General features: G+C 62.7%; 59 protein-coding genes (1 of these 59 only partly in view). 20 read left to right on the forward strand and 39 right to left on the reverse strand.

The annotated features are described in order from the left end of the window. Positions 1–281: 281 nt before the first annotated feature. Positions 282–1,589 (forward strand): sorbosone dehydrogenase family protein, encoded by a 1,308-nt coding sequence (locus E8E78_RS18610; protein ID WP_197899384.1) that lies wholly within the window; start codon positions 282–284, stop codon positions 1,587–1,589. A 56-nt stretch (positions 1,590–1,645) separates the two neighbouring features. Here the strand turns inward: E8E78_RS18610 and E8E78_RS18615 are convergent, their stop codons facing one another. The 5 genes from E8E78_RS18615 to E8E78_RS18635 all read right to left on the reverse strand — a co-directional run bounded on the left by E8E78_RS18615 (position 1,646) and on the right by E8E78_RS18635 (position 6,158). Further along, positions 1,646–2,179 (reverse strand): C40 family peptidase, encoded by a 534-nt coding sequence (locus tag E8E78_RS18615; protein WP_016501104.1) that lies wholly within the window; start codon positions 2,177–2,179, stop codon positions 1,646–1,648. Positions 2,180–2,318: 139 nt separating this feature from the next. Then, positions 2,319–2,960 (reverse strand): NlpC/P60 family protein, encoded by a 642-nt coding sequence (locus tag E8E78_RS18620; RefSeq protein ID WP_041167847.1) that lies wholly within the window; start codon positions 2,958–2,960, stop codon positions 2,319–2,321. 126 nt (positions 2,961–3,086) lie between these two features. Next, positions 3,087–3,794, reverse strand: a complete 708-nt coding sequence (gene hda, locus E8E78_RS18625) for a DnaA regulatory inactivator Hda (RefSeq protein ID WP_016485270.1) — start codon at positions 3,792–3,794, stop codon at positions 3,087–3,089. A gap of 210 nt (positions 3,795–4,004) precedes the next feature. Then, positions 4,005–5,078, reverse strand: a complete 1,074-nt coding sequence (locus E8E78_RS18630) for an AI-2E family transporter (protein ID WP_059396230.1) — start codon at positions 5,076–5,078, stop codon at positions 4,005–4,007. A gap of 12 nt (positions 5,079–5,090) precedes the next feature. Continuing rightward, the gene (locus E8E78_RS18635; RefSeq protein WP_059396231.1) at positions 5,091–6,158 is read right to left on the reverse strand and encodes a DUF2066 domain-containing protein; all 1,068 of its coding nucleotides are present in this window, start codon (positions 6,156–6,158) and stop codon (positions 5,091–5,093) included. Positions 6,159–6,413: 255 nt separating this feature from the next. Between E8E78_RS18635 and purM the strand changes: the two genes are divergently transcribed. The 4 genes from purM to E8E78_RS18655 all read left to right on the forward strand — a co-directional run bounded on the left by purM (position 6,414) and on the right by E8E78_RS18655 (position 9,260). Next, complete coding sequence (gene purM / locus E8E78_RS18640; RefSeq protein ID WP_049276305.1) at positions 6,414–7,472, forward strand: phosphoribosylformylglycinamidine cyclo-ligase; 1,059 nt, start codon at positions 6,414–6,416, stop codon at positions 7,470–7,472. Then, complete coding sequence (gene purN / locus E8E78_RS18645; protein ID WP_049276304.1) at positions 7,472–8,125, forward strand: phosphoribosylglycinamide formyltransferase; 654 nt, start codon at positions 7,472–7,474, stop codon at positions 8,123–8,125. The genes purM and purN overlap by 1 nt, the downstream gene beginning before the upstream one ends. Positions 8,126–8,133: 8 nt before the next feature. Beyond that, on the forward strand, positions 8,134–8,844 hold the full coding sequence (locus E8E78_RS18650; RefSeq protein ID WP_016501109.1) for a DUF3108 domain-containing protein: 711 nt from the start codon (positions 8,134–8,136) through the stop codon (positions 8,842–8,844). Between the two features lie 233 nt (positions 8,845–9,077). Beyond that, complete coding sequence (locus E8E78_RS18655; RefSeq protein ID WP_016501110.1) at positions 9,078–9,260, forward strand: hypothetical protein; 183 nt, start codon at positions 9,078–9,080, stop codon at positions 9,258–9,260. A 45-nt stretch (positions 9,261–9,305) separates the two neighbouring features. Here E8E78_RS18655 and E8E78_RS18660 read toward each other — a convergent pair whose 3' ends face one another. From E8E78_RS18660 to E8E78_RS18690, 7 genes are all read right to left on the reverse strand, one after another. Continuing rightward, positions 9,306–9,845, reverse strand: a complete 540-nt coding sequence (locus tag E8E78_RS18660) for a DUF2058 domain-containing protein (RefSeq protein ID WP_016501111.1) — start codon at positions 9,843–9,845, stop codon at positions 9,306–9,308. A 26-nt stretch (positions 9,846–9,871) separates the two neighbouring features. Beyond that, complete coding sequence (mazG, locus tag E8E78_RS18665) at positions 9,872–10,705, reverse strand: nucleoside triphosphate pyrophosphohydrolase (protein ID WP_049276301.1); 834 nt, start codon at positions 10,703–10,705, stop codon at positions 9,872–9,874. Between the two features lie 124 nt (positions 10,706–10,829). After that, entirely contained in the window at positions 10,830–13,070 is a 2,241-nt protein-coding gene (gene relA / locus E8E78_RS18670) for a GTP diphosphokinase (protein WP_019473071.1), read from the reverse strand. A 96-nt stretch (positions 13,071–13,166) separates the two neighbouring features. Next, positions 13,167–14,525 (reverse strand): 23S rRNA (uracil(1939)-C(5))-methyltransferase RlmD, encoded by a 1,359-nt coding sequence (rlmD, locus tag E8E78_RS18675; RefSeq protein ID WP_280312014.1) that lies wholly within the window; start codon positions 14,523–14,525, stop codon positions 13,167–13,169. Next, on the reverse strand, positions 14,526–15,425 hold the full coding sequence (gene cysM, locus E8E78_RS18680; protein WP_041167848.1) for a cysteine synthase CysM: 900 nt from the start codon (positions 15,423–15,425) through the stop codon (positions 14,526–14,528). It abuts the gene before it with no gap. A 159-nt stretch (positions 15,426–15,584) separates the two neighbouring features. Continuing rightward, positions 15,585–16,976 carry a sensor histidine kinase gene (locus E8E78_RS18685; protein WP_049276299.1) on the reverse strand — a complete coding sequence of 464 codons (1,392 nt, stop codon included), beginning with the start codon at positions 16,974–16,976 and terminating at the stop codon, positions 15,585–15,587. Positions 16,977–16,979: 3 nt separating this feature from the next. Then, a complete protein-coding gene (locus E8E78_RS18690; RefSeq protein WP_049276298.1) occupies positions 16,980–17,699 on the reverse strand; it encodes a response regulator transcription factor in 720 nt (239 codons plus the stop codon). A gap of 193 nt (positions 17,700–17,892) precedes the next feature. Here E8E78_RS18690 and E8E78_RS18695 point away from each other — a divergent pair, with 193 nt between their 5' ends. From E8E78_RS18695 to E8E78_RS18710, 4 genes are read left to right on the forward strand one after another with little or no spacing between them, the layout of a single operon-like run. Further along, positions 17,893–20,676: a response regulator gene (locus tag E8E78_RS18695; RefSeq protein ID WP_197864784.1), complete on the forward strand. Its 2,784-nt coding sequence runs from the start codon at positions 17,893–17,895 to the stop codon at positions 20,674–20,676. 13 nt (positions 20,677–20,689) lie between these two features. Then, positions 20,690–21,679 carry a 2-hydroxyacid dehydrogenase gene (locus tag E8E78_RS18700; protein ID WP_049276296.1) on the forward strand — a complete coding sequence of 330 codons (990 nt, stop codon included), beginning with the start codon at positions 20,690–20,692 and terminating at the stop codon, positions 21,677–21,679. Positions 21,680–21,710: 31 nt separating this feature from the next. After that, positions 21,711–22,148: a hypothetical protein gene (locus tag E8E78_RS18705; protein ID WP_016501120.1), complete on the forward strand. Its 438-nt coding sequence runs from the start codon at positions 21,711–21,713 to the stop codon at positions 22,146–22,148. Next, on the forward strand, positions 22,145–22,549 hold the full coding sequence (locus E8E78_RS18710; protein ID WP_041167849.1) for an META domain-containing protein: 405 nt from the start codon (positions 22,145–22,147) through the stop codon (positions 22,547–22,549). The genes E8E78_RS18705 and E8E78_RS18710 overlap by 4 nt, the downstream gene beginning before the upstream one ends. 117 nt (positions 22,550–22,666) lie before the next feature. Here the strand turns inward: E8E78_RS18710 and E8E78_RS18715 are convergent, their stop codons facing one another. Then, positions 22,667–23,131, reverse strand: coding sequence for a TlpA disulfide reductase family protein (locus tag E8E78_RS18715; protein WP_059396235.1), 465 nt, complete (start codon positions 23,129–23,131; stop codon positions 22,667–22,669). Positions 23,132–23,216: 85 nt separating this feature from the next. Here E8E78_RS18715 and arsC point away from each other — a divergent pair, with 85 nt between their 5' ends. From arsC to E8E78_RS18730, 3 genes are read left to right on the forward strand one after another with little or no spacing between them, the layout of a single operon-like run. After that, positions 23,217–23,570 carry an arsenate reductase (glutaredoxin) gene (gene arsC, locus E8E78_RS18720; protein ID WP_016501123.1) on the forward strand — a complete coding sequence of 118 codons (354 nt, stop codon included), beginning with the start codon at positions 23,217–23,219 and terminating at the stop codon, positions 23,568–23,570. Further along, a complete protein-coding gene (gene wrbA, locus E8E78_RS18725) occupies positions 23,567–24,172 on the forward strand; it encodes an NAD(P)H:quinone oxidoreductase (protein WP_016501124.1) in 606 nt (201 codons plus the stop codon). The genes arsC and wrbA overlap by 4 nt, the downstream gene beginning before the upstream one ends. Beyond that, positions 24,165–24,578 (forward strand): DUF2069 domain-containing protein, encoded by a 414-nt coding sequence (locus tag E8E78_RS18730; protein ID WP_016501125.1) that lies wholly within the window; start codon positions 24,165–24,167, stop codon positions 24,576–24,578. The genes wrbA and E8E78_RS18730 overlap by 8 nt, the downstream gene beginning before the upstream one ends. Positions 24,579–24,609: 31 nt before the next feature. On the opposite strand, the gene E8E78_RS18735 is transcribed toward E8E78_RS18730, so the two are convergent. Both E8E78_RS18735 and ttcA read right to left on the reverse strand, forming a co-directional pair. After that, entirely contained in the window at positions 24,610–25,281 is a 672-nt protein-coding gene (locus E8E78_RS18735; protein WP_049276294.1) for a DNA-3-methyladenine glycosylase I, read from the reverse strand. Between the two features lie 4 nt (positions 25,282–25,285). Continuing rightward, entirely contained in the window at positions 25,286–26,110 is an 825-nt protein-coding gene (gene ttcA / locus E8E78_RS18740) for a tRNA 2-thiocytidine(32) synthetase TtcA (RefSeq protein WP_016501127.1), read from the reverse strand. 262 nt (positions 26,111–26,372) lie between these two features. On the opposite strand from ttcA, the gene E8E78_RS18745 reads away from it, so the two are divergent. Both E8E78_RS18745 and E8E78_RS18750 read left to right on the forward strand, forming a co-directional pair. Next, on the forward strand, positions 26,373–26,972 hold the full coding sequence (locus tag E8E78_RS18745) for a Yip1 family protein (protein WP_016501128.1): 600 nt from the start codon (positions 26,373–26,375) through the stop codon (positions 26,970–26,972). Between the two features lie 131 nt (positions 26,973–27,103). Next, a complete protein-coding gene (locus E8E78_RS18750; protein WP_016501129.1) occupies positions 27,104–27,598 on the forward strand; it encodes a SprT family zinc-dependent metalloprotease in 495 nt (164 codons plus the stop codon). Positions 27,599–27,707: 109 nt separating this feature from the next. Here the strand turns inward: E8E78_RS18750 and fpr are convergent, their stop codons facing one another. Continuing rightward, on the reverse strand, positions 27,708–28,487 hold the full coding sequence (gene fpr / locus E8E78_RS18755; RefSeq protein ID WP_016501130.1) for a ferredoxin-NADP reductase: 780 nt from the start codon (positions 28,485–28,487) through the stop codon (positions 27,708–27,710). 118 nt (positions 28,488–28,605) lie between these two features. On the opposite strand from fpr, the gene finR reads away from it, so the two are divergent. Beyond that, on the forward strand, positions 28,606–29,532 hold the full coding sequence (gene finR / locus E8E78_RS18760) for a LysR family transcriptional regulator FinR (protein WP_016501131.1): 927 nt from the start codon (positions 28,606–28,608) through the stop codon (positions 29,530–29,532). On the opposite strand, the gene E8E78_RS18765 is transcribed toward finR, so the two are convergent. The 3 genes from E8E78_RS18765 to E8E78_RS18775 form a co-directional block, all read right to left on the reverse strand. Beyond that, a complete protein-coding gene (locus E8E78_RS18765) occupies positions 29,529–29,894 on the reverse strand; it encodes a diacylglycerol kinase (protein ID WP_010952700.1) in 366 nt (121 codons plus the stop codon). The two genes, finR and E8E78_RS18765, sit on opposite strands and share 4 nt — an antisense overlap. Positions 29,895–29,967: 73 nt before the next feature. Then, the gene (gene erdR, locus E8E78_RS18770; protein WP_003252375.1) at positions 29,968–30,618 is read right to left on the reverse strand and encodes a response regulator transcription factor ErdR; all 651 of its coding nucleotides are present in this window, start codon (positions 30,616–30,618) and stop codon (positions 29,968–29,970) included. Between the two features lie 176 nt (positions 30,619–30,794). Continuing rightward, positions 30,795–31,505: a tRNA-uridine aminocarboxypropyltransferase gene (locus E8E78_RS18775; protein ID WP_016501134.1), complete on the reverse strand. Its 711-nt coding sequence runs from the start codon at positions 31,503–31,505 to the stop codon at positions 30,795–30,797. A gap of 218 nt (positions 31,506–31,723) precedes the next feature. Between E8E78_RS18775 and E8E78_RS18780 the strand changes: the two genes are divergently transcribed. After that, entirely contained in the window at positions 31,724–32,143 is a 420-nt protein-coding gene (locus E8E78_RS18780) for a quorum-sensing-regulated virulence factor family protein (protein WP_049276292.1), read from the forward strand. A 15-nt stretch (positions 32,144–32,158) separates the two neighbouring features. On the opposite strand, the gene E8E78_RS18785 is transcribed toward E8E78_RS18780, so the two are convergent. Next, entirely contained in the window at positions 32,159–32,368 is a 210-nt protein-coding gene (locus tag E8E78_RS18785) for a hypothetical protein (protein WP_049276291.1), read from the reverse strand. Between the two features lie 160 nt (positions 32,369–32,528). Here E8E78_RS18785 and E8E78_RS18790 point away from each other — a divergent pair, with 160 nt between their 5' ends. Next, positions 32,529–33,647 (forward strand): LOG family protein, encoded by a 1,119-nt coding sequence (locus tag E8E78_RS18790; RefSeq protein WP_049276290.1) that lies wholly within the window; start codon positions 32,529–32,531, stop codon positions 33,645–33,647. 135 nt (positions 33,648–33,782) lie between these two features. On the opposite strand, the gene recX is transcribed toward E8E78_RS18790, so the two are convergent. From recX to E8E78_RS18815, 5 genes are all read right to left on the reverse strand, one after another. Beyond that, positions 33,783–34,253, reverse strand: a complete 471-nt coding sequence (recX, locus tag E8E78_RS18795; protein WP_016501138.1) for a recombination regulator RecX — start codon at positions 34,251–34,253, stop codon at positions 33,783–33,785. A gap of 20 nt (positions 34,254–34,273) precedes the next feature. Then, a complete protein-coding gene (gene recA / locus E8E78_RS18800; protein WP_016501139.1) occupies positions 34,274–35,341 on the reverse strand; it encodes a recombinase RecA in 1,068 nt (355 codons plus the stop codon). A gap of 103 nt (positions 35,342–35,444) precedes the next feature. Then, positions 35,445–35,927, reverse strand: coding sequence for a CinA family protein (locus E8E78_RS18805; RefSeq protein ID WP_049275392.1), 483 nt, complete (start codon positions 35,925–35,927; stop codon positions 35,445–35,447). 45 nt (positions 35,928–35,972) lie between these two features. Beyond that, entirely contained in the window at positions 35,973–36,122 is a 150-nt protein-coding gene (locus tag E8E78_RS18810) for a hypothetical protein (RefSeq protein ID WP_155403406.1), read from the reverse strand. 1 nt (position 36,123) lies between these two features. After that, positions 36,124–36,777 carry a hypothetical protein gene (locus E8E78_RS18815; protein WP_059396236.1) on the reverse strand — a complete coding sequence of 218 codons (654 nt, stop codon included), beginning with the start codon at positions 36,775–36,777 and terminating at the stop codon, positions 36,124–36,126. A 297-nt stretch (positions 36,778–37,074) separates the two neighbouring features. Between E8E78_RS18815 and mutS the strand changes: the two genes are divergently transcribed. Continuing rightward, positions 37,075–39,648, forward strand: coding sequence for a DNA mismatch repair protein MutS (gene mutS / locus E8E78_RS18820; RefSeq protein WP_016501142.1), 2,574 nt, complete (start codon positions 37,075–37,077; stop codon positions 39,646–39,648). A gap of 140 nt (positions 39,649–39,788) precedes the next feature. Then, the gene (gene fdxA / locus E8E78_RS18825) at positions 39,789–40,112 is read left to right on the forward strand and encodes a ferredoxin FdxA (protein ID WP_012270863.1); all 324 of its coding nucleotides are present in this window, start codon (positions 39,789–39,791) and stop codon (positions 40,110–40,112) included. Positions 40,113–40,740: 628 nt separating this feature from the next. Here the strand turns inward: fdxA and rpoS are convergent. The 8 genes from rpoS to E8E78_RS18865 form a co-directional block, all read right to left on the reverse strand. Next, entirely contained in the window at positions 40,741–41,748 is a 1,008-nt protein-coding gene (gene rpoS / locus E8E78_RS18830; RefSeq protein ID WP_009686059.1) for an RNA polymerase sigma factor RpoS, read from the reverse strand. 108 nt (positions 41,749–41,856) lie between these two features. Next, positions 41,857–42,714 carry a peptidoglycan DD-metalloendopeptidase family protein gene (locus E8E78_RS18835; RefSeq protein WP_049276597.1) on the reverse strand — a complete coding sequence of 286 codons (858 nt, stop codon included), beginning with the start codon at positions 42,712–42,714 and terminating at the stop codon, positions 41,857–41,859. Positions 42,715–42,953: 239 nt separating this feature from the next. After that, on the reverse strand, positions 42,954–43,592 hold the full coding sequence (locus E8E78_RS18840) for a protein-L-isoaspartate(D-aspartate) O-methyltransferase (RefSeq protein ID WP_015269209.1): 639 nt from the start codon (positions 43,590–43,592) through the stop codon (positions 42,954–42,956). A 35-nt stretch (positions 43,593–43,627) separates the two neighbouring features. Next, positions 43,628–44,377, reverse strand: a complete 750-nt coding sequence (gene surE, locus E8E78_RS18845; protein ID WP_059396237.1) for a 5'/3'-nucleotidase SurE — start codon at positions 44,375–44,377, stop codon at positions 43,628–43,630. Beyond that, a complete protein-coding gene (truD, locus tag E8E78_RS18850) occupies positions 44,365–45,423 on the reverse strand; it encodes a tRNA pseudouridine(13) synthase TruD (protein ID WP_197899469.1) in 1,059 nt (352 codons plus the stop codon). Before truD ends, surE begins: the two co-directional genes overlap by 13 nt. Beyond that, entirely contained in the window at positions 45,420–45,893 is a 474-nt protein-coding gene (ispF, locus tag E8E78_RS18855) for a 2-C-methyl-D-erythritol 2,4-cyclodiphosphate synthase (RefSeq protein WP_016501146.1), read from the reverse strand. Before ispF ends, truD begins: the two co-directional genes overlap by 4 nt. Positions 45,894–46,060: 167 nt before the next feature. Further along, positions 46,061–46,915, reverse strand: a complete 855-nt coding sequence (gene fghA, locus E8E78_RS18860) for an S-formylglutathione hydrolase (RefSeq protein WP_280311996.1) — start codon at positions 46,913–46,915, stop codon at positions 46,061–46,063. Positions 46,916–46,925: 10 nt separating this feature from the next. After that, entirely contained in the window at positions 46,926–48,038 is a 1,113-nt protein-coding gene (locus E8E78_RS18865; protein ID WP_016501148.1) for an S-(hydroxymethyl)glutathione dehydrogenase/class III alcohol dehydrogenase, read from the reverse strand. A 107-nt stretch (positions 48,039–48,145) separates the two neighbouring features. Between E8E78_RS18865 and E8E78_RS18870 the strand changes: the two genes are divergently transcribed. Beyond that, positions 48,146–49,042, forward strand: a complete 897-nt coding sequence (locus E8E78_RS18870; protein ID WP_016501149.1) for a LysR substrate-binding domain-containing protein — start codon at positions 48,146–48,148, stop codon at positions 49,040–49,042. Positions 49,043–49,174: 132 nt separating this feature from the next. Here E8E78_RS18870 and ispD read toward each other — a convergent pair whose 3' ends face one another. The 6 genes from ispD to tilS form a co-directional block, all read right to left on the reverse strand. After that, positions 49,175–49,882, reverse strand: a complete 708-nt coding sequence (gene ispD / locus E8E78_RS18875) for a 2-C-methyl-D-erythritol 4-phosphate cytidylyltransferase (protein ID WP_061203850.1) — start codon at positions 49,880–49,882, stop codon at positions 49,175–49,177. Then, a complete protein-coding gene (ftsB, locus tag E8E78_RS18880; protein WP_004375443.1) occupies positions 49,879–50,160 on the reverse strand; it encodes a cell division protein FtsB in 282 nt (93 codons plus the stop codon). The genes ispD and ftsB overlap by 4 nt, the downstream gene beginning before the upstream one ends. Positions 50,161–50,327: 167 nt before the next feature. After that, on the reverse strand, positions 50,328–51,617 hold the full coding sequence (gene eno / locus E8E78_RS18885; protein WP_016501151.1) for a phosphopyruvate hydratase: 1,290 nt from the start codon (positions 51,615–51,617) through the stop codon (positions 50,328–50,330). Between the two features lie 154 nt (positions 51,618–51,771). Then, positions 51,772–52,617 (reverse strand): 3-deoxy-8-phosphooctulonate synthase, encoded by an 846-nt coding sequence (gene kdsA / locus E8E78_RS18890; protein WP_016501152.1) that lies wholly within the window; start codon positions 52,615–52,617, stop codon positions 51,772–51,774. A 3-nt stretch (positions 52,618–52,620) separates the two neighbouring features. Beyond that, positions 52,621–54,249 carry a CTP synthase gene (locus E8E78_RS18895; protein ID WP_016501153.1) on the reverse strand — a complete coding sequence of 543 codons (1,629 nt, stop codon included), beginning with the start codon at positions 54,247–54,249 and terminating at the stop codon, positions 52,621–52,623. A 269-nt stretch (positions 54,250–54,518) separates the two neighbouring features. Then, positions 54,519–55,255, reverse strand: partial view of a tRNA lysidine(34) synthetase TilS gene (tilS, locus tag E8E78_RS18900; protein WP_232893779.1) — the 3' portion only. The gene runs 547 nt beyond the window's last position; only the last 737 of its 1,284 coding nucleotides appear in the window; the start codon falls outside the window, past its right edge; it ends in the stop codon at positions 54,519–54,521.

Consider the following 55,255-nt stretch of genomic DNA (forward strand, 5'->3'; position numbering starts at 1 on the left):
TCGCTCCGGGCTTGCTCCCGGGAGGACCGCGCTGCAGGCCCCATCCTGGGGCCCAGCGCTTGACGGGCATCCATGCCCGTCACCTCCCTCCGCAAGCCCTGCGCTCGGCCTCCTGAAGTCGCAATCTGCGTCGCCTGAACTACCGCGCGCTTAGAAGCAAAAGCCGAAGCAAGAGCAAGAGCAACAGCAACAGCAACAGCATCAGCAAGAGCAAACGGTGGGGAACCTGGCGGACACGGCCGGCCTCTCAATTCAACAGGCTTCTTGAGAGGACGCCGCACATGAAATGCCTGATGCCTTGGTTAGTCGCAGCCAGCCTGGCAGGCTGCGGCGAAACAGCCCTTTTGAGCGTAAACGAGGGCAGCGGGCCAACCCCTAGCCTCCCCGCCCCCGTCAAGACACTGATCCCCACCGTAAACATCGCCCCCGCCGTCGGCTGGCCAAAAGGCAACAAGCCGACCGCAGCACCAGGCACGCAAGTCGAAGCCTTCGCCAGCGGTCTCGACCACCCGCGCTGGCTCTACTTGCTGCCCAACGGCGATGTGCTGGTGGCCGAAACCAACGCGCCACCCAAGCCCGAAGATGGCAAGGGCATCCGCGGCTGGGCCATGGGCAAGGCGATGAAACGCGCCGGCGCGACCGTACCCAGCGCCAACCGCATCACCCTGCTGCGCGATGCCGACCACGATGGCGTGGCAGAAATCCGCAGCCCTTTCATCGAAGGGCTCAACTCACCGTTCGGCATGACGCTGGTGGGCAAGGACTTGTACGTGGCCGACACCGACAGGCTGCTGCGCTTTCACTATGAACCGGGGGCCATGCAGGTGACCGACAAGGGCCACCCGGTGACCGAGCTGCCAGGCGGGCCGCTGAACCATCACTGGACCAAGAACGTGATCGCAAGCCCCGACGGCAAGAAGCTCTACGTCACGGTTGGCTCGAACAGCAACGTCGGGGAAAACGGCATGGAAAAAGAGCAAGGCCGCGCCGCGATCTGGGAAGTGGACCCGGCAACTGGCAAGCACCGGCTGTTCGCCACCGGCCTGCGCAACCCCAACGGACTGGCCTGGGAGCCGCACAGCAACGCCTTGTGGACAGCAGTCAACGAACGTGACGAAATCGGCAGCGACCTGGTGCCGGACTACATCACCTCAGTGAAAGACGGCGGCTTCTATGGCTGGCCATACAGTTACTACGGGCAGCACGTAGACCAACGGGTACACCCGCAGGCCCCGCAGAAGGTGGCCCAAGCGCTAGCGCCCGACTACGCGGTGGGCCCGCATACCGCATCACTGGGGCTGGCATTTGTCAAACCTGGCATGTTGCCACCGCCTTTCGAACAGGGCGCTTTGGTCGGCCAGCACGGGTCGTGGAACCGTAAACCACACAGTGGCTACAAGGTGTTGTTCGTACCCTTCGACCGTGCAGGCAAACCTGCAGGCCACCCTATCGACCTGCTCACCGGGTTTCTCGACAGCGATGGCAAGGCGATGGGGCGACCGGTGGGAGTGATCAACGACGGGAAAGGCGGGATATTGGTGGCCGACGATGTGGGCAATGTCATCTGGCGGGTGAGCAAAGCACCTTGAACCTGACGGCCTGTACCGGCCCCGCCGAACGGGGCCGCTGCTTCAGGCATTGAGAATCAGGGGTTCTGTGCCAAATGCCCTGGCGGAATCACACGCTTGGCTTGCAGATAGGCCTTGGCCCAGTAGCTGTTGGACAGGTAGTCCAATCGCACCGTGCCGCCCGTTGAGGGCGCATGCACGAAGCGCCCTTCCCCTACATAAATGCCTGCATGGCTGACCTGCGAGCCGCCACTGGTGGCGAAGAACACCAGATCACCGGATTGCAGCGCCTTGGCATCCACCGTCGGTGCACGCATGACGATCATCTCCCGCGTGGAACGCGGCAAGCTGATGCCGGCCGCATCACGGTAGACGTATTTGATCAAACCACTGCAATCGAAGCCGGAGTCCGGGGTGTTGCCGCCCCAGCGGTAAGGCGTACCCACCAGGCCTATGGCGCGGATCAGCACGTCATCGGCAATCGGCGAAGGGCTCGGTTGGCTATAGCTAACCTGCGGCTGAACCACAGGGGCCGGCGCAGGCGCACGGCTGGAGCAGGCAGCAAGCAATGCCGCCAAGGAGAGAAATGCGAAGCGCGCCATCTTTATCATGGCCAGAACATCCTGTCTGAGACCGCTGCGCAGCAGCCGAAAAGAGTTGAGAATTTAGATTAGACGCTTTCTATAAATGCGCACGGCGGCGAGCTTTTTTCAAAGCATCGCCGCCGCGGCAGGATATATCATTTTGCCATCAGTTGCGCGCGATGTTGGTCGGCGCCATGGCCAAGGCACGCTTGGCTTCGATGAAGGTCTTGCTCCAGTAGCGGTCACCGAGGCTGTCGATGCGCACGCCACCACTGCGGCGGCTGCTGGAGTGGATGAACTGGTTGTCACCCAGATAGATGCCGGCATGGCTGACGCGGCCGCGACCATTGGTGCTGAAGAACAGCAAGTCACCTGGCTTGAGCTTGTTGCGTGCCACTTTCGGGGCATCGACGTTGATCATTTCACGCGTGGAGCGCGGCAGGGTCATGCCCGCCTCTTCGCGGAACAGATAGCCGATGAAACCACTGCAATCGAAACCAGACTTTTCCGAGGTACCACCGAAGCGGTAGCGGGTACCGATCAACGACATGCCGCGCTCGAGAATGCTGTCCGCCAGCACTGGCAGCTGGTAAGGCTTGCTGTTGCTGGAGAAAGCCTCCAGGTCATCTTCAGTGGCCAGCTCTTCCGGTTCGCCGAATACCGACGAGGACGAGGCCTTGGCCTTGATCACCGATTGTGCGGCGACCGGGGTGTGATCCTGAACCTGAGAAGCTGGGCCTTGGGCCGCGCAGCCAAACAGCAGGGTCACGAGTGCGAGTGGCACGAGGGGTGCGAAGCGCTTTAGCATGGGCACGACCGTGTCTGTAATCCTTTAGAGGGGGAAACTATGCCCTCTATCATGGCCATTTGCAAATTTTATCGAAAAAGATGTGACTTTTCTGTTTTGCCGCTCTGGCCCAGGGTTTTCAGGGGATTACCAGCCGAGGGTTTCCTTGAGGAAAGGGATGGTGAGCTTGCGTTGTGCCTGGAGCGAGGCCTGGTCGAGGCGTTCGAGCAGGTCGAACAGCGCGCTCATGCTGCGCGCACCGCGGGTGAGGATGAAGTGGCCGACTTCGTCGGTAAGGTGCAGGCCGCGGCGCGAAGCACGCAATTGCAGGGCGCGCAGCTTGTCTTCGTCGGACAGGCCACGCATCTGGAACACCAGGGCCAGGGTCAGGCGCGACTTCAGGTCGGGGAGCTTGATCGGCAGCTCCCGTGGCGATGCCGAGGCGGCCAGCAGCAGGCGCCGGCCGCTGTCGCGCAGGCGGTTGAACAGGTGGAACATGGCCTCTTCCCAGTCTGCCTTGCCTGCAATCACATGCAGGTCGTCGATGCAGACCAGTTCGTACTGGGCCAGGTAGTCGAGCACCTCTACGCCACGGTCGAGCAATTGCGCCAACGGCAGGTAGACGGCGGGCTCACCACGTTGCTGGAAACGATGGGTGGCGGCCTGCAGCAGGTGGCTACGGCCAACACCCTGCTTGCCCCACAGGTAGATAAGGCTCTCGGTCCAGCCGGCGTCGGCTTCGCATAGCCGCTCGACGTAACCCAATGCCGCAGCATTGGCGCCCGGATAGTAGTTGATGAAGGTGGCGTCATCGCGCAGGCGCACACCCAGGGGCAACTGGATCGGTGGTTTCATGCTCGCGGGCGGTCAGCAGGACCGCAGGGGGCCTTTGGTGAACAATCTGCAAAGTCTATACCCGCAACGCGAGGCGCACAATCACGGCAATAGATAGCGCAAGCAAAATCAACAAGTTGCGCTATTTTTTGGGGCTGATGGTGCAAGTCATTCGATATTCGGCGCCTGTGAGATCGAGCGCCGCCCCAACCCCCAAGACGATCCCGGCCATCACAGCTGCGGGTCAATGTCCCCGGCGTACATGTCCGACTCCTTGTACAAGTCATGGGCATGACGCAGCAGCACCATGATCACCGCCGCCACCGGCAGGGCCAGGAGCACCCCGGTAAAGCCGAACAGCTCACCACCGGCAAGAATGGCAAAAATCACCGCAACCGGGTGCAGACCGATGCGATCGCCCACCAGCAGCGGGGTCAGCACCATGCCTTCCAGCGCCTGCCCGACCATGAATACCGCGACGATGCCCAGCATCGGGTACAGGTCACCGCCAAACTGGAACAGGCCAGCCACCAGCGCGGCACCAATGCCGATGATGAAGCCCATGTACGGCACGATGGCCGCAAGGCCCGCGAGCATGCCGATCAGCAGACCCAGTTCGAGCCCCACCAGCATGAGCCCGGCCGAATAGATGATACCCAAGGCCACCATCACCATGAGTTGCCCGCGCACGAATGCCCCCAGTACCTCATGGCATTCGCCAGCCAGGCCCATCACCTGCGGCTCACGCTGGCGCGGTAGCAGGCCGCGCAGCTTGGCCATCATCAGGTCCCAATCGCGCAGCAGATAGAAGCCCACCACAGGAATCAGCACCATGTTCGCCAACCAGGCCATCAACGCCAGGCTCGAGGCGGTGGCATGGGACAACAGCATGCCCACGATATCGGTGGTCTGCCCCATGTGCGAGCCGATGGCGGCTTTGATCTTGTCGAACTTCCAGAAGCCATCGGCCAGGCCCAGACGACCCTGCACCCATGGCAGCGCCACCTGTTCGAGCCAGTCGAGCATCTGCGGCGCCAGCTCGTACAGGCGCACCAGCTGCTTGGCCAGCATCGGCACCAGCACCAGCAGCAAGGCCATCAGTAACAAGGTGAACAAGCCGAACACCACCACCACGCCCCAGGTGCGCGAAAGCCCCAGGCGCTCCAGGCGGTCAACCAGCGGGTCGGCCAGATAGGCCAGCAGGATGCCGACCAGAAACGGTGTAAGAATATTGTGCAAGCTATAAAGCAGCACAGCGATCAGCAGGGCTGCACCCAGCCAGATCCAGCGACGAACATCGATCAAGGTATGCTCCCTTTACCAGCGAAAACGCAGGCCGTCGAACGGCTTGGGCGCAGGCGAGGCCGGCGCGGGTTGCTCACCCGTTGCACTCGCGACCGGGGCTGGCGTAACGGGCACTGCAGGCGCCTGCTCGACGGGTAGCTCCTGCAACTTGGCCAGGCCAAGCTGGGCACGCAATTGCTCGCGGTTGCCGGTCACGCCATAGGTCAGGGTGGTGCCTTCAACCATCTTCAGGCGCGGGCCGTAGGGCTCAAGTACGCGGGCAAGCTCGGCATAGCGCTGCAGGCTCATCCCCTGTACTTGCACCTGCATCTGGCTACTGGCGCCCGGGCGGGCGACATAACGCGGCGCCAGGCGGCTGCTTACCGCCAGCATCACCGCATCGGCCAAGGCTGCCGGGTCGGCCCCTTCGGCAGTACCCTGCTCACGCTGGTCGCCCAGCCACAGTTGCCACTTGCCCTGCCACTTGCCATCGGCTTCCTGAGCATGTACCGCGAGCAAGGCGTCGGCGCCATAGCGCTCGGAGGCCTCACGCAACGGTGCCGGGTCGCTGCCTTCGATCTGCTTGGCATTGGCCACCAGTTGCTCCTGCAGGTCGGCCAGCGGCAGGCGCAGCGGCAGGCCACGGTGCTGGGCGGCACGACGCAGAGGCTGGGCGCTGGCCTGGCCGTCACCGACCAGGCTGCTGCCGTCGACACTGTCATTCAGCCACCAGCCGAGAATCGAAGGCCGATTGCTGCCCCACAGCGCGAGGCCGGCCTTGCGCAGGGCACGCTCAGTACTGCCGGGGTCGAACTCCACCAGCACCGACTCGGGCGGGCCGGCTTCGCTGCCAACCTGGTTGATGATTTGCTGCGGGTCCTTGCGCAGCGCGGCCAGCGCCGGGCTCTGCGCGGCCTTGGCGTCGCCGGTCAGGCGCAGCACCAGCGTGTCGAGGGCTTTGGCGGTAGCTGCGGTACGGGCTTCAGGGCCCTGCCCTGTGACCGGCTCGCGTACCTGATAAAGGCCGGAGACATTTTCAGCCTGAGCGGTGGCCGCTATCAGGGCCAGGCAACCGGCTGCCAGAATATTGAAAAAACGCATGGAGGATTCCTGTCCAGTCGAGCACGAAGCTCGCTACTTGCAGCTTATACACATGCAACCACATCAACCACCCTCGGCCCTTTTTCAACAATTTACCGCCCTGCCCGTCGGCCTGAGGATGGCCGCTGCCCGGCAACCCTGATAAAATCGCGCGCCTTCACAGACCACTGATGTTTCAGGCAGCCGCCGCTTACCCGCCGGTCTTGGCCGTCATGGTCGTTTTTAAGAATCCCTCCCTCCTAAAGGCCTGGATCAATGAGCAAGCAACCCTCCCTGAGCTACAAGGACGCCGGTGTAGACATCGACGCCGGCGAAGCACTGGTCGAACGCATCAAGGGCGTGGCAAAGCGCACTGCACGCCCTGAAGTCATGGGTGGCCTGGGCGGCTTCGGCGCCCTCTGCGAGATCCCGGCCGGCTACAAACAGCCAGTGCTGGTCTCCGGCACCGACGGCGTCGGCACCAAGCTGCGCCTGGCGCTGAACCTGAACAAGCACGACAGCATCGGCCAGGACCTGGTCGCCATGTGCGTCAACGACCTGGTGGTGTGCGGCGCCGAGCCGCTGTTCTTCCTCGACTACTACGCCACCGGCAAACTGAACGTAGACGTGGCCGCCACCGTGGTTACCGGCATTGGCGCCGGTTGCGAACTGGCCGGTTGCTCGCTGGTTGGTGGTGAAACCGCCGAAATGCCTGGCATGTACGAAGGCGAAGACTACGACCTGGCCGGATTCTGCGTCGGCGTGGTGGAAAAGGCCGAGATCATCGACGGCTCCAAGGTTGCCACTGGCGACGCGCTGATCGCCCTGCCGTCCTCGGGCCCGCACTCCAACGGCTACTCGCTGATCCGCAAGATCCTCGAAGTTTCCGCCACCGACATCGAGAACACCCAGCTGGAAGGCAAGCCGCTGACCGACCTGCTGATGGCGCCTACCCGCATCTACGTCAAGCCGCTGCTGCAGCTGATCAAGAACACCGGTGCCGTGAAGGCCATGGCCCACATCACCGGTGGCGGCCTGCTGGACAACATCCCGCGCGTATTGCCGAAAAACGCCCAGGCCGTGGTTGACGTGGCCAGCTGGCAGCGCCCGGTGGTATTCGACTTCCTGCAGGAAAAAGGCAACGTCGACGAGCATGAAATGCACCGCGTGCTGAACTGCGGCGTCGGCATGGTCATCTGCGTAGCCCAGGACCAGGTCGAAACTGCCCTGAACGAACTGCGCGCCGCCGGTGAGCAGCCATGGGTCATCGGCCACATCGCCGAAGCCGCCGAAGGCGCCGCCCAGGTCGAGCTGCAGAACCTCAAGGCACACTGATGCCGAGCAAGACCTGCAATGTAGTGGTACTGCTGTCGGGCTCCGGCAGCAACCTGCAAGCCCTGATCGACAGCTGCCAAGGGCAGGACAGCCCGGTGCGTATCCGTGCGGTGGTTTCCAACCGCGCCGATGCCTACGGCCTGCAACGTGCGGCGGCGGCCGGCATCGACTGCGTCGTGCTCGACCACACCCAGTTCGACGGCCGTGAAGCCTTCGATGCCGCGCTGATGGCGCGCATCGACGGCTTTGTCCCGGACCTGGTTGTGCTGGCCGGTTTCATGCGCATCCTCAGTGGCGGCTTCGTACGCCACTATCAGGGCCGCCTGCTCAACATCCACCCGTCGCTGCTGCCCAGATACAAGGGCCTGCATACCCATCGCCGGGCGCTAGAGGCAGGCGACGCCGAGCATGGCTGCAGCGTACACTTCGTGACTGAGGAACTCGATGGCGGCCCACTGGTCGTACAGGCTGTTGTACCGGTGGCGTCTGACGACACCGTCGAAAGCCTGGCCCAGCGGGTACACCACCAGGAACATCTGATCTACCCGCTGGCGGTGCGCTGGTTCGCTGAAGGGCGCTTGCGCCTCGGCGAACAGGGTGCATTACTGGATGGCCAGCCGCTGGCGGCCAGCGGTCACTTGATTCGATCCTAGGAGAATTTATGCGTCGCGCCCTGCTCTTGGCTCTCGCCGTGCTTGCCCTGCCCCTCCAGGCAGCTGATCTCAAGCCTTTCTCGGCCAGCTACACCGCCGACTGGAAGCAGCTGCCCATGAGTGGCACCGCCGAGCGCAGCCTGGTCAAGAATGCCAACGGTACCTGGGACCTTAACTTCAAGGCTTCCATGATGATCGCCAGCCTGACCGAGCAAAGCACCCTGCGCCTGGAAAACGACACCCTGCTGCCGCAGAAGTACCACTTCGAGCGCGGCGGCCTGGGCAAAGCCAAGAAGGTCGATTTGAACTTCGACTGGACCGGCAAGAAGGTCACCGGCAGCGACCGTGGCGATGCAGTCAGCCTGCCGCTGAACCGCGGCGTGCTGGACAAGTCGTCCTACCAGCTGGCCCTGCAGCATGATGTAGCCGCCGGCAAGAAAAGCATGACCTACCAGGTCGTTGACGGTGACGAGATCGACACCTACGACTTCCGCGTGCTGGGCACTGAAAAGGTCGCCACCAAGACCGGCCAGGTTGATGCAGTGAAGGTCGAGCGTGTGCGCGACCCGAGCCAGAGCAAGCGCATCACCGAGCTGTGGTTCGCCAAGAACTGGGACTACCTGCTGGTGCAACTGCGCCAGGTCGAGACGGATGGCAAGGAGTACGTGATCGTGCTGCAGGATGGCACGGTCGATGGCAAGCCGGTGAAAGGCAACTGATCCAGCACCGCCTGCTGCCCCCAAAGCCCCGCCCAGTGCGGGGCTTTTTCATGCTTTCCGGGGCCGCTCTGCGGCCCTGTCGCGACACAAGGCCGCTCCTACAAAAAGCCAGGCCTGGAAGCCGTACATGAAACTTGTTTCATGGCTGTTTTATTTACTTAGCCTGCTAACAAACTCTATAAAGAGGGTGTGCGACACACTGTCGCAGCCAACTGAAGAAGTGGAGTTTACCGATGACAGTCCAAGTAACCGAACGCGACGAATCGAAAATGTCCCACGAAGGCCTGGCCGCTGGCGTGCGGATCTGGGATGTGCACCAACAAGGCCAACTGGTGGGCATGTTCCACAATGAACACGAAGCGCACCAGTACCGCGCAGAGCTGGAAGTCCTGGAAAGCCAGCGCACCACGCAGTGAGCACTCTTCAAATGAAAAACCCCGCCAAGGCGGGGTTTTTCGCGTTTACCACATAAGGTCGTCCGGGATCTTGTAGGCAGCGTACGGGTCGTCCTCGTCCGCTTCCTCGACATGGGTGTTGAGCAACAGGATGCGGTTGGGGTCGCGCTCCTGGATCTTCACCGCCGCCTCACGGGGAATGACCTCATAGCCGCCGGCATGCGCCACGACCGCCAGTGCGCCGTTACTCAACCGGGTCCGCATCAGGGCGTTGACGGCAATGCGCTTGACCTTCTTGTCATCGACGAAGTTGTAGTAATCCTCGGTGTTCAGCTTGGGCAGGCGCGTCGCTTCGATCAACTGCTTGATCTGTGCGGCACGGGCTTTCTGCTCAGCCTTTTCCTGCTGCTGGCGGTTCAGTTCCTGGTCGCGCTTGACCTTTTCGGCCATGGCTTCCTTGGCGATGCGCTGTTGGCTGTCGTCGACTTCGACCTGGCCTTTGTGCTCCATGCGCTTCTGTTTCTTTTCAGCTTTGTTGGTCTGCGAGACCTGTTTCTGGTTGACCAGACCGGCTTTGAGCAATTGGTCGCGAAGGGAAAGGCTCATGAATGTTCACTCACTTATGCAACAGCTCAGCCGCAGCTGGGCAGGTTCTTTTCCTGACGTTTGGCTTCCCCCCAAAGGGCGTCCAGTTCGTCAAGGTTACAATCTTCAATGGGGCGGCCACTGTCGCGCAATGCCTGCTCGATAAAACGGAAACGTCGCTCGAACTTGCGGTTGGCGCGGCGCAGGGCATTTTCAGGGTCTTGCTTGAGATGGCGAGCCAGGTTGACGGCGGCAAACAACAGGTCGCCGACCTCATCCTCGAGCGCATCGGCATCACCGTCGGCCATGGCCTGCAGTACTTCATCCAGCTCTTCGCGCACCTTGTCCAGCACCGGCAATGCTTCCGGCCAGTCGAAACCGACCGTGGCCGCACGTTTCTGCAGTTTGGCTGCCCGTGACAGGGCCGGCAAGGCCGACGGTACGTCGTCGAGCAGCGACAATTGCTCGGGCGTGCTTTTCTCGGCACGTTCCTGCGCCTTGATCTCTTCCCAGCGTGACTTGACCTGGGCCTCGTTCAGGCTGGGGGTGTCCAGCGGTGCATAGAGCTCGCCAGTGGGGAACACATGCGGATGGCGGCGAATCAGCTTGCGGGTAATGCTGTCCACCACGCCATCGAACTCGAAACGCCCCTCTTCCCGGGCCAGCTGGCTGTAGTAGACCACCTGGAACAGCAAGTCGCCCAGCTCACCCTGCAGGTGCTCGAAGTCGCCGCGCTCGATGGTGTCGGCGACCTCATAGGCTTCCTCGATGGTGTGGGCAACGATACTCGCGTAGTTCTGCTTCAGGTCCCACGGGCAGCCGTACTGCGGGTCGCGCAGACGGGCCATGAGGTGCAGCAGGTCTTCGAGGGTGTAGGTCATCTAGGCAGGTCCTTCGGCGGTGGCTTCTTCGCGGGCTTACCCGCCCCCACAGGATGGCTACAGGATCAAGCACCTGTAACGTACCTGTGGGAGCGGGTTTACCCGCGAAGCAGGCGCCCCGGTCTCAAGGGGTTCTATTACGCCGCGTCTCGATGATGTTCGGCAACTGCGAGATCCGCCCCAGCAGGCGCCCCAGCGCATCCAGGCCCGGAATCTCGATGGTCAGCGACATCAACGCTGTGTTGTCTTCCTTGTTCGAGCGGGTGTTCACCGCCAGCACGTTGATCTTCTCGTTCAGCAGCACCTGCGACACATCGCGCAGCAGCCCTGGGCGGTCGTAGGCGCGGATGACGATGTCGACCGGGTAGGTCTGCACCGGGATCGGCCCCCAGCTCACCTGGATCATGCGCTCCGGCTCCTTGCCCGCCAGTTGCAGCACCGAGGCGCAGTCCTGGCGGTGGATGCTCACGCCTCGGCCCTGGGTGATGTAACCGACAATGGCATCGCCCGGCAGTGGCTGGCAGCACCCGGCCATCTGCGTCAGCAGGTTGCCGACCCCCTGAATCTGGATGTCGCCACGCTTGCCGGTACGCGGGCCGGTCGGCTTGCGCGGCACCAGTTCGATCTGCTCGATACGCTCGGGCTCCAGCAACTGCTGGGCGGCGTTGACCAGGTGGGCCAGGCGCAGGTCGCCCGCGCCGAGCGAGGCGAACATGTCCTCGGCAGTCTTGACGTTGGTCTTCTCGGCCAGGCGCTCGAAGTCCACCTGCGGCAAGCCCAGGCGGCTGAGCTCGCGCTCGAGCAAGGTCTTGCCGGCGGCGACGTTCTGGTCACGCGCCTGCAGTTTGAACCAGTGCACGATCTTGGCCCGCGCCCGCGAGGTGGTGACGTAGCCCAGGTTGGAGTTCAACCAGTCACGGCTGGGGTTGCCGTGCTTGCTGGTGATGATCTCCACCTGCTCACCGGTCTGCAGGCTGTAGTTCAGCGGCACGATACGGCCGTTGATCTTGGCACCCCGGCAGTTGTGGCCGATCTCGGTGTGCACACGGTAGGCGAAGTCCAGCGGGGTCGCCCCTTTGGGCAGGTCGATGGCGTGGCCGTCAGGGGTGAACACGTAGACCCGGTCCGGCTCGATGTCGACCCGCAACTGCTCGACCAGGCCACCGATGTCGCCCAGCTCTTCGTGCCATTCCAGCACCTGGCGCAGCCAGGAGATCTTCTCTTCGTAATGGTTGGAGCTGGGCTTGACGTCGGTGCCCTTGTAGCGCCAGTGGGCACAAACCCCCAGCTCGGCCTCTTCATGCATGCCGTGGGTGCGGATCTGCACCTCCAGCACCTTGCCCTCGGGGCCGATCACTGCGGTATGCAGCGAGCGGTAGCCGTTTTCCTTGGGGTTGGCGATGTAGTCGTCGAACTCTTTGGGGATGTGCCGCCACAGCGTGTGCACGATACCCAGCGCGGTGTAGCAGTCGCGAATTTCCGGCACCAGCACGCGCACTGCACGCACGTCGTAGATCTGGCTGAATTCCAGGCCTTTGCGCTGCATCTTGCGCCAGATCGAATAGATATGTTTCGCCCGGCCGCTGATGTCGGCATTGACGCCCGTGGCCAGCAGCTCGTTCTGCAGCTGGTTCATCACGTCGCTGATGAAGCGTTCGCGGTCCAGCCGGCGCTCGTGCAGCAGTTTGGCGATCTGCTTGTACTGGTCAGGTTCGAGGTAGCGGAAGGACAGGTCTTCCAGCTCCCACTTGATGTGGCCGATACCCAGGCGGTGCGCCAGCGGCGCATAGATGTCGAATACCTCACGCGCGACACGCAGGCGTTTCTCGTCGTCGGCGGCCTTGACCGCACGGATCGCGCAGGTACGCTCGGCCAGCTTGATAAGTGCCACACGCACATCATCGACCATGGCCACGAGCATCTTGCGCAGGTTCTCGACCTGCGCCTGCGAGCCCAGCACCAGCGACTGCCGCGGGCTGAGGCTGGCGCTGATGGCAGCCATGCGCAACACGCCGTCGATCAGCTTGGACACCACCGGACCGAACCGCTGGCTGACCTCGGCCAAGGTCACCTTGCCCTCGCGTACTGAACGGTAGATGACCGCGGCCACCAGGGAATCCTGGTCCAGCTTGAGGTCAGCCAGGATTTCGGCAATTTCCAGGCCCGCCTGGAAGCTGGACGTACCGTCCGCCCAGGAATGCTTGGCCGGGTTGCCCTTTTTCTCGATCTCATGGGCAAACTCGCAGGCTTCTTTGAGCGCTGCGCGATCCAGTGCCGAATCGACGCTTACCACATGGTCCAACCATCCTTCGAGATTGATACTGCCGTCGGTGTTGACCGGCTGGTGCACTCTCACCTGTACCATCTTTGTTTTACCTTTCCATACAGCGCACCACACGGGTGCGCTGGCGATCACCGTGTGGCTGCCATTCCATGGAAGCCACACCAAGGGGCCAGTCTGCTAGCCCGCTTCGAATAACGCCATGGCCTCGACATGCGCCGTTTGAGGAAACATGTCGAGAATCCCGGCCCTTTTTAACCGGTACCCCTGGCCGACCAGCACCTGCGCGTCTCGCGCCAGCGTGGCCGGGTTGCACGATACGTAAACCAGCCGTTTGGCCTGGAGGCGTGCGATGCCTTGCACCACCTCGAACGCACCGTCGCGCGGTGGATCCAAGAGTACCGCAGAAAAGCCCTCGGCGGCCCATCCGGTGCCTGCCAAAGGCTGCGATAAATCGGCCTGAAAAAACCGTGCGTTATGCACATTGTTGTTCCGGGCATTGGCCGCAGCCCGATCGACCATGGCCTGCACACCTTCGACAGCCACTACCTCGCGGGCCTTGCGGGCCAGCGGCAGGGCAAAGTTGCCCAGGCCGCAGAACAGGTCCAGCACCCGCTCGTCGGGTTGCGGCGCGAGCCAGCCCAGGGCCTGCTCGATCATCGCCGTGTTGACCTGGGCATTCACCTGCACGAAGTCACCTGGGCGCCAGGCCAGCTCAAGCTGCCACGGCGCCAGGGCAAAGCCCAGTTGCGCGGCAGGGTCCACCGGCGCCGGCTCATCTTCACCTTGCAGCCACAGCTGGGCATTGGCCTGTTCGCAGAACGCCTGCAACTTTGCCAGGTCTTCTGCCGGCAGCGGCGCAACGTGGCGCACCAACACTGCCTCGGCGGTGCCACTGAACAGTTCCACGTGGCCCAGCGCCTGCGGTTTGCTCAACGAGCGCAGCACCGTCGGCAAGTGGCGCAGAATGGACTGCAAGGGCTGTACCAGCACTGCGCAATCGTCGATGGCAATGATGTCCTGGCTGGCTTCGGCACGGAAGCCCACCTCCAGCTGACGCCCCTTGACGTCCCAGCGCACGGCCACACGGGCTCGGCGCCGGTAGCCGAATTCCGGCCCGCTCAGAGGTGCGGCCCATTCCTCGGGTTGCACGCCGGCCACCCGCTGCAGTTGCTCGGCAAGGGTGCGCTGCTTGAGCGCCAGCTGCGCTTCATGCGGCAGATGCTGCAGGTTGCAGCCACCACAGCGCGCATAATGGCGGCACGGTGCCTCACGGCGCTCAGGGCTGGCCTGCAGCAGACGCTCCAGGCGGGCCTCGACCACTTTGCCACGGGCGTTGAGCACCCGCGCCTCCACGGCCTCACCGGCCAGTGCACCACTGACGAACCAGGTGCGCCCGTCGAGGAAGGCGATGCCACGGCCGTCACCGGCCAGGCGCTCGATGTCCAGGCGCTGCTTCTTGCCCACGGGGACCTGGGGAGTGCGGTTGCCGCCGGCCGGCTGGAAGCGCAGGCCACTGTTGCTTTTTTTCTTGGACATTTAGCTCGGATCAAACAGGCCGGTGGACAGGTAACGGTCGCCGCGGTCGCAGATGATGGCGACCATCACGGCATTTTCCACTTCGCGGGAGAGGCGCAGCATGGCCGCAACCGCACCACCTGAGGACACGCCGCAAAAAATGCCCTCTTCACGGGCAAGGCGGCGGGTGGTGTCTTCGGCTTCCTGCTGCGACATGTCGACCACGCGGTCGACGCGGGTGGCGTCGAAGATTTTCGGCAGGTATTCCTCGGGCCAGCGGCGAATGCCCGGTATGGCCGAGCCTTCCATCGGTTGCAGCCCGATGATCTGTACCGCCGGGTTCTGCTCCTTGAGGTATTGCGAGCAGCCCATGATGGTGCCGGTGGTACCCATGGAGCTGACGAAATGGGTAATGTTGCCCTGGGTCTGCTGCCAGATCTCAGGGCCGGTGCTGTTGTAGTGGGCAATCGGATTGTCGCCGTTGGCGAACTGGTCGAGCACCAGGCCGCGGCCTTCGGCCTGCAGCTTCTCGGCCAGGTCGCGGGCGCCTTCCATGCCCTCCTCCTTGGTCACCAGGATCAACTCGGCGCCATAGGCGGTCATGGCGGCCTTGCGCTCGGCGGTGGAGTTGTCGGGCATGATCAGGATCATCTTGTAGCCCTTGATCGCCGCCGCCATTGCCAGGGCGATACCGGTGTTGCCGGACGTGGCTTCGATCAGGGTGTCGCCGGGCTTGATCTGGCCCCGCAGTTCGGCGCGGGTGATCATCGACAGCGCCGGGCGGTCCTTCACCGAGCCGGCAGGATTGTTACCTTCGAGCTTGAGCAGGAGGGTGTTGCTGGTTTCACCAGCAATGCGCTGCAGGCGAACCAGGGGCGTATTGCCGACGCAATCGGCGATGGTTGGGTACTGCAAGGTCATGGTGTATTTCACAATCCGGACGGCAGGGGCGCCTATCATACCGGCAAACCCCTCGCGGCCATATCACGCAATCTGTGGTCCATATAGCTACAAGCTATATCGATGACCTGTGCGGGCCTCTTCGCGGGTAAACCCGCTCCCACAGGTACGCCACTGGCCTCAAGAGTAGTGGTAACCCTGTGGGAGGGGGTTTGCCCGCGAAGAGGCCGGTACATGTAACGGCAATCGCATCCACAGCCGCAGCCCATGCTTGCCATTCTGCGCCCACAAGGTGCCGCCCTGGCGCTGGATGGCACTGCGGGCGATGCTCAAGCCCAGGCCAAAACCACCATCCCCCGGCCGAGAACCGTCCAGCCGCGAGAAGGGTGCGAAGATCCGCTCCAGGTCTTCTTCAGCCACACCGCCACCCTCGTCCTCCAGCCACAGCCACCAATAACTGCCTTCGCGCTGCCCACCCAGGCGCACCACACCCTCAGGCGGCGAGTGACGAATGGCATTGCGCAAGATGTTTTCCAGCGCCTGGGCCAGATGGTTGAGGTTGCCTTGCACCCAGCAGTCGGCCGGTACTTCGCAGCGCAGCCGCGCGGGCGACCAACCACTCTCGTAGCTGGCATTTTCGGCCAGCAATTCCCAAAGCGCGTGGACTTCGATGGGTTCCAGGTTCATCGGCGCACGCTCGGCGTCCTGCCAGGCCAGCTGCAGGGTGTCCTCCACCAACTGCTGCATGCAGTCCACTTCACGGGTCAGGCGCTCGCGCAGGCGCTGCAGGTCGGTTTCGCCGTCGCAGGCCACCCGTAACCGGCTCAATGGCGTGCGCATTTCGTGGGACAGGTCGCGCAGCAACTGCTGCTGCATGGCCACCGTGCCCTGCAGCCGCTCGGCCATCTGGTCGAAAGCGCGGGCCAGCTCGCCCAGTTCGTCATGCCGGGCAATGGTGCGCGAGTCGAGGCGCGCCGATAGCTGATCAGCGCGCCAGGCATTGGCCTGCTCACGCAGCTGGTTCAGCGGCACGATCAACATACGGTACAGGCCCACGCACAACAGCAAGGTGAACAGGCCAGGGATAATGCCGTTGGTGACGATGCGCCACAGCAACCGGTACTGGTCCGGGTTGAACCGCTGCGGCAGTTCGATCACCAGCATGCCCTCCTCCGGTGCCCCCGGGAACGGTATGCGTACCCACGGCTGGTCGACGCTGCGCCGGCTCATCGGCCAGTCGACACCGCGCAGACGCGTCAGTCGCTGCATGATCTGCGGATCGAGAGTAGCGCTGTCGAGCGGTCGCAGGTTGATATCGAGCACGCCAACCCAGCCCCGTTCGCGCTGGTGCATCGCCGTCACCCACTGGTCCAGCCCTTCCCGCCCACCACTGCGCCACGCCTGCTCAGCCTCACTGGCGTAGCCTCGCAGCGTCTGCCGCGCCGGTTCCGAGAGGAAGGCATTCTGGATTTCCATATGCCGGCCCCACGTGTAACTGAGGCCGATCATCAGCAGGCAAAAGCCCACCAGCAGGATGGCCAGCTTCCAGAACAGCGAATGGCGGTCAAGCATGGCTCACTCTGCCTCGCCGGTGCTGAGTACGTACCCCTTGCCCCACACGGTACGGATCTGCCGCTCGTGATAGCCGATCCCCTTGAGCTTGCGGCGGATCTGGCTGACGTGCATGTCCAGGCTGCGGTCGTGCCGCGAATAGCCGCGCTGCAACACCTGCTGGTAAAGGAACGGCTTGCTCAGCACATCATCGAAGTTGCGGTTGAGGATGTCGAACAGCCGGTACTCGCTGGGGGTCAGGCCTGCCAGGCGGCCATTCAGGCGTACATCGCACAGCCCCTCGTCGAACTGCAGCTCGCCGCAGGCAGCCTGCTCCTGCGGGGCTTGATGACGGCGTTCGAGGGCCACCCGGCGCAGGATTGCCTCGATGCGCACCTGCAGCTCGGCCATGCTGAAGGGCTTGGGCAGGTAATCGTCGGCCCCACGCTGGAAGCCACTGATGCGGTCGGCCTCGGCCCCCAGCGCCGACATCAGGATCACCGGCGTAGCGCTGCGCTTGCGCAGCTGTGCCAGGGCGTCCAGGCCGTTCAGCCCGGGCAGCAGAATATCCATGAGCACCACATCGAAAACCTCGCGACCAGCCCTTTCCAGGCCCTCCAGCCCATTACGGCACCAGGTGACCTGGAAGCCGCCACGTTGCAGCTCTTCGTGCAGGTAGGCACCCAGGACCGGGTCATCCTCGATGGCGAGGATATTGGAGTTGTAAATAGCTACAGGATTCATTGGCAACTGCCATGCATTCTCAATTGCGCAATTATTGAGTATCCACTACCGGTCAGGCAACCGCCCTGCGACCAATGCCTCGGCAACAACGCAAAACAGCGACTAAAGAGGTGCAATAGCGCTGCAGGCGGAGTAACTTCCCGGCTTGGCCGTCATCGCTTGACGGCTTCCAGGCACATCACAGGAGGCGAGTGTGCTCGATCGCTTGGGAATCCGCAGCCGGGTTCTGCTACTGGCCCTGCTGCCTGCCGGCCTGATGGCCCTGGTGCTGGGCAGTTACTTCACCTGGCTGCAACAGAACGACCTGCGCACCCAGCTGTTGCAACGCGGCAAGATGATCGCCGAGCAACTGGCGCCATTGGCTGCGCCCGCCATGGCCCGGCTTGCGCCCGCACAGCTGGAGCGCATTGCCGCGCAAACCCTGGAACAGGCCGACGTACGCGCCGTTGCCTTCCTGGCCCCGGACCGCACGCGCCTGGCACACGCCGGCCCGAGCATGCTCAACCAGCCTCCCAGCGGCGGTACCGGCACGCAATTGCTGCAGCGCAGCGGCAATGACGCCACCCGCTATTTGATGCCCGTATTCGGCCACCACCGCGACCTCGCCACCGATGCCGTGCCGGCCGAAGCCGAGCGCCTGCTGGGCTGGGTCGAGATCGAGCTGTCGCACGACGGCACCCTGCTGCGCGGTTACCGCAACCTGTTCACCAGCCTGCTTCTGATCCTCGCCTGCCTGGTGCTCAGCGGCCTGCTGGCGCTGCGCATGAGCCGCACCATCAACGACCCCATCGAACGCATCAAGCACGCAGTCAACCAGCTCAAGGACGGCCACCTCGAAGAACGCCTGCCGACCATGGGCAGCCATGAGCTGGACGAGCTCGCCCGCGGCATCAACCGCATGGCCGAAACCCTGCAGAACGCCCACGAAGAACTGCAGCACAGCATCGACCAGGCCACCGAAGACGTGCGCCAGAATCTGGAAACCATCGAAATCCAGAACATCGAGCTGGACATGGCGCGCAAGGAGGCCCTTGAGGCCAGCCGCATCAAGTCGGAATTCCTGGCCAACATGAGCCACGAGATCCGCACCCCGCTCAACGGCATCCTCGGCTTTACCCATCTGCTGCAGAAAAGCGAGCTGACGCCACGCCAGCTGGACTACCTGAACACCATCGAGAAGTCCGCCGACAACCTGTTGGGGATCATCAACGAGATCCTCGACTTCTCCAAGATCGAGGCCGGCAAGCTGGTGCTCGACAGCATTCCGTTCAACCTGCGCGACCTGATCCAGGATACCCTGACCATCCTCGCCCCGGCCGCCCACGCCAAGCAGCTGGAATTGCTTAGCCTGATCTACCGCGACACCCCTGCTTCGCTGATCGGCGACCCGCTGCGGCTCAAGCAGATCCTCACCAACCTGGTCAGCAACGCCATCAAGTTCACCCGCGAAGGCACCATCGTCGTGCGCGCCATGCTCGAAGACGAACACGAAGACAGCGCGCAGCTGCGCATCAGCGTGCAGGACACCGGTATCGGCCTGTCGCCGCAGGAGGTGCGCACGCTGTTCCAGGCCTTCAGCCAAGCCGACAACTCGCTGGCCCGCCAACCCGGCGGCACAGGGCTGGGGCTGGTGATTTCCAAGCGCCTGATCGAGCAGATGGGCGGCGAAATCGGTGTCGACAGCACCCCGGGCGAGGGCTCGCAGTTCTGGATCAGCCTTAACCTGCCCAAAGCCCACGACGACCTCGAGGAGCAGCCGATGCAGCCGCTGCTGGGCCGTCGCGCAGCCATCGTCGATGGCCACGAGCTGGCACGCCAGGCGCTGGAGCACCAACTGGAAGACTGCGGCCTCAGCGTTAGCCTGTTTGCTTCCTACGACCAGTTGCTGCAGGCGGTTCAGGCTGCCAGCCAGGCCGGCCTGCCGTTCGAGTTCGCCGTGCTCGGGGCCAACCTGGGCAACCTTTCGCCCGAGCAACTGGGCCACTACCACCTGCAACTCGAACGCTATCACTGCCAGTGCGTGGTGCTGTGCCCGACCACCGAGCAGGCGCTGTACCACCCGTACCTGCCCAACGGCCATGGCCAGTTGCTGTCAAAGCCCACCTGCACCCGCAAACTGCGCCGCCTGCTGATGGAACTGGTGCAACCGCGCCGCCCGCAGGGCGAGGCACAGAGCCTCAACGGCCAGCGCCAGCCGAAGGTCCTCTGCGTCGACGACAATGCCGCCAACCTGCTGCTGGTGCAGACCCTGCTCGAAGACCTGGGCGCCGAGGTGCTGGCCGTCGACAACGGCTATGCAGCGGTACAGGCCGTGCAGGCTGAACCGTTCGACCTGGTGCTGATGGACGTGCAGATGCCCGGCATGGACGGCCGTGTCTGCACCGAGCAGATCCGCCTTTGGGAAAACACCCAAAGTGGCAACCCATTGCCGATCGTCGCCCTTACCGCCCATGCCATGGCCAACGAAAAACGCGCCTTGCTGCACGCCGGCATGGACGACTACCTGACCAAGCCGATCAGCGAGCGGCAACTGGCCCAGGTGGTGATGAAGTGGACCGGCCTGAGCCTGGGCGTGCCGCAACAGGCGCAGGCCGAGCAAGCGACCAGCAGTGATGACCTGAAGGTGCTCGACCCCGAAGAAGGCCTGCGCCTGGCGGCGGGCAAGGCGGACCTGGCGGCCGACATGCTGAGCATGCTGCTTTCGTCGCTGGACGCGGACCGCGATGCCATACGCGCTGCTCGCGAGGCGGACGACCGCGACCGCCTGATAGAACAGGTACACCGCCTGAACGGTGCCTCGCGCTATTGCGGCGTGCCGCAGCTGCGCGCCGCGTGCCAGCGCAGCGAGACCTTGCTCAAGCAGGAACACCCACAGGCGCAGCAAGCGCTGGATGAGCTGGACGGCGCAATCAGCCGGCTGGCGGCGCAGGCCAGACTAAGTGCATGGCCGCTGCTGTGGCCTACACAGCATTTGTAGGAGGAGCCTCACCATGCGCACCCTGTTGTTCAGCAGCCAGCATTACGACCAGGAGAGCTTTACCCAGGCCGCCCGCGGCAGCGCGCTGGAGCTGCATTTCCAGCCCGCTCGCCTGACCCTCGACACCGCCGCCCTGGCCAGTGGCCATGAAGTTGTTTGCGCCTTTATCAATGACGAACTCGACGCCCCGGTGCTCCAGCGCCTGGCCGAAGGCGGCACACGCCTGATCGCCCTGCGTTCGGCCGGCTACAACCACGTCGACCTGGCCGCTGCCAAGCGCCTGGGCCTTGCGGTGGTACGCGTGCCGGCCTACTCGCCCCACGCCGTGGCCGAACACGCCGTGGCACTGATCCTGGCCCTCAACCGGCGCCTGCACCGGGCCTACAACCGCACCCGCGAAGGCGACTTCACCCTGCACGGGCTGACCGGTTTCGACCTGCATGGCAAAACCGTCGGCGTGGTCGGCACCGGCCAGATCGGCGTTGCCTTCGCCCGCATCATGGCCGGCTTCGGCTGCCAATTGCTGGCCTACGACCCTTACCCCAACCCGGAGCTGCTGGCCCTCGGCGCGCGCTACCTGACCTTGCCCGAATTGTTGCGCGAAGCCCGTATCATCAGCCTGCACTGCCCGCTGACCGAGCACACCCGGCACCTGATCAATGCACAAAGCCTGGCCCAGCTGCAGCCCGGCGCCATGCTGATCAATACGGGCCGTGGCGCACTGGTCGACACCCCGGCACTGATCGAGGCGCTGAAAAGCGGCCAGCTTGGCTACCTGGGCCTGGACGTCTACGAAGAAGAAGCCCAGCTGTTCTTCGAGGACCGCTCCGACCTGCCGCTGCAAGACGATGTGCTGGCCCGCCTGCTGACTTTCCCCAACGTGATCATCACTGCCCACCAGGCCTTCCTTACCCGCGAGGCGCTGGACGCCATTGCCGCGACCACGCTCGACAACATCAACCGCTGGGCGGCAGGCAATCCACAGAATCTGGTAATGGGTTAGTGCTAGGATACGCGGCATTTCTGGAGGACCCATGGTCGAGCACGATTTCCGCTACACCCTTTTCAACCCGCAACACACCCTGATCGAGTGCCGTGCACTGGTGCCGGGCCGCTATCAGGTCACCGGCAACGGTGGCTCGATGCATAAAGGCGACACCCTGCTGGTGACCCTCAAGGGCAGCAAGGATTTGTCCATGCGATTGACCGTGGACAGCGTGCGCCACTTGATCAATCCGCGCGGCCAGTGGGTCGCCGTGGCCAGCGGACCGGTGTTCAACGAACTGGAAATTCTCACCTGGCAGGTCGAGTGCGACAGCTGCGACGCTGTGCTGGATTTTGAATTTGCCGTGGACGCCAAGCTGGGCAAGAAAGCCCGTCAGCCCGCCGCCAGCGCACGCATTGCCGAACTGGGTTGGGCCAGCCGTGGCGAAAAACACCTGTGCCCGCGTTGCCAGGAGAGCGCCGAGTGAAGAATCTGCTGACCGGCGTGCTGATTGCCACCGGCCTGCTCGGCTGCGCCGCAGAACCTTCAAAGCTGCAGCAGGAGCGCAGCTACGTGCTGGAATGGATTGGCGAGCGCCCGCTGATCGACTACAGCCACCTGACCCTGACCTTGGCCAGCGATGGCCGCGCCTACGGCAATGGCGGCTGCAACCACTGGTTTGCGCCGTATACGCTGGAGGGCGAGCGCCTGAGCTTCGGCAAGGTAGGCAAGACCCGCAAGCTGTGCGCACCGGCGTTGATGGAGCAGGAAAAACGCTTTTTGCAGGCGCTGGAAACGGTAGAGCGCTGGGATGTGTCGCCGGTGGAGCAGATGCGCTTCTGGCCGGCCGAGGGCAAGCCACTGCGGTTCTGGCCTGAGGAAGGCTGACATCATGGGGGCTGCTTTGCAGCCCATCGCGGCACAAGGCCGCTCCTACAAGAACGCGCAACCCCCTGTAGGAGCGGCCTTGTGCCGCGATGGGCCGCTAAAGCGGCCCCAACTGCATCAGGCGCCTTTCAGGGCCTTGATCTTGGCCTGCAGCCCTTCCAGGGTCTGCTCACCCAGCAGCTGTTCGCGCACCTTGCCCTTGTCATCGATGATGTAGGTGACCGGCAACGCCTCGCTGCGCGGCAGGTCATAGCGCTCGGCCGGGTCCTGGGCCAGTACGGTAAAACCGATGCCCAGGGTTTCAGAGGCCTGTTTCAGGTCCTGCCCTTGCAAGCCATCGAAGTTCACCCCCACCACTTTGATACCATCGGCCGCCCACTGCTTGGCCGCCGCATTCAATTCCGGGATTTCGGTACGGCACGGTCCGCACCATTCGGCCCAATAGTTGAGCACCAGCCAGTGCCCTTCGATCTGTTCGGCCTTAACCGTATTACCGTGTTGGTCCACGCCATAATCGGCACCGCAACCACCGAGCAACAGGCTCGCGGTGATGGCCAGTACTGCTGCCAGACGCCTTGCCATGGGTCAATCCTTCTCGAGTTTTAAAGCAAATTGGTCAGTCGCTGCGGTTAGAATAGCCGCCACACCCAGCTGGATGCGACCCGACATGACTGACCTGACGCTCTATCATAACCCGCGCTGCTCGAAATCCCGCGGCGCGCTGGAACTGCTCGAAGCCCGTGGCCTCGCCCCGACCATCGTGCGTTATCTGGAAACCCCGCCCGACGCCGCCACGCTCAAGGCCCTGCTCGCCAAGCTGGGCATCGCCCCGCGCGAGCTGTTGCGTACCGGCGAGGACGAATACAAAACGCTGAACCTCGCCGACCCGGCGCTGACCGACGCACAATTGATTGATGCCATGGCCCAGCACCCTAAACTGATCGAACGGCCGATTCTGGTCGCTGGTGACAAGGCCGTGGTCGGCCGCCCGCCGGAAAAAGTGCTGGAGATCCTGCCGTGAGCGCGCCCTACATCCTGGTGCTTTACTACAGCCGCCATGGCTCGACCAGCGAAATGGCCCGTCACATCGCCCGCGGCATCGAACTGGCCGGCATGGAGGCGCGCCTGCGCACAGTGCCTGCTATCTCTACCGAATGTGAAGCGGTGGCACCGGACATTCCGGCCAGTGGTGCGCTGTACGCCACCCTGGACGACCTTCGCCACTGCGCGGGCCTGGTACTGGGCAGCCCGACCCGCTTTGGCAACATGGCAGCGCCGCTGAAGTACTTCCTGGATGGCACCAGCAGCCTGTGGCTGGGCGGTGAACTGGTCGGCAAGCCGGCGGGCGTGTTCACCTCTACCGCCAGTTTGCACGGTGGCCAGGAAACCACCCTGCTGTCGATGATGTTGCCGTTGATGCACCACGGCATGCTGGTGATGGGCCTGCCGTACAGTGAGTCGGCCTTGCTGGAAACCCGCGGCGGCGGCACCCCTTACGGCGCCAGCCACCATGCGGGGGCCGATGGCAAGCGTGAGCTTGATCAGCACGAAATTGCCCTGTGCCGCGCCCTGGGCCAACGCCTGGCGACCACGGCCAAGGCCCTGGAGGCCGCGCGTGGCTAAAAAGCCCAAGGTGTTGCCGCCGCTGGAATGGCTGGCACCGCGCCTGCGCCTGACACGGGCGTTGAGCCTGGCGTTTTTCTTCGGCCTGATCGGCCTGCTGCTGGTGAACAACCTGTGGTTCGCCAACCTGCATGGGGCGCGAGTCGGGGTGATTCTGGCAATCGAGCTGGTGCCACTGCTGCTGTTGTTACCGGGCATGCTGACAGGCAGCGCTCGGGCACATGCCTGGGCCTGTTTCGTGGTGAATATCTATTTCATCAAGGGCGTGCTGGCGGCGTTCGACCCGGCGCGGGCGGTGTTTGGCTGGGTTGAAGTGCTGGCGAGCCTGGGGTTGTTCATTGCCGGGCTGCTGTATGTGCGCTGGAAGTTCCAGCATGAGCGACGCATGGCGGGCGAAGGAAGTTGAATTCGGGGGCTGCCCTGCAGCCCCGACGATCTCAATGGTTGACGGTATGTGCCAGCATCACCGACAACTGGCACAGCGGCCGCCCACTTTCTTCATGCCACTGGTTGAACGCCTGTTGCACAAAGGCCAGGTCGCGTTGACTGGTCGGCTGCTTGTCGATCACCTTCTGTGCAATCAACGCCGCCGCCATGTCATCGGTAGGGATGAAGGTATCCTTGCCAACCATGCGCAAAAAGCGCGGCGCCGACAGCCCGCCCAGCTGGTTACCGTGCTTGGCCAGGTACTTCCACAAGCCGACAATGTCGGTCACCGGCCAGTCGGCGATGAAAGCGCCAAAGCTGCCCTTCTCCTTCGTCACGTCGAGGATCATCTGCGCATTGCGCGGTACGCTCCTGAGCTTGCCCAGGTGGCGGATGATGCGCTCGTCCTGCATCAGCCGCTCCAGGTGCTCGGCGCCCATCAGCACGACCTTCTCCGGGTCGAAGCCGAAAAACACCTGCTCGAATGCTGGCCACTTGGCATCCACCAAGCTGTGCTTGAGCCCCGCACGGAACACGCGCAGGGCCAGGGTCGACAGGTAGCGGTCGTCGCTGATACCGCGCAGTTGCACAGCTGTGCGCGGTTGCGGCAGGAAGGCCTCCAGCGCCTGGGCCGAGCCAAAGCGGTTCAGGCAGTACTCATGCAGCCACTGGTAATCGCGCATGGGCTCAGATGTTCAGCACGTCGAGGAAACGCGGCGTGGCGTTTTCGTCGATCTTCAGGCCGATGAAGTCGAACAGGTTGCGGTCGGCCAGTTGCGACGGCGCCACGTTCTGAAGGGCACGGAAGATGCTCTCGGTACGGCCCGGGTGCTTGCGCTCCCACTCCACCAGCATGTCCTTGACCACCTGGCGCTGCAGGTTTTCCTGCGAGCCACACAGGTTGCACGGGATGATCGGGAATTCCTTCATGTCCGAGTAGGCCTGGATGTCCTTCTCGCTGCAGTAGGCCAGCGGGCGGATCACCACATTGCGGCCGTCGTCGGCGCGCAGCTTTGGCGGCATGCCCTTGAGCGCACCATTGAAGAACATGTTGAGGAAGAAGGTTTCGACAATATCGTCGCGGTGGTGCCCCAGCGCCATCTTGGTCGCGCCGATTTCGTCGGCGAAGGTGTACAGGGTGCCACGGCGCAGGCGCGAGCACAGCGAACACGTGGTCTTGCCCTCGGGTACCAGCTCCTTGACCACCGAGTAGGTGTCTTTCTCGACGATGTGGTACTCGACGCCCAGCTCTTTGAGGTAGGCCGGCAGCACGTGCTCAGGGAAGCCTGGCTGCTTCTGGTCCATGTTCACCGCGACGATCTCGAACTTGATCGGTGCCACCTTCTGCAGGTGCAACAGAACGTCGAGCATGGTGTAGCTGTCCTTGCCGCCAGACAGGCAGACCATGACCTTGTCGCCATCCTCGATCATGTTGAAGTCGGTGATGGCTTCGCCGGCGAGACGACGCAGGCGTTTTTGCAGTTTGTTCTGGTTGACCGAGAGGGTGCCCATAGCGCTTGGATCCGCGAGGTGTGACAAAAGCCGACTATTTTACGCACAAACGCAGCATCGCTGTAGGCATTCCGATAAAGACTTCGATGTAATCAACAGCCCCCCTGACAGCGCAATTTGCTCTAAAAAGCGCGGTTCGTGCCGGTAGCCGCTTCCTATACTGCGACATAAGGCCACATTACCGCTTGCATCGGTGTTCGGGCCTCGGGCCGCTTGCGCTCCATCTGGGGGGCGTTTGGCAACATTGAGAGGAGTGATCGGCATGATTCATCACGTTGTGGGGCTGTTTACCCATCCCGATCAGGAATGGCGGGAAATTCGTGGCGAAGAAGAAACCATCAGCCACATGTACCTGACGCACACCTTGATCCTGGCGGCGATCCCTGCCGTTTCCGCATTCATCGGCACTACCCAGGTGGGCTGGGTAATCGGTGACCGGCCAGCCGTGATGCTCACCATGGAAAGCGCCATCTGGATGAGCATCATGTCGTACCTGGCCATGCTCGGCGGGGTGGCGGTAATGGGCGCGTTCATCCACTGGATGGCCCGCACCTACGATGCCAATCCGTCCATGGCACAGTGCATCGCCTTTGCCACCTACACCGCCACACCGTTGTTCATCGGCGGCTTGGCGGCGCTGTACCCGCACCTTTGGCTGGGCATGCTGATCGGCACTGCTGCTATCTGCTACACGGTGTACCTGCTGTATGTCGGCTTGCCGACGTTCATGAACATACCGTCCGACGAAGGCTTCCTGTTCTCCAGCTCGGTGCTGGCAGTGGGCCTTGTGGTACTGGTGGCGATCATGGCTGCCACGGTAATTATCTGGGGACTGGGCGTGGGGCCCGTCTACACCAACTAGAACAGACTCAACCAACACTGGGGCATCAACCAGGGGCCGCCGCAAGGCGGCCTCTGGCTGTGCGCAGACCGGTGGCACGGCAGGCCGCCGATGCTTGCGGCATAATGCCCGGTCAGGAGAACCGCCCCACCATGCCCGAGCTGCTCAAACAACGCGTCGAAACCTGTTACCAGCAAGCCGAAACCTTTTTCAAACGCCCCTTCCCGCGCCCGGAAGTCAGCTTCAAGCTGCGCGGGCAAAAAGCCGGCGTCGCCCACCTGCACGAGAACCTGCTGCGCTTCAACCTGCAGCTTTACCGGGAAAATCAGGAAGACTTCCTGCGCCAGACCGTTGCCCACGAAGTGGCGCACCTGGTGGCCCACCAGTTGTTTGGCGACCGTATCCAGGCTCATGGCGAAGAGTGGCAATTGATCATGCGCGGGGTGTATGAGCTGCCACCCAACCGTTGCCACAACTATGAAGTGCAACGGCGCGTGGTAACCCGCTACATCTACCGCTGCCCTTGCCCGCAGGGTGATTTCCCGTTTACCGCACAGCGGCACAAGCTGGTGCGCCAGGGGCGGCGGTACCTGTGCAAACGCTGCCGGGAGATTCTGGTGTACAGCGGCGAAACTCGCGTCGAATAGGGGCCGGCCTCATCGCCGGCAAGCCCGCGAAAAGGCCGGCACAAGCAATGCAAAAATCACCGGCATAAGAAAGGCGACCCGGGGTCGCCTTCTAGTACCAGCCTGCGTCTTACTTCTCGACGAAGGCACGCTCGATCAGGTAGTCACCCGGCTCGCGCATGCGGGCGGAGACTTTCAGGCCGAAGCTGTCCAGCACTTCGCTGGTCTCGTCGAGCATGCTCGGGCTGCCGCAGATCATCGCACGGTCGTCCTGCGGGTTGATCGGTGGCAGGCCGATGTCGCTGAACAGCTTGCCGCTGCGCATCAGGTCGGTCAGGCGACCCTGGTTTTCGAAAGGCTCGCGGGTCACGGTCGGGTAGTAGATCAGCTTGTCGCGGACCGACTCACCGAAGAACTCGTTCTGCGGCAGGTGCTCGGTGATGAACTCGCGATAAGCCACTTCGTTCACGTAACGCACGCCGTGTACCAGGATCACTTTTTCGAAGCGCTCGTAGGTTTCCGGGTCCTGGATGACGCTCATGAACGGCGCCAGGCCAGTGCCGGTGCTCAGCAGGTACAGGTGCTTGCCCGGGTTCAGGTCGTCGAGCACCAAGGTACCGGTAGGCTTCTTGCTGATGATGATCTCATCGCCTTCCTTCAGGTGCTGCAGCTGCGAGGTCAGCGGGCCATCAGGCACCTTGATGCTGAAGAACTCCAGGTGCTCTTCCCAGTTCGGCGAGGCGATGGAATAGGCACGCATGAGCGGACGGCCGCTTTCCTGCTGCAAGCCGATCATCACGAACTGACCGTTCTCGAAGCGCAGCCCCGGGTCGCGGGTGCACTTGAAGCTGAACAGGGTGTCGTTCCAGTGGTGCACACTGAGGACACGTTCGTGGTTCATGTTGCTCATCGATGGGGCTCCTGAAGAAAAACGCGGCGCGCAAAACGCGCAGTTGCGCGATAGTTTAGGGGCAGCGACAATATCTGTTAACTGGATTATCAAGATATGTGTTATCGGTTATATCGATATGCGATTCACACTCCGTCAACTGCAAGTCTTCGTCGCCGTCGCACAGCACCAAAGCGTCTCCCGGGCCGCTAGCCTGCTGGCGTTGTCGCAATCGGCCGCCAGCACTTCCATCACCGAACTGGAGCGGCAATCGAGCTGCCAGCTGTTCGACCGTGCCGGCAAGCGCCTGGCGCTCAACGCCCTGGGCCATCAACTGTTGCCACAGGCGGTGGCCCTGCTCGACCAGGCCAAGGAAATCGAAGACCTGCTTAACGGCAAGTCCGGTTTCGGTTCGCTGGCGGTCGGCGCCACATTGACCATCGGCAACTACCTGGCCACCCTGCTGATCGGCAGCTTCATGCAGACCCACCCGGAAAGCCAGGTCAAGCTGCATGTACAGAACACAGTGCATATCGTGCAACAGGTCGCGCACTACGAAATTGATCTGGGTCTAATCGAAGGTGACTGCAACCACCCCGACCTGGAAGTGCAGCCGTGGGTCGAGGACGAACTGGTGGTGTTCTGCGCGCCGCAGCATCCACTGGCCAAGCCGGGCCGGGCTGATATCGAAAGCCTGTCGCAAGAGGCGTGGATATTACGCGAGCAAGGCTCAGGCACGCGCCTGACCTTCGACCAGGCCATGCGCCACCACCGCGCCAACCTCAACATCCGCCTGGAGCTGGAACACACTGAAGCAATCAAACGCGCGGTGGAGTCGGGCCTGGGGATTGGCTGCATTTCGCGCCTGGCCCTGCGGGACGCCTTCCGCCGGGGAAGCCTGGTACCGGTGGAAACCCCGGAACTGGACCTGATGCGCCAGTTCTATTTCATCTGGCACAAACAGAAGTACCAGACCTCGGCCATGCGCGAGTTTCTGGAACTGTGCCGCAACTTCACCGCGGGCTATACCCGCAGTGATGAAATCGTGCTGCCGCCGATCGCTTAAAGCAGGATCACACCCCACACCAACGCCACCATGGTCAGTGCCACCAGTTGCGCGGCGCTGCCCATGTCCTTGGCGTTTTTCGACAGCGGGTGGCGCTCCAGCGAGATACGGTCGATGGCCGCCTCCACCGCCGAGTTGAACAGCTCGACGATCAGCCCCAACAGGCACACCGCAATCATGATCGCCCGCTCGGCACGGCTGACCGGCAGCCAGAAGGCAATCGGGATCAGCAGCACGTTAAGCAGCACCAGCTGGCGGAATGCGGCCTCACCCTTGAAGGCGGCACGCAGGCCATCCAGCGAGTAGCCGGCGGCGTTGAAGATACGTTTCAGGCCGGTCTGGCCCTTGAATGGCGATGTCATGTGAGTCACTTCACAACAGAAAGGCCAGCAGACTAGACCGGCTCGGGTCAAAAAAGCGTGAAGCCACGCGCAGTCAGTTGCTGGCAACCGATTCAAGTTGTTGCAGCAGCAGCGCGGCCTGGGTGCGGGTACGCACGCCCAGCTTGCGGAATATTGCGGTCACGTGGGCCTTGATCGTGGCCTCGGAGACACTCAGTTCATACGCGATCTGCTTGTTCAGCAGGCCTTCACAGACCATGGTCAGCACGCGGAACTGCTGCGGCGTGAGGCTGGCCAGCCCCTCGCTTGCGGCCTTGGCCTCGGCCGAGACATCGACCTTTTCGAACGCCTGCGGCGGCCACCAGACCTCGCCATCGAGCACCTTGCGCACGGCATCCTGGATCACTTCGAGGGTGCTGGACTTGGGAATGAAGCCACTGGCGCCAAACTCGCGGGACTTGACCACCACCGCGGCCTCCTCCTGTGCCGACACCATCACCACAGGGATCTGCGGGTATTGCCCGCGCAGCAGTACCAGCCCGGAAAAACCATAAGCACCCGGCATGTTCAAGTCCAGCAGCACCAGGTCCCAGTCGGCTTTTTCGCTCAGGCGGGTTTCCAGTTCGGCAATGCTCGCGACTTCGACCAGGCGCACATCCGGGCCCAGGCCGAGGGTAACGGCCTGGCGCAGGGCGCCACGAAACAACGGGTGGTCATCGGCAATCAGGATTTCGTAAGTGGCCATCGATCTAAGGATCCTGTTCTATGCCAGACGCTCGGGGAAGAGAAGCGCCCGGCGGGGAATCGGCGCCAAGGATGTCGAGCACGGTCAAGGATGGTCAAGCCATTCGCCCTGCCGTCTCGCCCCCCTGGCTGCCAGCCCCGTCATTATGAACCAAAGCAGGGGTTGTGCCCCTTGGACTATAGGAAGGTATGCAAACGCTGATGGGTGTCGTCCTGATCATCCAGCGGCAGGCGCCGCTTGCCGCTCAGGTAATGCAGGCTGAACACATCCAGGTAGGCATCCAGCGCCTGCGAGGCCTGGCTGTCGCCGGCCAGGTCCAGGCACATGGCTGCGACCTCTGCCGTGCAGAAGTGATCGTCGCGCTTGGAGCGCCGCAGGCGATAGCGCGACATCTGCTCGGCCTGCAGGCTCAACACCGGAAAGCGGTCCAGGTACGGGCTTTTGCGGAACATCTTGCGGGCTTCGGTCCAGGTGGCATCCAGCAGGATGAACAGCGGGCGCTTGCCCGGCTCGCGCACCACCTCGCTGACTACCCGCTGCTCGGCCACGAACTCACCGGGGAAGACGATATAGGGCTGCCAGCGCGGGTCGTCCAGCAGGGCCAGCAAGCGCTCGTCGACCGAGGTGCGCTGCCAGCCGAAGGCCCAGGTGTCTTCGATCAGGTCGGCAATAAGCCAGCCGGTGTTGGTGGGCTTCAACGGTTCGGTGTCATGCATCAGCAGGCACACACCAGACTCGGCCTGCACCCGAGGCTTCCAGGCACACAGGCAATGGGTGGCGATGACCCGGCAATCCGCGCAGCGCTCGGCACGCGAGCCACGGGCGATGAAAGGCTTGTTGCTGCGGGCCAGGCGTTCGGCGCGCAGCCGCGCTACCGCGTGGCTCATGCCGGCAGGCCTCTGGGAAGGTAGGAAATGGGCACAAGGATGACTCGGAAAAAACAAGGCGCCCAGTTTAGCAGAACAGGGGCCATTTACTGTGCAGCTGGCGAGGTGCCCCTTATAATCGACGCTTACCGTGCCCGAACCTCGCGCTCGCGCGACTTTCACGGAACGCCGTCGACCGGCGCATGTCAAAGCGCCAGTCATCGAACCAGGAGAGATTCATGCTGCGCCTTATCGTCCCCGCCCTGAGCCTGCTACTCGCTCTGCCCCTGGCAGCCCAGGCAGCCTCCAAGCAGGATTACGACCTCAACAGGACATTGCAGAAGGTTGCCAAAGAAAGCAGCGTCGGTACCCCGCGCGCGATCAACGAGGACATCCTCGACCAAGGCTACACCGTGGAAGGCAAGGCACTGGTCAACCACCTGAGCGTACGCCAGAGCCACGCCGAGCGCATGCAGGCCAATCCCGCGCAGGTACGCAGCCAGCTGGGCGACAGCGTGTGCCGCAACAGCGGCTTTCGCAACCTGATGTCCAAGGGCGCGGTCATGGTCTATCGCTTCACGGTGTACAAGACCAACCAGCCGATCATGGACCAGGCATTCGACAGTGCCAGCTGCATGGCCGGCAACACGAAGAAGTAACAGCAGCTGTTCAAGCTATACCTTCTCGTCGTCGCGGGCGCGCCAGCGCCCATCGGCCGCATCGGCGCGCATCTCGGCCAATAACGCCTGCAAGTAGCGCGACTGGCACTCCAGCCCCGCCAACCTGCGGCAGCACTCGTCCTCAAGGCTCAAGTGATGCACCTGAGCCGCACTCTCCAGCTGCTGGTAGAGCTGCCGGTCAATCTCGATGATCAAGCGATGCATACCGCCACCTCCTGCATCGATACGTTTCGCTTTACCAGTTAACCAAACCCCTGCTGCCGGTGGCCACATACCGACGGGCGGCTGCGCCAAACAGCCCGGCACGATCCTGCGCAAGGGTCTAGATTGAGGTCAGAGGTATTGGTGCAGAAGGAGACGTTGCATGCCTTACCAAGCGAATGAACTGCTGTTCAGCCACTTCCGTGACAACCATATCGACCTGAGCAACATCGACGCACAACTTCAACTGGTAGCCCCCGACAGCCCCAACCTGCCGCTGTACCGCGACATGATGCTGACCATCCTGCGCATGGCCCATGACGACAGCGACCGCTGGAGCGCCAAGATCACCCTGCAGGCGCTGCGCGAACTGGACCAATCGTTCCGCACCCTGCAGCGCTACAAGGGCCGGCGCAAGGTGACCGTGTTCGGCTCGGCACGCACCCCGCTGGAGCACCCGATGTACGCCCTGGCCCGCGAGTTGGGCGCTACCCTGGCGCGCTCCGACCTGATGGTCATCACCGGTGCCGGCGGCGGCATCATGGCTGCCGCCCACGAAGGCGCTGGCAGCGACCACAGCCTGGGTTTCAACATCACCCTGCCCTTCGAGCAACACGCCAACCCCACCGTGGGCGGCACCGACAAGCTGCTGCCCTTCCATTTCTTCTTTATCCGTAAGCTGTTCTTCGTCAAGGAGGCCGATGGCCTGGTGCTGTGCCCGGGCGGCTTCGGCACCCTGGATGAAGCACTCGAAGTGCTGACGCTGATCCAGACCGGCAAGAGCCCCTTGGTGCCGGTGGTGCTGCTGGACTCGCCCGGCGGCAGCTTCTGGCGCGACTGCCTGGACTTCATCAGCCGCCAGCTGGAAGAAAACCGCTACATCCTGCCCAGCGACCTGAAGCTGGTGCGCCTGGTGCACAGTGCCGATGAGGCCGTGGAGGAAATCAACCAGTTCTACAGCAACTACCACTCCAGCCGCTGGCTGAAGAACCAGTTCGTGATCCGCATGCACCACCCGCTCAGCGAAGCAGCGCTGTTTGATATTCAGGAAGGCTTTGCCGACTTGCGCCTGAGTGGCAAGTATCACCAGCAAGCGGATAGCAGTGCCGAACATGAAGTGGGCAACTTCAACCATTTGACCCGGCTGTCATTCGCCTTCAATGGCCGCGACCAGGGCCGGCTGCGCGAGCTGGTGGATTTCATCAACTTGCCGGAAAACTGGGCCAAGCCTCAGCCAATGCATACCACGCAGCGGGCCAGGGAGGCGTTGAAGGTGAGCTGATGCCGCTTGAGATTCGCCTGCTGCACTGTACCTGTGTGAGCGGGCGAGCCCGCTCCCACATGGATTGCGTCAGCTTTCTGATTTCAAGTCAGACCTTAAACCATGCGAGACCGCCTACAACTGCAGATCTGGTGGTCAGTAATCGTCGAGATCACGTCCACTGAGCAGGCGGCCGATCATGTCCATGGGGAAACCCCGGTAAGCCAGAAAACGGGTTTGCTGGGCACGGCTGCGCGGATCCTGCGGGTGCTGCCCGGCAAACTTGCGCTGCCACACATCACGCATGCGCTCGCGCCAGTCCACCTCGCTCTCGCGCAATGCCTGCTCGATATCAGCACGCGCCAGGCCACGCTGGCCCAGCTCCTCACGAATACGCGAAGGGCCATAGCCAGCGCTGGAACGGTACCTGATGAAGCTTTCGAGGTAGCGGGCTTCGCAAAGCAGCCCTTCTTCGGCGAGCCGGTCGAGCTCAGGCTCGATCAGCTCATCCGAAGCGCCGCGCTGACGCAACTTGCGCGTCAGCTCGACGCGACCGTGCTCACGTCGCGCAAGCAGGTCCATGGCTGTCCGCCGAATGGCGACGGGGGTGTCGAGTACGGCGGACATATTGGCTATCTACCGCGCAATCAATAACCGGCTTCGGCGTCAGCCACATCGTCGGCACTGGCATCAACGGCGGCAGCTTTGTTGGCTTCAGCGGCAGCACCTGCTTTCAGCAGCTTCTCACGAATCTGCTTCTCGATCTCGGTACCAATAGCCGGGTTCTCCGCCAGGTATTTGGCAGCGTTGGCTTTGCCCTGACCGATCTTGTTGCCCTGGTAGGCGTACCAGGCACCCGACTTCTCAATCAGGCCTTGGGACACACCCAGGTCAATGATCTCGCCATTACGGTAAATACCTTTGCCGTACAGAATCTGGAACTCGGCCTGACGGAACGGCGGCGAAACCTTGTTCTTGACGATCTTGACGCGGGTTTCGCTACCGACCACCTCGTCGCCTTCCTTGACCGCACCGGTACGGCGGATGTCCAGACGCACCGAGGCGTAGAACTTCAGGGCGTTACCACCGGTGGTGGTTTCCGGGCTGCCGAACATCACGCCGATCTTCATACGGATCTGGTTGATGAAGATGACCAGGCAGTTGGCGTTCTTGATGTTACCGGTGATCTTGCGCAGCGCCTGGGACATCAGGCGAGCCTGCAGGCCCACGTGCATGTCACCCATTTCGCCTTCGATCTCGGCCTTGGGTACCAGCGCGGCCACGGAGTCGACGATGATCACGTCAACGGCGTTGGAGCGCACCAGCATGTCGGTGATTTCCAGGGCCTGTTCGCCGGTGTCTGGCTGCGAGACCAGCAGGTCGTCGACGTTGACGCCCAGCTTGCCGGCGTACTCAGGGTCGAGGGCGTGTTCGGCATCGACGAAGGCGCAGGTGGCACCGCTTTTCTGGGCTTCGGCGATGACCGACAGGGTCAGCGTGGTCTTACCCGACGATTCCGGGCCATAGATCTCGACGATACGGCCTTTTGGCAGGCCGCCGATGCCAAGGGCAATATCCAGGCCCAGGGAGCCGGTGGAGATGGCCGGAATGCCTTGGCGCTCCTGGTCACCCATGCGCATGACTGCGCCTTTGCCGAATTGGCGTTCGATCTGACCCAGGGCCGCAGCCAAGGCGCGTTTCTTGTTGTCGTCCATTGAAATCCTCACGTGTTCGACTTGGCCCTGATGGCCGGAATACCTGTATAAGTAGCCAGTATTATTCCACAGGCAGGCGCCCGCGCAAACCCCTGTCGTCGATTTACTCGGCACCAAGCTGTAACAAGCCGTCTAACGCGGCGCTCACCGTCTGTCGGCGCACCGCTTCGCGGTCACCGTCGAACTGGCGGCGCTCGCTGAACACCCGGTTGCCGTCACCCCAGGCCAGCCATACGGTACCTACCGGTTTGGCCGGCGAACCACCGTCCGGCCCGGCCACGCCGCTCACCGCCACGGCGAAGCGCGCGCCGCTGGCGGCCTGGGCACCGCGTACCATGGCTTCGACCACTTCCTGGCTGACTGCGCCCACCTGGCCGAACAAGGCCTCGGGCACGCCCAACAGGCGGGTTTTCTGGGCGTTGGAATATGTCACGTAGCCAACCTCGAACCAGGCCGAGCTGCCAGGTATACGGGTGATGGCTTCGGCAATGCCACCGCCGGTGCAGGATTCGGCGGTAGCCACCTGTGCATTGAAACGGCGCAGGTGTTCACCCAGGCGGGTGGCGAGTGTGGTGATCGGGTCCATGTCGGGCTCCTGGAAGGCTGCACCTACCCTACCAGCTTGTGTGTTTCACTGATATTCGGCCAGATCGCGAAGCCTGCGACCACAACGGCAGCAGGCCTGCCGTGAAATGACGATTTCGCCGACAAACACGCGCTCGACTTCGACAGGCTTGTGCCTGTACAGCCGGCACAGCACAAGCCTGAGCCATTCGGTCATATCAGAAGTTCAACCGAAGCACGGTGCGCCAGATGTTCTTCGCCGGTGAACGACGATGCTTGGCCCAGTTGCGCTCCCACCATTCATCTTCATTGCGTACCACCTGCTCCAGATCACTGCCGGTAACAGCGGCCGCATGCTGGCGGAACATCATGGGGAATACGCAGTGCTGGCGGATCCTGTGTTTGACCACTACATCCACCGGCGTGCCATCGTAGGGCGTATCGGCCAGGATCCGGCAGCCTTGGCGCGACAACACATAGGCGTGCAACGCGACCACCCGCCCCCTGGCGATGAACGGAAACCAGGTCAGCCACGTCCGCCCCATGGAGTAGCCCAGGTGCAGAGCCTCGAAAGGCCGCTTCTGCATGAAGCGGTTTACCCAGCGAACCCGGGTAGCCGTAAATTCATAGGCCTTGGCATCGTCCTCGAAAATCAAAATTCTATCCAGGCCGTTTTCCAGCGCATGGCGAGCCAGTTGCTGATGCGACTCGTAGCAACCACGCGCGGGATCGCTGTTTTTCTGGACGACATGAAAAACCACCTCATTGTCCAGCTGCTGACCGATAGTTTCTGTGAATAGTTTACGCCGGTCACCCCGGGTATCGAGAGAGATGCAAAAAACTGCATCGACATCAAATCGAATTCGGCTCACTGCTTTAATCAACCCGATTGCAATAACTGTTAAGTGGGTCACACGCCACCGCAGTCGATTCCGGCAGGTCTTCCCTGATGTTAAAAAGCCGCCAATTCTCCATGGGGACGCCGTACTGTCAATATGCCCTCACTCCAATCCTGGCCAGGACGTGCAGGTACTGCCCGTGCGGTTGCCGTGGTACCCTATGCGGCTTGAAAAATCAGGTGGGTCTCGGCGCCGCGCACGCAACACGGAACGCCCCAATTTGCCCCACAATGTTGAGACCTACTTTCTAAGCCTTTAATGAATAAAGCAATTTCCGATCTTTCCGCACACACCCCGATGATGCAGCAGTACTGGAAGCTGAAGAACCAGCACCCGGACCAGCTGATGTTCTACCGCATGGGCGACTTCTACGAAATCTTCTACGAAGATGCGAAGAAGGCCGCAAAACTGCTGGACATCACCCTGACCGCGCGCGGCCAGTCGGCCGGCCAGTCCATCCCCATGTGCGGGATTCCGTTCCATTCGCTGGAAGGCTACCTGGCCAAGCTGGTCAAGCTGGGCGAATCGGTGGTGATCTGCGAACAGATTGGCGACCCGGCCACCAGCAAGGGCCCGGTGGAGCGCCAGGTGGTGCGCATCATCACCCCAGGCACGGTCAGCGACGAGGCGCTGCTGGACGAGCGTCGCGACAACCTGATTGCCGCGCTGCTTGGTGACGAACGCCTGTTCGGCCTGGCCGTGCTGGACATCACCAGCGGCAATTTCAGCGTGCAGGAAATCAAAGGCTGGGAGAACCTGCTGGCCGAGCTTGAGCGCCTCAACCCGGTCGAGCTGCTGATCCCTGACGACTGGCCACGCGACCTGCCCGCCGAAAAACGCCCGGGCGCCCGCCGCCGTGCACCGTGGGACTTCGACCGCGATTCGGCGCGCAAGGCCCTGTGCCAGCAGTTCGCGACCAAGGACCTCAAGGGCTTTGGCTGCGACAAGCTGACCCTGGCCATCGGCGCCGCCGGCTGCCTGCTGACCTACGCCAAGGAAACCCAGCGCACCGCCCTGCCGCACCTGCGCAGCCTGCGCCACGAACGCCTGGACGACACGGTCATCCTCGATGGCGCCAGCCGTCGCAACCTGGAGCTGGACGTCAACCTGGCGGGCGGGCGGGACAACACCCTGCAATCGGTGGTCGACCGCTGCCAGACTGCCATGGCCAGCCGCTTGCTGAGCCGGTGGCTGAACCGCCCGTTGCGCGACCTCAAGGTATTGCAGGCACGCCAGGACTCGATCCGCTGCCTGCTCGACAGCTACAGCTTCGAGAAGCTGCAGCCGCAGCTGAAAGAAATTGGCGACATCGAGCGGATCCTCGCCCGAATCGGCCTGCGCAATGCCCGCCCTCGCGACCTGGCGCGCCTGCGCGATGCATTGGGTGCCTTGCCCGAACTGCAGAATGCCATGAGCGAGCTGGAGGCGCCGCACCTTGCGCGCCTGGCGGCCATTACCGGCACCTATCCGGAACTGGCCAGCCTGCTGGAGCGGGCGATCATCGACAACCCGCCAGCGGTGATCCGCGATGGCGGCGTACTCAAGACCGGCTATGACAACGAGCTGGACGAGCTGCTGGCGATCAGCGAGAACGCCGGCCAGTTCCTGATCGACCTGGAAACCCGTGAAAAGGCCCGCACCGGCCTTGCCAACCTCAAGGTCGGCTACAACCGCGTGCACGGCTACTTCATCGAGCTGCCGACCAAGCAGGCCGAGCAGGCGCCGGGCGACTACATCCGCCGTCAGACCCTCAAGGGCGCCGAGCGCTTCATCACCCCCGAGCTGAAAGTGTTCGAGGACAAGGCGCTGTCGGCCAAGAGCCGCGCCCTGGCCCGTGAGAAGATGCTCTACGACGCCCTGCTGGAAACCCTGATCAGCCACCTGGCGCCGCTGCAAGACAGCGCCGCCGCCCTGGCCGAACTGGATGTGCTCAGCAACCTGGCCGAACGTGCGCTGAACCTCGACCTGAACTGCCCGCGCTTCGTCGACGAGCCGTGCCTGCGTATCGAGCAAGGCCGCCACCCGGTCGTGGAGCAGGTACTGACCACGCCGTTCGTGGCCAACGACCTGGGCCTGGACAACAGCACGCGCATGCTGATCATCACCGGCCCGAACATGGGCGGTAAGTCCACTTACATGCGCCAGACCGCCCTGATCGTGCTGCTGGCGCACATCGGCAGCTTCGTGCCGGCGGCCAGCTGCGAACTGTCGCTGGTCGACCGCATCTTCACCCGCATCGGCTCCAGCGACGATCTGGCCGGCGGGCGTTCGACCTTCATGGTCGAGATGAGCGAAACCGCCAACATCCTGCACAACGCGACCGACCGCAGCCTTGTGCTGATGGACGAAGTGGGCCGCGGCACCAGTACGTTCGACGGCCTGTCACTGGCATGGGCTGCCGCCGAGCGCCTGGCCCAGTTGCGCGCCTATACCCTGTTCGCCACCCACTACTTCGAGCTCACCGTGCTGCCGGAGAATGAGCCGCTGGTGGCCAACGTGCACCTGAATGCAACCGAGCACAACGAGCGCATCGTGTTCCTGCACCATGTACTGCCTGGCCCTGCCAGCCAGAGCTACGGCTTGGCCGTGGCACAACTGGCCGGCGTGCCGGGGGTCGTGATCCAGCGTGCTCGCGAACACCTGGCGCGCCTGGAAACCACCAGCCTGCCCCATGAACACGCCCCGGCCGAAAAGGCCAGGGATGTGCCACAGGTACCGCACCAAAGCGATCTGTTTGCCAGCCTGCCACACCCGGCCATCGAGAAGCTGGGCAAACTCCAGCTGGACGACATGACCCCGCGCCAAGCTATCGAAATGCTATATCAACTAAAGAACCTGTTATAACGGCGCCCACTACAAGCTGGTAGAATCCGCCGCGGTTTGCTGGTGCTGCAGGTTATTAGCCTGGCCTGCAGCCACATACCTGTAAACCGCGCGGCCCTGAGAGGAAGGGCCGCCGCCGTCGCCTGAGGAGAGAACTAGAAATGACCTTCGTCGTCACCGACAACTGCATCAAATGCAAATACACCGACTGCGTGGAAGTCTGTCCGGTGGACTGCTTCTACGAAGGCCCGAACTTCCTGGTGATTCACCCGGACGAGTGCATCGATTGCGCGCTGTGCGAACCGGAATGCCCGGCACAAGCCATCTTCTCGGAAGACGAAATCCCTGCCGGGATGGAGAACTTCATCGAGCTGAACGCCGAACTGGCGGAAGTCTGGCCAAACATCACCGAGCGTAAGGATGCCTTGCCTGACGCTGAAGAGTGGGACGGCAAGACTGGCAAGATTGCAGACCTGGAGCGCTGATAGCGCCCGGACACGAAAAAGGCCCCTCGGGGCCTTTTTTGTTTTTCTGCGGGCAAAAAAAGGGGCGGTTTGACCCGCCCACATTTTTTTCCGTAGTCCCTGCTTGTCCCAAACATCTTCCTGATGAAATCGCTTCTTGCGATGTCCTTGGCCTTCGTCCTGAATGCCTGTGCATGTCCCTGTGCACAGTTCGAATACTAGCGGGTTCAGCCGGGCGGGCAAGCGCGAGACCTCACAAGGTATTACAGGGGACACATTTCCTCACAGCCGAATAAGCCATGCTTTTCAATGGGTTGTAAAAATACCGGGGCTGAAAACGACAATGATTTACTGCGACTTGCATAGATAGCTTACAAAACAAGTAAGAAAAGGCTTACACGCAATGTCACTGGGGTAGCGCAGTACACATTAGATATCTGTTTTACCCGGCAGATTTTGGGGGCTGCTTTGCAGCCCATTCGCAGCACAAGGCTGCTCCTACATGAGACCGTGATTGCCTACATGATCGCGTATCCCTGTAGGAGCAGCCTTGTGCTGCGAATGGGGCGCGCAGCGCCCCCGACATTCTCAAATGACACACACAAAAACGCCCCGAGGTCATCGGGGCGTTTTGTGTGACAGGCCTTCGCTACTGGAACAGCGACTCGCTGGACAGGCCGTTCTTCTCAAGGATCTCTCGCAAGCGCTTGAGCCCCTCTACCTGGATCTGCCGTACCCGTTCCCGGGTCAAGCCAATCTCCAGGCCTACGTCCTCGAGGGTGCTGCTCTCATGCCCACGCAGGCCAAAGCGACGCACTACCACTTCCCGCTGTTTGTCAGTCAGCTCGCCCAGCCACTGGTCGATGCTCTGCGACAGGTCGTCATCCTGCAGCAGTTCGCATGGGTCGGTGGGGCGGTCGTCAGTCAAGGTGTCGAGCAGGGTCTTGTCCGAGTCCGGGCCAAGCGACACATCCACCGAAGACACCCGCTCGTTCAGGCCCAGCATGCGCTTGACCTCGGCGACCGGCTTCTCCAGCAGCGTGGCGATTTCTTCCGGGGAGGGTTCGTGGTCGAGTTTCTGGGTCAGCTCGCGTGCGGCGCGCAAGTAGACGTTCAGTTCCTTGACCACGTGGATGGGGAGGCGGATGGTGCGGGTCTGGTTCATGATCGCCCGTTCGATGGTCTGGCGAATCCACCAGGTCGCATAGGTCGAGAACCGGAAACCACGCTCAGGGTCGAACTTCTCGACCGCACGGATCAACCCCAGGTTGCCCTCCTCGATCAGGTCGAGCAGCGACAGGCCGCGGTTCACGTAACGACGGGCAATTTTTACAACCAGGCGCAGGTTGCTTTCGATCATGCGCTTGCGGCCAGCGGGGTCGCCCTTCTGCGACAGGCGCGCAAAGTGCACTTCTTCTTCCGGCGAAAGCAGCGGCGAGAAGCCGATCTCGTTGAGATACAACTGGGTGGCATCCAGCGCCCGGGTGTAATCGATGTATTTGTGTTGCTTGAGCGAAGAGCCCGACTTGGCCCTCGTCCGAACCGAAGATACAGCAGGTTCGTCTGACACCACATCCGTTTCCAAAACGATGCCCGTCTCCATGAGGAGGACGTCATCGTCGATGTCAAACTCCGGCACTTCTTTACTGAGAGCCATTGTTATAGTCCTTTGCTGAGTTCGAACTCAGACTCGAGCGGCACCTTGATCCCTGGCAGCGCTGGAGCCTGTCCCCTCTACATCACAGGAACAGGCCGGGTACAACGATCAACGGCGTGGCAGGAACTGGAGTGGATCGACGGGTTTGCCCTGGCGGCGAATCTCAAAATGCAGCTTCACCCGATCTGTGCCCGTAGACCCCATTTCAGCAATCGACTGCCCTGCCTTGACCTGCTGCCCCTCCCGAACCAACAGCCTGCGGTTATGACCGTAGGCACTGACGTAGGTATCGCTGTGTTTGATGATGATCAGCTCGCCGTAGCCCCTCAAACCACTCCCGGCGTAAACCACCGCACCATCAGACGCAGCAAAAACAGGCTGTCCCAAATCACCGGCGATATCAATGCCTTTATTCAAACTACCGTTTGAAGCAAATTTTCCAATCAGCACGCCGTTGGCAGGCCAGGTCCAGCCGCCTACCGCGCGCTCCGCAGCGGGCACGGTGGCAACCACTGGCGAGCTGGTGGAGGGTGCCGGCGCGGCCGGTTTGCCGGTGCTGGCAGGCACCGTGGCAGTGCTGCCCACAGGCCGCCGCGTGACCGTGGTGCGGCTCGACGAGGACGGGTTGGTCACCACCGTGGTACTGCTGCTCGAACCACTGCTGAAACGAATCGCCTGGCCCGGGCGGATGGTATAAGGCGCCGGGATACCGTTGCGCGCAGCCAGCTCCTTGTAGTCCCAGCCATAGCGGAAGGCGATGGAGAACAGCGTGTCACCCGGCTTGACGACGTACTGCCCGGACGTTACCGCCGGGCGCTTGGGCACGCTGTTGTTGCGGTCGACCACCCGCGCGCTGGTGTTACTGGTGCTCGAGCAACCCACCAGTAGCGTGCCCATGGCCAGTGCAATCACCAGAAGCTTGAAACCCGACCCATCCTTGCGCTGCCGAATGACTGTGTGACCCACCCGCGCTCCCCTCATGGTGCCGAAATACGATATGAAGACAAGAAATGCAATATTGTTGCAATTATAACCAAGCCGGCCAGTAATGGCAGGCTGATGCAAAAGGCTGTAGCAAAGCCACGATGTGCGCTGCGTGCTAGCGCTTCGCTCCGCCAGATAGACAGGGCGAAGCTGCAAGAATTCGGCGCCGGCGCAAAAATACCGCGCAGCTCACACCGCCAGCGCCCGGCTCGGCGCAGTGCTCAGGCCAGCGGGCCATTGAGCAGCGGTACGAAGCGCACTGCCCCCAGCACTCTGCGGGAGAATCCATGCTCCTCGCGCACGATCAGCATCAGTTGCTGGGTTTCGCCGGCCGGCCCCACCGGGATCACCATGCGGCCACCAGGTGCCAGTTGATCAAGCAGTGCCTGCGGCACTTCCGGCGCCACTGCCGTGACGATGATGCCGTTGTACGGCGCCAGCGCCGGCCAGCCTTCGCAACCATCGCCCCAGCGGAATACCACATTGCGCAGGTTCAGCTCCACCAGGCGCTCTTTGGCCCGGTCCTGCAGCACCTTGATACGCTCGACCGAGAATACCCGCTCCACCAGCTGGGCAAGGATCGCCGTCTGGTAACCCGAGCCAGTGCCGATCTCCAGCACCTTGTCCAACGGACCGGCTTCGAGCAGAAGCTCGCTCATGTGGGCAACCATGAAGGGCTGGGAGATGGTCTGGTTGTGGCCGATCGGCAACGCGGTGTCTTCGTATGCACGATGCGCGAGTGCCTCGTCGACGAACAGATGACGCGGGGTACGCCGGATCACGTCGAGCACCTTGGTGTTCGACACACCCTCTTCGCAAAGGCGCTGGATCAGACGCTCCCGGGTACGCTGGGAGGTCATGCCGATACCACGCCGTAGCATATCGTCCTCGCGCATCAGAGCAGGCCCTCCAGCCAACCGTCGAGCTGCTCGAAGGCATCATTGAAGGTACGGTCGAGCTGCAGCGGCGTGATCGAGACGAAGCCTTGCATCACCGCATGGAAATCGGTGCCAGGGCCGCCATCTTCGGCATCACCGGCCACGGCGATCCAGTAGCCTTCCTTGCCGCGCGGGTTGACCACCTTGGTCGGTGCCGCCGCCCGCGCCCGGTGACCGAGGCGGGTGAGCTGGATGCCACGGATGTGCTCCAGCGGCAAGTTGGGGATATTGACGTTGAGGACGGTGCGTGGCGGCAGCACCAGACGCGACTGTGCCTCGACCAGGCGACGGGCGATGTAGGCCGCCGTCGGCAGGTTGTCGGGCTGACGCGACAACAGCGAAAACGCCAGCGATGTGGTGCCCAGGAAACGGCCTTCCAACGCAGCGGCGACCGTACCGGAGTACAAGACGTCATCACCCAGGTTGGCACCGAGGTTGATCCCCGACACGACCATGTCCGGCACCTGCGGCAACAGCCCATTGAGCCCCAGGTGCACACAGTCGGTCGGTGTGCCGTTGAGGCTGATGAAGCCGTTGGCCAGGGTCTGCGGGTGCAGTGGCCGGTCCAGCGTCAGTGAACTGCTGGCGCCGCTCTTGTCTTGATCCGGGGCGATCACCGCGCACTCGGCATAATCCGCCAGCGCAGCGTGCAGCGCGGCGAGGCCGGGTGCGGTAACACCGTCGTCGTTCGAAATCAGAATACGCATGGGCTGTCCGTCTGCCCTGCCGACACCAGATCCAAGACTTCGCGCACCACTACGGTGGCGAAGCATCCGGCCGGCAGGACGAATTCCAGTTGCAGGATATCAGGCTCGGGATAATGCCATGTCAGGCCGCCAATAGGGAGCCGCAAAATACGCCGTTCGTGATCCATGCCCGCCTGCGCCAACCACTGGCAAAGTGCCGGCTGCCGTGCGCCGACGGCATTTTCCAGCTGCGCGATGGCGCCGCTTGCAGGCGAGTCGCCCTCGCCCCACATCGGGCCGGTCGGGTGCAGGTCGAGAATCGCCAGGCGTGGGTCGGCGCATTCCGCCTCGCCAGCCGGGAAGAAGCTACGGCTGTCGGTGAACGCCAGCAGGTCGCCGACCTGGGCCTGCGCCCAGCTACCTTCGGCGACACGTGCCGCCAGCACCTGGTTGAACAGGTAGCTGCGCCCGGCCGAAAGCAGCCGCGAACGCACGTTGCGCTGCTCGGGTAATGCTTTGCGGGCGGCCCAGTCGAGCGCGTCATGCACGTTGCCCCCGCCGTGACCGAAGCGCTGGGTGCCGAAATAGTTGGGCACACCGTGCTGCTTGAGCTGTGCCAGGCGTGCATCCACAGCCTGGTGGTCGGCAGCCAGGGCCGTCAGGCGCAGGGTGAAGCCGTTGGCCGAATGCGCGCCACGCTGCAGCTTGCGCTGGTGGCGCACCTGCTTGAGCACGCGCAGGCTGGCATCTTCAGCGCGCGACAGGTCCGGGTCGGCCTTGCCCGGCAGGTGCAGGCTGAACCACTGGCGGGTCAGGGCCTGACGGTCCTTGAGCCCGGCGTAGCTGATCGAACGCACCGGCACGCCTGCGGCGCGCGCCAGGCGGCGGGCAGCCTCTTCGGTGTTCAGGTCACGCTTTTCGACCCACAGCCACAGGTGCTCGCCTTGGCCGGACAGCGGAATGTCCAGCACTTCATCGACCTGGAAGTCTTCAGCCACCGCCTTGAGGACAGCAGTGCCCAAGGGTTCGCCCGATGCGCGCGGGCCCAGCAGTTCCAGTTCGGTCATGCCGGCAGCAGCAGGGCGACCGAATGCACGGCAATCCCCTCCTCACGGCCGGTGAAGCCCAGCTTTTCAGTGGTGGTGGCCTTGACGTTGACCTGGTCGAGTTCGACCTGAAGGTCTTCGGCGATCAGCTGGCGCATGGTCTCGATGTGCGGGGCCATCTTCGGCGCCTGGGCGACGATGGTGGCGTCGACATTGCCGACCTTCCAGCCCTTGGCCTTGACGATGCCGACTACATGGCGCAGCAGCACGCGGCTGTCGGCACCCTTGAATTGTGGGTCGGTGTCGGGGAAGTGCTTGCCGATATCGCCCAGCGCCGCGGCGCCCAGCAAGGCATCGCTCAGGGCGTGCAGCAGCACGTCGCCGTCGGAATGGGCCAGCAGGCCGTATTTGTGGGGGATACGCACCCCGCCCAGGGTAATGAAATCACCGTCGCAGAAACGGTGCACATCGTAGCCATGGCCAATACGCATAGAAAAACGCCCTGAATGAGTCAGGGCGTGATTCTACCTGCTTTACAGGGGATTTGTGGGATTGGGGGCTGCTGCGCAGCCCTTCGCGGGCACGCCCGCTCCCACAGGAACCGCAAGCCTGTGGGAGCGGGCGTGCCCGCGAAGAAAACAACGCAGCCTTCGAAGCGTTAAACCCGCCCCAGTGCCACCGCATGATGGCGCAGGTGATCCTCGATGAAGCTGGCAATGAAGTAGTAGCTATGGTCGTAGCCCGGCTGCAACCGCAGGGTCATTTCATGCCCCCCTTTACGTGCAGCCTGCTCCAGCGCTTCGGGCTTGAGCTGCTTTTCAAGGAAGTCGTCACGGTCGCCCTGATCGACCAGCAACGGCGGGCATTGGCCAGCAGGGGTTTCGGCCAGCAGTACGCTGGCATCCCACTCGCGCCAGCGCGCTCGGTCTTCACCCAGGTAGCGGCTGAAGGCCTTCTCGCCCCACGGGCAGTCCATCGGGTTGCTGATCGGCGAAAACGCCGACACCGAGCGGTAGCGCCCCGGGTTGCGCAAGGCGCACACCAGCGCGCCGTGCCCACCCATGGAGTGGCCGCTGATGCTGCGCTCGCCCGACGCCGGGAAGTGCGCCTCGATCAGCGCCGGCAACTCCTCCACCACATAGTCGTGCATGCGGTAGTGCTGGGCCCAGGGTTGCTGGGTGGCGTTGAGGAAGAAGCCGGCCCCCAGGCCGAAGTCCCAGGCGCCGTCCGGGTCGCCCGGCACCTGCTCGCCACGCGGGCTGGTGTCGGGGGCCACGATGATCAGCCCAAGCTCCGCAGCCATGCGCTGGGCGCCGGCCTTCTGCATGAAGTTCTCGTCGGTGCAGGTGAGGCCGCTAAGCCAGTACAGCACCGGCAGCTTCTCGCCCTGCTCGGCCTGCGGTGGCAGGTACACGGCAAACACCATGTCGCAGCCCAGCGCCTTGGAGTGATGCCGGTAACGCTTGTGCCAGCCGCCGAAGCTCTTCTGACAGGAGATGTTATCCAGGCTCATGGCACACCTCTCAGAAGTGGATCACGCTGCGGATGCTCTTGCCTTCATGCATCAGGTCAAAGGCTTTGTTGATGTCCTCCAGGCCCATGGTATGGGTGATGAAGGTATCCAGCGGAATCTCGCCTTTTTCAGACATTTCCACGTAGCTTGGCAGCTCGCTGCGGCCACGCACGCCGCCAAACGCCGAACCACGCCAGACGCGCCCGGTGACCAGCTGGAACGGACGGGTGGCGATTTCCTGCCCGGCACCGGCTACGCCGATGATGACCGACTCGCCCCAGCCCTTGTGGCAGCATTCCAGGGCAGCGCGCATCAGTTGCACGTTACCAATGCACTCGAAGGAGAAGTCCACGCCGCCGTCGGTGAGGTCGACGATCACTTCCTGGATCGGGCGGTCGTATTCTTTCGGGTTGATGCAGTCGGTGGCACCCAGTTGGCGGGCGATCTCGAACTTGGCTGGGTTGATGTCGACGGCGATGATGCGCGAGGCCTTGGCCTTGACCGCACCGATCACTGCCGACAGGCCGATGCCGCCCAGGCCGAAGATGGCCACGGTGTCACCGGGTTTGACCTTGGCGGTGTTGAGCACCGCGCCGATACCGGTGGTGACGCCACAGCCCAGCAGGCAGACCTTTTCCAGGGGTGCTTCTTTCTGGATCTTGGCCACGGAGATTTCCGGCAGCACGGTGTACTCGGAGAAGGTCGAGGTGCCCATATAGTGGAACAGCTGCTGGCCCTTGTACGAGAAGCGCGTGGTGCCGTCCGGCATCAGGCCCTTGCCCTGGGTAGCGCGTATGGCCTGGCACAGGTTGGTCTTGCCCGAGAGACAGAACTTGCACTTGCCGCATTCCGGGGTGTACAGCGGGATCACATGGTCGCCCACGGCCACCGAGGTCACGCCCTCGCCTACCGCTTCGACGATCGCGCCGCCTTCATGGCCGAGGATCGACGGGAAGATGCCTTCCGGGTCGGCACCGGACAAGGTGTAGGCATCGGTGTGGCAGACACCACTGGCGACCACACGCAGCAGCACTTCACCGGCCTTGGGCATGGCCACGTCGACTTCGACGATTTCCAGGGGTTTCTTGGCTTCGAAGGCTACGGCAGCACGGGACTTGATCATCAAAGGTCTCCAGACAGAGGGTCGATTCAGACTAACAGTGTAATTCACCACCTTTTGATGAATAATCCGGCCAAAGACAAAACATTATTGCCACACAGGGACAATCCATGAGCAGCCGCTGGGAAGGCATCGACGAATTCGTCGCCGTGGCGGAATCGGGCCAGTTCACGGCAGCAGCCGAACGCCTGGGGGTTTCGTCGTCGCACATCAGCCGCCAGATCGCCCGGCTGGAGGAGCGCCTGCAGACGCGCCTGCTGTACCGCAGCACCCGCCGGGTCACCCTGAGCGAGGCCGGGCAGACTTTTCTGCAGCATTGCCAGCGCCTGCAGGATGGCCGCGAGGAAGCCCTGCGCGCGATGGGTGACCTGGCCAGCGAGCCCAAAGGGTTGCTGCGCATGACCTGCGCGGTCGCCTACGGCGAGCGCTTCATCGTGCCGTTGGTAACACGGTTCATGGCGCTATACCCGCAGTTGCGGGTGGATGTGGAACTGAGCAACCACACCCTCGACTTGCTGCATGAGGGCATGGACCTGGCCATCCGCCTGGGCCGCCTGGCCGATTCCCGGCTGGTGGCCACGCGCCTGGCGCCGCGGCGCATGTACCTGTGCGCCTCGCCGGCCTACCTGGAACGTTATGGCCGGCCGCACAGCCTGTCGGAACTGGCGCGGCACAATTGCTTGGTGGGCAGTTCGGACTTGTGGGCACTGCAACAGGACGGCCGCGAGATCAGCCAGCGGATACAAGGCAACTGGCGCTGCAACAGTGGCCAGGCAGTGCTGGACGCGGCGCTGCAAGGGATAGGGTTGTGCCAGTTGCCGGATTACTACGTGCTGGAGCACCTGAACAGTGGTGCGCTGGTGTCCTTGCTGGAGGCGCACCAGCCGCCAAATACGGCAGTGTGGGCGCTGTATCCGCAGCAGCGGCACCTGTCGCCGAAGGTGCGGAGGCTGGTGGATTACCTGAAGGAAGGGTTGGCGGGGTTGCCGGAATATAAGCTTGGCTGAAGGGATACATTTGCTGTACCGGCCCCTTCGCGGGTGAACCCGCTCCCACAGGTAGTCCACAGGTTGCTGATCCGGTGGAGATCCTGTGGGAGCGGGTTCACCCGCGAAGAGGCCGGTACAGAAGAGCGACGTTCAGCGCCTGCCCGCCCAGCGCTGGCGCAACCATTCCAGGTCTTCGGGGCGGGTGACCTTGATGTTGTCACTGCGCCCTTCCACCAGCCGCGGCGCATGGCCGGACCATTCGATGGCAGAGGCCTCATCGGTCACCACCACGTCCGACACCAGGCACTCGGCCAGCGCCCGGTGCAACGCCCCAAGGCGGAACATCTGCGGGGTGTAAGCCTGCCAGATAGTGCTGCGGTCCACGGTGGCGCTCACCCGCCCATTACTGTCGGCACGCTTGAGGGTGTCGCGTGCTGGCACGGCCAGCAGGCCACCCACCGGGTCGTTTGCCAGCTCCGACAACAACTTGTCCAGGTCGCTGCGCGCAAGGTTCGGCCGCGCGGCATCGTGCACCAGCACCCAGTCGCTGTCCGAGGCCCCTTGGGCATGCAGCAACAGCAACGCATTAAGCACCGAATCGGCGCGCTCACGCCCGCCCGCTGCGCGCTGGATGCGCGAGTCGCTGGCGCAACGCAGGGTGGGCCAGAACGGGTCATCTTCAGCAATGCTGACCACCACGCCGTTAAGCCCCGGGTGGCCAAGAAAACAGTCGAGGCTGTGCTCGAGAAGGGTCTGCCCGGCCAGCTCCAGGTATTGCTTGGGGCGGTCGGCAGCCATGCGGGCACCAACGCCCGCAGCAGGAATCACGGCCCAGAAGGCCGGCAAGGTATCGATCATTTCTGTGGCAACTGGAAGAGGGTTTCGCCCTCTTTGACCATTCCCAATTCGTGGCGAGCCCGCTCTTCAACGGTCTCCATGCCTTTTTTCAGCTCCAGCACTTCGGCATCGAGCACACGGTTACGCTCCAGCAGCCGCTCGTTTTCGGCATGCTGCTCGGCAATCTGCTGCTTCAGCTCGGTCACTTGCGCCAGGCTGCCATTACCCACCCACAGGCGATACTGCAGGCCACCCAGCAGCAGGAGCAGGACGAGGAACAACCAATAAGGACTGCGCATCTAGGTATCCAGGTTAAAAAGACCGCCGCACACTATGCATTTCGGGGTCTCAAATAGCACGAAGCCTGGCCGAGGCCAGGCTTCGTAGACAGAAACCCGTTGGAACGTAGTAACGTTCAGTACGAACGTCCTACAGCTCCGGCTGCTGTCTTTTTACCATCTCTTGCTTAGCCGCGAAACTCGGCACGACCACGGTAAACCGCTTTGGCACCCAGTTGCTCTTCGATGCGCAGCAGTTGGTTGTACTTGGAAACGCGGTCGGAACGGCACAGCGAACCGGTCTTGATCTGGCCGGCAGCAGTACCCACGGCCAGGTCGGCAATGGTCGAGTCTTCGGTTTCACCGGAACGGTGCGAGATCACCGCGGTGTAGCCGGCAGCCTTGGCCATCTGGATGGCTTCCAGGGTTTCGGTCAGCGAGCCGATCTGGTTGAACTTGATCAGGATCGAGTTACCGATGCCCTTCTCGATGCCTTCCTTGAGGATCTTGGTGTTGGTCACGAACAGGTCGTCGCCAACCAGCTGTACTTTCTCGCCGATCTTGTCGGTGAGGATCTTCCAGCCAGCCCAGTCGGACTCGTCCAGGCCGTCTTCGATCGAGATGATCGGGAAGCGCTCGGTCAGGCCTTTCAGGTACTCGGCGAAGCCTTCGGCGTCGAACGACTTGCCTTCGCCGGACAGGTTGTACTTGCCGTCTTCGTAGAATTCGGAAGCCGCGCAGTCCAGTGCCAGGGTCACGTCGGTGCCCAGCTTGTAGCCGGCTTTTTCGACCGCTTCGGCGATGGCAGCCAGGGCGTCTTCGTTGGAAGCCAGGTTAGGCGCGAAACCACCTTCGTCACCCACGGCGGTGTTCAGGCCACGGGCCTTCAGCACGGCTTTGAGGTGGTGGAAGATTTCGGTACCCATGCGCAGGCCGTCGGAGAAGGTCTTGGCGCCAACCGGCTGAACCATGAACTCCTGGATGTCGACGTTGTTGTCGGCGTGCTCGCCACCGTTGATGATGTTCATCATCGGAACCGGCATCGAGTACTGGCCCGGGGTGCCGTTCAGGTTGGCGATGTGCGCGTACAGCGGCAGGTCCTGGTCCTGGGCAGCGGCCTTGGCGGCAGCCAGGGAAACAGCCAGGATGGCGTTGGCGCCCAGCTTGGCCTTGTTCTCGGTACCGTCCAGTTCGATCATGGCGCGGTCCAGGGCCTTCTGGTCGGAAGGGTCCTTGCCCAGCAGCAGCTCACGAATCGGGCCGTTGATGTTGCCGACGGCTTTCAGCACGCCCTTGCCCAGGTAACGGCTCTTGTCGCCATCACGCAGCTCCAGCGCTTCGCGCGAGCCGGTGGAAGCACCGGACGGCGCGCAAGCGCTGCCGATGATGCCGTTGTCGAGCAGTACATCGGCTTCCACGGTGGGGTTGCCACGCGAATCGAGAACTTCACGACCTTTGATGTCGACGATTTTTGCCATTGTTGTAAGCACTCCAGAATTGACGAAAACAACCTAGCTTAAGAAATTCTTGCCGTTCACCAGGCGGACTTTGCAGTGGGCAGGCCGGGTGAAGGGAGCCCCTGACCGATTGGTCAGGGGTGGATCGGGCGGTACTTTACCCGAGAAATGAGCTTTACGCGGTTTCTACCGTCGGAAAACTTTTCACCAGGTCGTCCAGTTGCTTGAGCTGGGCCAGGAATGGCTCCAGTTTGTCCAGGCGCAGGGCGCATGGGCCATCGCATTTGGCGTTGTCCGGGTCGGGGTGGGCTTCGAGGAACAGGCCGGCCAGGCCCTGGCTCATACCGGCCTTGGCCAGGTCGGTGACCTGGGCGCGGCGGCCACCGGCGGAATCGCTGCGACCACCCGGCATCTGCAGGGCGTGGGTCACGTCGAAGAACACCGGGTACTCGAACTGCTTCATGATGCCGAAGCCGAGCATGTCCACTACAAGGTTGTTGTAGCCGAAGCTCGAACCACGCTCGCAGAGGATCAACTGGTCGTTACCAGCCTCAGCGCACTTGGCCAGGATGTGTTTCATTTCCTGGGGTGCGAGGAACTGGGCCTTTTTGATGTTGATCACCGCGCCGGTCTTGGCCATGGCCACCACCAGGTCGGTCTGCCGCGACAGGAAGGCCGGCAGCTGGATGATGTCGCACACCTTGGCGACGGGCTCGGCCTGGTAAGGCTCGTGCACGTCGGTGATCACCGGCACGTTGAAGGTGCGTTTGATCTCTTCGAAGATCTTCAGCCCTTCTTCCATGCCCGGACCACGGTAGGACGTCACCGACGAACGGTTGGCCTTGTCGAAGCTGGCCTTGAACACGTACGGGATACCGAGCTTCTCGGTCACCCGCACGTACTCTTCGCAGACCTTCATTGCCAGGTCACGGGACTCCAGGACGTTCATGCCGCCGAACAGGACGAACGGCTTGTCGTTGGCGATCTCGATGTTACCGACGCGAATGATCTTCTGGGTCATTGATCAGGCCTTGTTCTTCTGAGCCAGGGCTGCCTTGACGAAACCACTGAACAGCGGGTGGCCGTCACGCGGGGTGGAGGTGAATTCCGGGTGGAACTGGCAGGCGACGAACCATGGGTGGTCCTTGGACTCCACCACTTCCACCAGCGCGCCGTCTTCGGAACGGCCGGAAACCACCAGGCCGGCGTCGACCAGTTGCGGCAGCAGGTTGTTGTTCACTTCGTAGCGGTGACGGTGACGCTCGGTGATCACGTCCTTGTTGTAGCAGTCGTGCACCTTGGAACCGGCAGCCAGCTGGCAGTCCTGTGCGCCCAGGCGCATGGTGCCGCCCAGGTCGGAAGCCTCGGTACGGGTCTCGACGGCACCGGTGGCATCAGCCCACTCGGTGATCAGGCCGACGACCGGGTGGCCGCTGTTGCGGTCGAACTCGGTGGAGTTGGCGTCTTTCCAGCCCATCACGTTACGGGCGAACTCGATCACGGCCACCTGCATGCCCAGGCAGATGCCCAGGTACGGTACCTTGTTCTCACGGGCGTATTGCACCGCGGTGATCTTGCCTTCCACGCCGCGCAGGCCGAAACCGCCCGGCACCAGAATGGCGTCGGCGCCTTCGAGCAGGCTGGTGCCCTGGTTCTCGATGTCTTCCGAGTCGATGTAGCGCAGGTTGACCTTGGTGCGGTTGGTGATGCCGGCGTGGCTCATCGCTTCGATCAGCGACTTGTACGCATCCAGCAGCTCCATGTACTTGCCGACCATGGCGATGGTCACTTCGTGCTCAGGGTTGAGCTTGGCATCGACCACCTTGTCCCACTCGGACAGGTCGGCGCCATTGCACTGCAGGCCGAAACGCTCGACGACGAAGTCGTCCAGGCCCTGTGCGTGCAGCACGCCCGGGATCTTGTAGATGGTGTCGACGTCTTCCAGCGAAATCACCGCACGCTCTTCAACGTTGGTGAACAGCGCGATCTTGCGACGCGACGAAGCATCGACCGGGTGGTCGGAGCGGCAGATCAGCACGTCAGGCTGCAGGCCGATGGAGCGCAGTTCCTTGACCGAGTGCTGGGTCGGCTTGGTCTTGGTTTCGCCAGCGGTGGCGATGTACGGGACCAGGGTCAGGTGCATCAGCATGGCGCGCTTGGAGCCCACTTCGACGCGCAGCTGGCGAATGGCCTCGAGGAACGGCTGCGACTCGATGTCACCCACGGTACCGCCGATTTCCACCAGGGCCACGTCGGCATCGCCGGCGCCCTTGATGATGCGACGCTTGATCTCGTCGGTGATGTGCGGGATGACCTGGATGGTCGCGCCCAGGTAGTCACCACGACGCTCTTTACGCAGCACATGCTCGTAAATGCGACCAGTGGTGAAGTTGTTGTTCTGGGTCATGGTGGTGCGGATGAACCGCTCGTAGTGGCCCAGGTCGAGGTCAGTCTCGGCGCCATCGTGGGTGACGAACACTTCACCGTGCTGGAACGGGCTCATGGTGCCCGGATCGACGTTGATGTACGGATCCAGCTTGAGCATGGTGACCTTCAGGCCCCGCGCTTCCAGGATGGCCGCCAGGGAAGCCGAGGCAATGCCTTTCCCCAATGAAGAAACAACACCGCCCGTGACGAATATGTAGCGCGTCATGAAAAACCCTAGAAGTCTGCGTTAAGGCGGCCAGCGCCGCCGGAGAAAGCGAAGGAAGGCCGAAGCCCCCGATCACCTGCGTCAGTCACAGTGCATCTCGAAAAACTGTCGCGTCTGTACAGACCAGGGGTATCCCCGGCATGGAGCTCGCTCGTCATTTTCAGAATCAGCCCAGCAAAAAACTGCTTGGTAACCGGCAACCCCTGTGTTTTCGCGGAAGCCACAGAAGTTGTATCAAGAAGGGAGGGTAGTCTACCGGAATGTACCCTTCATCTCAAACCTTGCGCGCTCGTCGGCAACTGCCAATGCAGCTGGCAATCCGCCTGCACCAGCCCGGGCAGGCTGGCCACCGCCAGCAGGCGCTCGCCCTGGTACAGCAACGGCAGGCGCGGACGCAGGAAATACGGTACCCGCTGCTCATTGAGCAGACGCTTGAGATCGCGCCGGCCGCGGCCGGGAACCTCCAGCATTTCGCCGCCCTGCCGGTAGGCAATGCGCAGACCAGCCATTGGCACGGCGACATCAAGACGCACCCTGCCGTTACCTGGCAGTACCAGGGGCAACGTTGAATTCGGCCAGGCCATTTCTCCGACAGGCTGTTGCAGCCAGTCGCCGCTCAGCCACCAGATTCGGCCATCGCTACGCAGCAGCTGCCCATCGGCAAGCCGCCAGACCGGCCGGGCATCGGCGGCAGCATCGCGCAGGTCTGCCCAGCCGGCCCAATGCCGGGTGTCGGGCAAACGGGTGCGCCGGCTCAGCCAGTATTGCAAGGCATTGCGCTGACGGGCTGGCGACAGCGCCATGAGCGTGGCCAGGTCAAGGGAGTCCAGGCCCGACCAGGCGACGGACGACCCCTCCTGCGCAGGCGCCAGGTCGCCCTGGGCCAGTTCATCCAGCAGGCCCAGGGCTTCACCCAGGTGCTCTGCGGCGCGCGCAAGATTCTGGCTGGCCTGTGGCCAACGTTGTTGCAACTGCGGGAACACTTCGCCGCGCAGGTAGTTGCGGG

The sequence above is a fragment of the Pseudomonas sp. BN505 genome (assembly GCF_029873175.1).
GTDB lineage: Bacteria > Pseudomonadota > Gammaproteobacteria > Pseudomonadales > Pseudomonadaceae > Aquipseudomonas > Aquipseudomonas putida.

Bases quoted from the DNA above. Each gene is read 5' to 3' on its own strand.
- E8E78_RS18790 (WP_049276290.1), top strand. From the start codon at position 32,529: ATGCCTTACCAAGCGAATGAACTGCTGTTCAGCCACTTCCGTGACAAC.
- E8E78_RS18655 (WP_016501110.1), top strand. From the start codon at position 9,078: ATGACAGTCCAAGTAACCGAACGCGACGAATCGAAAATGTCCCACGAA.
- E8E78_RS18870 (WP_016501149.1), top strand. From the start codon at position 48,146: ATGAGCAGCCGCTGGGAAGGCATCGACGAATTCGTCGCCGTGGCGGAA.
- E8E78_RS18865 (WP_016501148.1), bottom strand. From the start codon at position 48,038: ATGATCAAGTCCCGTGCTGCCGTAGCCTTCGAAGCCAAGAAACCCCTG.
- finR (WP_016501131.1), top strand. From the start codon at position 28,606: ATGCGATTCACACTCCGTCAACTGCAAGTCTTCGTCGCCGTCGCACAG.
- E8E78_RS18685 (WP_049276299.1), bottom strand. From the start codon at position 16,976: ATGCTTGACCGCCATTCGCTGTTCTGGAAGCTGGCCATCCTGCTGGTG.
- mazG (WP_049276301.1), bottom strand. From the start codon at position 10,705: ATGACCTACACCCTCGAAGACCTGCTGCACCTCATGGCCCGTCTGCGC.
- E8E78_RS18705 (WP_016501120.1), top strand. From the start codon at position 21,711: ATGGTCGAGCACGATTTCCGCTACACCCTTTTCAACCCGCAACACACC.
- relA (WP_019473071.1), bottom strand. From the start codon at position 13,070: ATGGTACAGGTGAGAGTGCACCAGCCGGTCAACACCGACGGCAGTATC.
- E8E78_RS18650 (WP_016501109.1), top strand. From the start codon at position 8,134: ATGCGTCGCGCCCTGCTCTTGGCTCTCGCCGTGCTTGCCCTGCCCCTC.
- E8E78_RS18745 (WP_016501128.1), top strand. From the start codon at position 26,373: ATGATTCATCACGTTGTGGGGCTGTTTACCCATCCCGATCAGGAATGG.
- kdsA (WP_016501152.1), bottom strand. From the start codon at position 52,617: ATGACCCAGAAGATCATTCGCGTCGGTAACATCGAGATCGCCAACGAC.
- fghA (WP_280311996.1), bottom strand. From the start codon at position 46,915: ATGAGCCTGGATAACATCTCCTGTCAGAAGAGCTTCGGCGGCTGGCAC.
- E8E78_RS18750 (WP_016501129.1), top strand. From the start codon at position 27,104: ATGCCCGAGCTGCTCAAACAACGCGTCGAAACCTGTTACCAGCAAGCC.
- E8E78_RS18810 (WP_155403406.1), bottom strand. From the start codon at position 36,122: ATGACCGAATGGCTCAGGCTTGTGCTGTGCCGGCTGTACAGGCACAAG.
- E8E78_RS18775 (WP_016501134.1), bottom strand. From the start codon at position 31,505: ATGAGCCACGCGGTAGCGCGGCTGCGCGCCGAACGCCTGGCCCGCAGC.
- E8E78_RS18785 (WP_049276291.1), bottom strand. From the start codon at position 32,368: ATGCATCGCTTGATCATCGAGATTGACCGGCAGCTCTACCAGCAGCTG.
- E8E78_RS18715 (WP_059396235.1), bottom strand. From the start codon at position 23,131: ATGGCAAGGCGTCTGGCAGCAGTACTGGCCATCACCGCGAGCCTGTTG.
- purM (WP_049276305.1), top strand. From the start codon at position 6,414: ATGAGCAAGCAACCCTCCCTGAGCTACAAGGACGCCGGTGTAGACATC.
- E8E78_RS18805 (WP_049275392.1), bottom strand. From the start codon at position 35,927: ATGGACCCGATCACCACACTCGCCACCCGCCTGGGTGAACACCTGCGC.
- eno (WP_016501151.1), bottom strand. From the start codon at position 51,617: ATGGCAAAAATCGTCGACATCAAAGGTCGTGAAGTTCTCGATTCGCGT.
- rlmD (WP_280312014.1), bottom strand. From the start codon at position 14,525: ATGTCCAAGAAAAAAAGCAACAGTGGCCTGCGCTTCCAGCCGGCCGGC.
- E8E78_RS18690 (WP_049276298.1), bottom strand. From the start codon at position 17,699: ATGAATCCTGTAGCTATTTACAACTCCAATATCCTCGCCATCGAGGAT.
- rpoS (WP_009686059.1), bottom strand. From the start codon at position 41,748: ATGGCTCTCAGTAAAGAAGTGCCGGAGTTTGACATCGACGATGACGTC.
- ttcA (WP_016501127.1), bottom strand. From the start codon at position 26,110: ATGGGCACCCTCTCGGTCAACCAGAACAAACTGCAAAAACGCCTGCGT.
- E8E78_RS18765 (WP_010952700.1), bottom strand. From the start codon at position 29,894: ATGACATCGCCATTCAAGGGCCAGACCGGCCTGAAACGTATCTTCAAC.
- surE (WP_059396237.1), bottom strand. From the start codon at position 44,377: ATGCGTATTCTGATTTCGAACGACGACGGTGTTACCGCACCCGGCCTC.
- erdR (WP_003252375.1), bottom strand. From the start codon at position 30,618: ATGGCCACTTACGAAATCCTGATTGCCGATGACCACCCGTTGTTTCGT.
- cysM (WP_041167848.1), bottom strand. From the start codon at position 15,425: ATGACCTTGCAGTACCCAACCATCGCCGATTGCGTCGGCAATACGCCC.
- truD (WP_197899469.1), bottom strand. From the start codon at position 45,423: ATGACCGAACTGGAACTGCTGGGCCCGCGCGCATCGGGCGAACCCTTG.
- arsC (WP_016501123.1), top strand. From the start codon at position 23,217: ATGACTGACCTGACGCTCTATCATAACCCGCGCTGCTCGAAATCCCGC.
- E8E78_RS18610 (WP_197899384.1), top strand. From the start codon at position 282: ATGAAATGCCTGATGCCTTGGTTAGTCGCAGCCAGCCTGGCAGGCTGC.
- purN (WP_049276304.1), top strand. From the start codon at position 7,472: ATGCCGAGCAAGACCTGCAATGTAGTGGTACTGCTGTCGGGCTCCGGC.
- E8E78_RS18660 (WP_016501111.1), bottom strand. From the start codon at position 9,845: ATGAGCCTTTCCCTTCGCGACCAATTGCTCAAAGCCGGTCTGGTCAAC.
- fdxA (WP_012270863.1), top strand. From the start codon at position 39,789: ATGACCTTCGTCGTCACCGACAACTGCATCAAATGCAAATACACCGAC.
- recX (WP_016501138.1), bottom strand. From the start codon at position 34,253: ATGTCCGCCGTACTCGACACCCCCGTCGCCATTCGGCGGACAGCCATG.
- E8E78_RS18895 (WP_016501153.1), bottom strand. From the start codon at position 54,249: ATGACGCGCTACATATTCGTCACGGGCGGTGTTGTTTCTTCATTGGGG.
- ftsB (WP_004375443.1), bottom strand. From the start codon at position 50,160: ATGCGCAGTCCTTATTGGTTGTTCCTCGTCCTGCTCCTGCTGCTGGGT.
- E8E78_RS18620 (WP_041167847.1), bottom strand. From the start codon at position 2,960: ATGCTAAAGCGCTTCGCACCCCTCGTGCCACTCGCACTCGTGACCCTG.
- fpr (WP_016501130.1), bottom strand. From the start codon at position 28,487: ATGAGCAACATGAACCACGAACGTGTCCTCAGTGTGCACCACTGGAAC.
- ispF (WP_016501146.1), bottom strand. From the start codon at position 45,893: ATGCGTATTGGCCATGGCTACGATGTGCACCGTTTCTGCGACGGTGAT.
- E8E78_RS18735 (WP_049276294.1), bottom strand. From the start codon at position 25,281: ATGCGCGATTACCAGTGGCTGCATGAGTACTGCCTGAACCGCTTTGGC.
- hda (WP_016485270.1), bottom strand. From the start codon at position 3,794: ATGAAACCACCGATCCAGTTGCCCCTGGGTGTGCGCCTGCGCGATGAC.
- E8E78_RS18700 (WP_049276296.1), top strand. From the start codon at position 20,690: ATGCGCACCCTGTTGTTCAGCAGCCAGCATTACGACCAGGAGAGCTTT.
- ispD (WP_061203850.1), bottom strand. From the start codon at position 49,882: ATGATCGATACCTTGCCGGCCTTCTGGGCCGTGATTCCTGCTGCGGGC.
- E8E78_RS18615 (WP_016501104.1), bottom strand. From the start codon at position 2,179: ATGATAAAGATGGCGCGCTTCGCATTTCTCTCCTTGGCGGCATTGCTT.
- E8E78_RS18840 (WP_015269209.1), bottom strand. From the start codon at position 43,592: ATGACCTCCCAGCGTACCCGGGAGCGTCTGATCCAGCGCCTTTGCGAA.
- E8E78_RS18635 (WP_059396231.1), bottom strand. From the start codon at position 6,158: ATGCGTTTTTTCAATATTCTGGCAGCCGGTTGCCTGGCCCTGATAGCG.
- recA (WP_016501139.1), bottom strand. From the start codon at position 35,341: ATGGACGACAACAAGAAACGCGCCTTGGCTGCGGCCCTGGGTCAGATC.
- E8E78_RS18780 (WP_049276292.1), top strand. From the start codon at position 31,724: ATGCTGCGCCTTATCGTCCCCGCCCTGAGCCTGCTACTCGCTCTGCCC.